49 protein-coding genes (1 of these 49 running past the window's edge) are annotated in these 57,671 nt (G+C 71.3%); 24 read left to right on the top strand and 25 right to left on the bottom strand.

From position 1 onward, the window contains the following. Both NQO67_RS39765 and NQO67_RS39760 read right to left on the bottom strand, forming a co-directional pair. Positions 1-336 carry the beginning of a Gfo/Idh/MocA family protein gene (locus tag NQO67_RS39765; protein WP_255955412.1) on the bottom strand. Its footprint begins 783 nt before the window's first position, so only the first 336 of its 1,119 coding nucleotides appear in the window; its start codon is at positions 334-336; its stop codon lies beyond the left edge, outside the window. 103 nt (positions 337-439) lie between these two features. Next, complete coding sequence (locus NQO67_RS39760; protein WP_255955411.1) at positions 440-2,974, bottom strand: beta-galactosidase; 2,535 nt, start codon at positions 2,972-2,974, stop codon at positions 440-442. Between the two features lie 153 nt (positions 2,975-3,127). Here NQO67_RS39760 and NQO67_RS39755 point away from each other — a divergent pair, with 153 nt between their 5' ends. The 5 genes from NQO67_RS39755 (at position 3,128) to NQO67_RS39735 (ending at position 9,865) form a co-directional block, all read left to right on the top strand. Then, the gene (locus NQO67_RS39755) at positions 3,128-4,210 is read left to right on the top strand and encodes a LacI family DNA-binding transcriptional regulator (protein WP_255955410.1); all 1,083 of its coding nucleotides are present in this window, start codon (positions 3,128-3,130) and stop codon (positions 4,208-4,210) included. Between the two features lie 130 nt (positions 4,211-4,340). Then, positions 4,341-6,014: an ABC transporter substrate-binding protein gene (locus NQO67_RS39750; RefSeq protein ID WP_255955409.1), complete on the top strand. Its 1,674-nt coding sequence runs from the start codon at positions 4,341-4,343 to the stop codon at positions 6,012-6,014. 5 nt (positions 6,015-6,019) lie between these two features. After that, a complete protein-coding gene (locus NQO67_RS39745; RefSeq protein WP_255955407.1) occupies positions 6,020-7,015 on the top strand; it encodes an ABC transporter permease in 996 nt (331 codons plus the stop codon). Beyond that, entirely contained in the window at positions 7,012-7,956 is a 945-nt protein-coding gene (locus NQO67_RS39740; RefSeq protein ID WP_255955406.1) for an ABC transporter permease, read from the top strand. Before NQO67_RS39745 ends, NQO67_RS39740 begins: the two co-directional genes overlap by 4 nt. A gap of 1 nt (position 7,957) precedes the next feature. Further along, a complete protein-coding gene (locus tag NQO67_RS39735) occupies positions 7,958-9,865 on the top strand; it encodes an ABC transporter ATP-binding protein (protein WP_255955405.1) in 1,908 nt (635 codons plus the stop codon). A gap of 51 nt (positions 9,866-9,916) precedes the next feature. Here NQO67_RS39735 and NQO67_RS39730 read toward each other — a convergent pair whose 3' ends face one another. The 3 genes from NQO67_RS39730 to NQO67_RS39720 all read right to left on the bottom strand — a co-directional run bounded on the left by NQO67_RS39730 (position 9,917) and on the right by NQO67_RS39720 (position 13,755). After that, positions 9,917-10,771, bottom strand: coding sequence for a calcium-binding protein (locus NQO67_RS39730; RefSeq protein ID WP_255955404.1), 855 nt, complete (start codon positions 10,769-10,771; stop codon positions 9,917-9,919). Between the two features lie 369 nt (positions 10,772-11,140). Next, complete coding sequence (locus tag NQO67_RS39725) at positions 11,141-12,559, bottom strand: choice-of-anchor P family protein (RefSeq protein WP_255955403.1); 1,419 nt, start codon at positions 12,557-12,559, stop codon at positions 11,141-11,143. A gap of 158 nt (positions 12,560-12,717) precedes the next feature. Then, a complete protein-coding gene (locus tag NQO67_RS39720) occupies positions 12,718-13,755 on the bottom strand; it encodes an ArsR/SmtB family transcription factor (RefSeq protein ID WP_255955402.1) in 1,038 nt (345 codons plus the stop codon). 213 nt (positions 13,756-13,968) lie between these two features. Here NQO67_RS39720 and NQO67_RS39715 point away from each other — a divergent pair, with 213 nt between their 5' ends. Continuing rightward, entirely contained in the window at positions 13,969-14,637 is a 669-nt protein-coding gene (locus NQO67_RS39715; protein WP_255955401.1) for a class I SAM-dependent methyltransferase, read from the top strand. A 13-nt stretch (positions 14,638-14,650) separates the two neighbouring features. Here NQO67_RS39715 and NQO67_RS39710 read toward each other — a convergent pair whose 3' ends face one another. The 4 genes from NQO67_RS39710 to NQO67_RS39695 form a co-directional block, all read right to left on the bottom strand. Continuing rightward, positions 14,651-16,204 (bottom strand): alpha-amylase family glycosyl hydrolase, encoded by a 1,554-nt coding sequence (locus tag NQO67_RS39710; RefSeq protein ID WP_255955400.1) that lies wholly within the window; start codon positions 16,202-16,204, stop codon positions 14,651-14,653. Then, complete coding sequence (locus NQO67_RS39705; protein ID WP_255955399.1) at positions 16,201-18,192, bottom strand: GH39 family glycosyl hydrolase; 1,992 nt, start codon at positions 18,190-18,192, stop codon at positions 16,201-16,203. Before NQO67_RS39705 ends, NQO67_RS39710 begins: the two co-directional genes overlap by 4 nt. Continuing rightward, entirely contained in the window at positions 18,192-20,063 is a 1,872-nt protein-coding gene (locus tag NQO67_RS39700; RefSeq protein ID WP_255955398.1) for a GH39 family glycosyl hydrolase, read from the bottom strand. The genes NQO67_RS39705 and NQO67_RS39700 overlap by 1 nt, the downstream gene beginning before the upstream one ends. A gap of 255 nt (positions 20,064-20,318) precedes the next feature. Then, entirely contained in the window at positions 20,319-21,191 is an 873-nt protein-coding gene (locus tag NQO67_RS39695; protein ID WP_255955397.1) for a helix-turn-helix transcriptional regulator, read from the bottom strand. A gap of 142 nt (positions 21,192-21,333) precedes the next feature. On the opposite strand from NQO67_RS39695, the gene NQO67_RS39690 reads away from it, so the two are divergent. From NQO67_RS39690 to NQO67_RS39680, 3 genes are read left to right on the top strand one after another with little or no spacing between them, the layout of a single operon-like run. After that, complete coding sequence (locus NQO67_RS39690) at positions 21,334-22,110, top strand: phytanoyl-CoA dioxygenase family protein (RefSeq protein ID WP_255955396.1); 777 nt, start codon at positions 21,334-21,336, stop codon at positions 22,108-22,110. A 56-nt stretch (positions 22,111-22,166) separates the two neighbouring features. Beyond that, positions 22,167-23,039, top strand: coding sequence for a hypothetical protein (locus NQO67_RS39685; protein ID WP_255955394.1), 873 nt, complete (start codon positions 22,167-22,169; stop codon positions 23,037-23,039). Further along, positions 23,027-23,974, top strand: a complete 948-nt coding sequence (locus tag NQO67_RS39680; protein WP_255955393.1) for an ROK family protein — start codon at positions 23,027-23,029, stop codon at positions 23,972-23,974. The genes NQO67_RS39685 and NQO67_RS39680 overlap by 13 nt, the downstream gene beginning before the upstream one ends. A gap of 68 nt (positions 23,975-24,042) precedes the next feature. Here NQO67_RS39680 and NQO67_RS39675 read toward each other — a convergent pair whose 3' ends face one another. The 14 genes from NQO67_RS39675 to NQO67_RS39610 form a co-directional block, all read right to left on the bottom strand. Further along, positions 24,043-24,789: a LuxR C-terminal-related transcriptional regulator gene (locus NQO67_RS39675; protein WP_255955392.1), complete on the bottom strand. Its 747-nt coding sequence runs from the start codon at positions 24,787-24,789 to the stop codon at positions 24,043-24,045. An 89-nt stretch (positions 24,790-24,878) separates the two neighbouring features. Beyond that, positions 24,879-25,505 carry a dihydroxyacetone kinase subunit DhaL gene (gene dhaL / locus NQO67_RS39670; RefSeq protein ID WP_308295741.1) on the bottom strand — a complete coding sequence of 209 codons (627 nt, stop codon included), beginning with the start codon at positions 25,503-25,505 and terminating at the stop codon, positions 24,879-24,881. A gap of 454 nt (positions 25,506-25,959) precedes the next feature. Then, positions 25,960-26,319 carry a hypothetical protein gene (locus tag NQO67_RS39665; protein WP_255955391.1) on the bottom strand — a complete coding sequence of 120 codons (360 nt, stop codon included), beginning with the start codon at positions 26,317-26,319 and terminating at the stop codon, positions 25,960-25,962. A gap of 355 nt (positions 26,320-26,674) precedes the next feature. Continuing rightward, positions 26,675-27,451, bottom strand: a complete 777-nt coding sequence (locus NQO67_RS39660) for an IclR family transcriptional regulator (protein WP_255955390.1) — start codon at positions 27,449-27,451, stop codon at positions 26,675-26,677. A gap of 307 nt (positions 27,452-27,758) precedes the next feature. After that, positions 27,759-29,060 (bottom strand): MFS transporter, encoded by a 1,302-nt coding sequence (locus NQO67_RS39655; protein WP_255955389.1) that lies wholly within the window; start codon positions 29,058-29,060, stop codon positions 27,759-27,761. Next, a complete protein-coding gene (locus tag NQO67_RS39650) occupies positions 29,057-30,301 on the bottom strand; it encodes an ATP-grasp domain-containing protein (RefSeq protein ID WP_255955388.1) in 1,245 nt (414 codons plus the stop codon). Before NQO67_RS39650 ends, NQO67_RS39655 begins: the two co-directional genes overlap by 4 nt. Positions 30,302-30,395: 94 nt before the next feature. Then, a complete protein-coding gene (locus tag NQO67_RS39645; protein WP_255955387.1) occupies positions 30,396-31,637 on the bottom strand; it encodes an ATP-grasp domain-containing protein in 1,242 nt (413 codons plus the stop codon). Between the two features lie 11 nt (positions 31,638-31,648). Beyond that, entirely contained in the window at positions 31,649-32,533 is an 885-nt protein-coding gene (locus NQO67_RS39640; protein ID WP_255955386.1) for an SAM-dependent methyltransferase, read from the bottom strand. A 44-nt stretch (positions 32,534-32,577) separates the two neighbouring features. Beyond that, positions 32,578-33,603: a guanitoxin biosynthesis L-enduracididine beta-hydroxylase GntD gene (gene gntD / locus NQO67_RS39635; protein ID WP_255955385.1), complete on the bottom strand. Its 1,026-nt coding sequence runs from the start codon at positions 33,601-33,603 to the stop codon at positions 32,578-32,580. A 93-nt stretch (positions 33,604-33,696) separates the two neighbouring features. After that, entirely contained in the window at positions 33,697-33,879 is a 183-nt protein-coding gene (gene dmpI / locus NQO67_RS39630; RefSeq protein ID WP_255955384.1) for a 4-oxalocrotonate tautomerase DmpI, read from the bottom strand. 131 nt (positions 33,880-34,010) lie between these two features. Further along, on the bottom strand, positions 34,011-34,943 hold the full coding sequence (locus NQO67_RS39625) for a LysR family transcriptional regulator (RefSeq protein ID WP_255955383.1): 933 nt from the start codon (positions 34,941-34,943) through the stop codon (positions 34,011-34,013). A 72-nt stretch (positions 34,944-35,015) separates the two neighbouring features. Continuing rightward, the gene (locus NQO67_RS39620; protein ID WP_255955381.1) at positions 35,016-35,654 is read right to left on the bottom strand and encodes a response regulator transcription factor; all 639 of its coding nucleotides are present in this window, start codon (positions 35,652-35,654) and stop codon (positions 35,016-35,018) included. 193 nt (positions 35,655-35,847) lie between these two features. Beyond that, positions 35,848-36,708 carry an alpha/beta fold hydrolase gene (locus NQO67_RS39615; protein WP_255955380.1) on the bottom strand — a complete coding sequence of 287 codons (861 nt, stop codon included), beginning with the start codon at positions 36,706-36,708 and terminating at the stop codon, positions 35,848-35,850. A 108-nt stretch (positions 36,709-36,816) separates the two neighbouring features. Next, positions 36,817-37,218 carry a nuclear transport factor 2 family protein gene (locus tag NQO67_RS39610; protein ID WP_255955378.1) on the bottom strand — a complete coding sequence of 134 codons (402 nt, stop codon included), beginning with the start codon at positions 37,216-37,218 and terminating at the stop codon, positions 36,817-36,819. Positions 37,219-37,492: 274 nt separating this feature from the next. Between NQO67_RS39610 and NQO67_RS39605 the strand changes: the two genes are divergently transcribed. From NQO67_RS39605 to NQO67_RS39560, 10 genes are all read left to right on the top strand, one after another. After that, the gene (locus NQO67_RS39605) at positions 37,493-38,194 is read left to right on the top strand and encodes an HAD family hydrolase (RefSeq protein WP_255955377.1); all 702 of its coding nucleotides are present in this window, start codon (positions 37,493-37,495) and stop codon (positions 38,192-38,194) included. Positions 38,195-38,225: 31 nt separating this feature from the next. Continuing rightward, positions 38,226-39,212, top strand: coding sequence for a DMT family transporter (locus NQO67_RS39600; protein WP_255955376.1), 987 nt, complete (start codon positions 38,226-38,228; stop codon positions 39,210-39,212). Positions 39,213-39,442: 230 nt separating this feature from the next. Then, positions 39,443-40,822: a class I adenylate-forming enzyme family protein gene (locus NQO67_RS39595; protein WP_255955375.1), complete on the top strand. Its 1,380-nt coding sequence runs from the start codon at positions 39,443-39,445 to the stop codon at positions 40,820-40,822. Continuing rightward, on the top strand, positions 40,819-41,604 hold the full coding sequence (locus NQO67_RS39590) for an SDR family NAD(P)-dependent oxidoreductase (protein ID WP_255955374.1): 786 nt from the start codon (positions 40,819-40,821) through the stop codon (positions 41,602-41,604). The genes NQO67_RS39595 and NQO67_RS39590 overlap by 4 nt, the downstream gene beginning before the upstream one ends. Continuing rightward, on the top strand, positions 41,598-41,870 hold the full coding sequence (locus NQO67_RS39585; RefSeq protein ID WP_255955372.1) for a phosphopantetheine-binding protein: 273 nt from the start codon (positions 41,598-41,600) through the stop codon (positions 41,868-41,870). Before NQO67_RS39590 ends, NQO67_RS39585 begins: the two co-directional genes overlap by 7 nt. Positions 41,871-41,914: 44 nt before the next feature. Further along, the gene (locus NQO67_RS39580; RefSeq protein WP_255955370.1) at positions 41,915-42,640 is read left to right on the top strand and encodes an AfsA-related hotdog domain-containing protein; all 726 of its coding nucleotides are present in this window, start codon (positions 41,915-41,917) and stop codon (positions 42,638-42,640) included. Beyond that, on the top strand, positions 42,637-42,951 hold the full coding sequence (locus NQO67_RS39575) for a YciI family protein (protein WP_255955369.1): 315 nt from the start codon (positions 42,637-42,639) through the stop codon (positions 42,949-42,951). The genes NQO67_RS39580 and NQO67_RS39575 overlap by 4 nt, the downstream gene beginning before the upstream one ends. Positions 42,952-43,007: 56 nt before the next feature. Next, positions 43,008-43,631: a hypothetical protein gene (locus NQO67_RS39570; protein ID WP_255955368.1), complete on the top strand. Its 624-nt coding sequence runs from the start codon at positions 43,008-43,010 to the stop codon at positions 43,629-43,631. 4 nt (positions 43,632-43,635) lie between these two features. Beyond that, positions 43,636-44,487 carry a hypothetical protein gene (locus tag NQO67_RS39565; RefSeq protein WP_255955367.1) on the top strand — a complete coding sequence of 284 codons (852 nt, stop codon included), beginning with the start codon at positions 43,636-43,638 and terminating at the stop codon, positions 44,485-44,487. A gap of 105 nt (positions 44,488-44,592) precedes the next feature. Then, positions 44,593-45,612: an aldo/keto reductase gene (locus NQO67_RS39560; protein WP_255955366.1), complete on the top strand. Its 1,020-nt coding sequence runs from the start codon at positions 44,593-44,595 to the stop codon at positions 45,610-45,612. A 150-nt stretch (positions 45,613-45,762) separates the two neighbouring features. Here NQO67_RS39560 and NQO67_RS39555 read toward each other — a convergent pair whose 3' ends face one another. Beyond that, entirely contained in the window at positions 45,763-46,479 is a 717-nt protein-coding gene (locus NQO67_RS39555) for a LuxR C-terminal-related transcriptional regulator (protein ID WP_255955365.1), read from the bottom strand. Positions 46,480-46,817: 338 nt separating this feature from the next. Between NQO67_RS39555 and NQO67_RS39550 the strand changes: the two genes are divergently transcribed. The 5 genes from NQO67_RS39550 (at position 46,818) to NQO67_RS39530 (ending at position 55,525) form a co-directional block, all read left to right on the top strand. Then, the gene (locus NQO67_RS39550) at positions 46,818-50,894 is read left to right on the top strand and encodes a type I polyketide synthase (RefSeq protein WP_255955364.1); all 4,077 of its coding nucleotides are present in this window, start codon (positions 46,818-46,820) and stop codon (positions 50,892-50,894) included. A 132-nt stretch (positions 50,895-51,026) separates the two neighbouring features. Next, positions 51,027-51,701, top strand: a complete 675-nt coding sequence (locus NQO67_RS39545; RefSeq protein WP_255955363.1) for a TetR/AcrR family transcriptional regulator — start codon at positions 51,027-51,029, stop codon at positions 51,699-51,701. Positions 51,702-52,017: 316 nt separating this feature from the next. Then, positions 52,018-53,067, top strand: coding sequence for a TerC family protein (locus tag NQO67_RS39540; protein ID WP_255955361.1), 1,050 nt, complete (start codon positions 52,018-52,020; stop codon positions 53,065-53,067). A 291-nt stretch (positions 53,068-53,358) separates the two neighbouring features. Next, entirely contained in the window at positions 53,359-54,336 is a 978-nt protein-coding gene (locus NQO67_RS39535) for an SRPBCC family protein (RefSeq protein ID WP_255955360.1), read from the top strand. A gap of 97 nt (positions 54,337-54,433) precedes the next feature. Further along, positions 54,434-55,525, top strand: a complete 1,092-nt coding sequence (locus NQO67_RS39530) for a TrbL/VirB6 family protein (protein ID WP_374119279.1) — start codon at positions 54,434-54,436, stop codon at positions 55,523-55,525. A 45-nt stretch (positions 55,526-55,570) separates the two neighbouring features. Here NQO67_RS39530 and NQO67_RS39525 read toward each other — a convergent pair. Continuing rightward, the coding region (locus NQO67_RS39525; protein WP_255955359.1) for an SDR family NAD(P)-dependent oxidoreductase at positions 55,571-57,671 on the bottom strand (2,101 nt) is incomplete at its 5' end.

The raw sequence follows: 57,671 nt of genomic DNA, 5'->3' as shown, positions 1-57,671 counted from the left end.
CACCAGGTCGGCCGCCTCCTCGAGCGAGGTGGCCATCGGCTTCTCGACGAGCACGTGGTGACCGGCGGCGAGCGCGGCACGGGCGAGCCTGCCGTGCTCGTTCATGCTGGTCAGCACCAGCACGACGGCCAGGTCCGCACGGGCCAGCAGCTCCTCGGCCCGCTCGTACGAGGTGTCGATGGAGAACCGGTCGGCGGCCGCCTTCCGCTTGGCGGGATCCGGGTCGTAGCCGGCGACCAGCCGGATGCGGCCCTCCTGGGTAAGCCGGGTGATCAGGGAGGCGTAGGGGCCCGAGAACACGCTCCCGAGTCCGAGTACTCCGACGTTCAAGGCCATCGTTGCGGAAGTCCTTCCGTGTGGTGCGGTACGGACACGGTGCAGCGCGCTGCACCGCGGTGAGATGCCGTGCTCGGGGCAGGGGTGGGGTGTCGGGCCGGCATCAGGTCAGCCGCACCCGCAGCTGCTCCCCATCGGCACCCTGGGGCCAGCTGACCCGCCAGTGGCCGGCGGCGGTCCGGGTCGCCGTGCTGCCGGCGCCGTCCACCGTGACGGGCCGATCGGTCTCCAGCAGCGCGCTCCCGGCCGCCGCACCGCGCCGCAGCAGCAGGGTCGAACCGTCCCCGGCGCCGTCCAGCTCGGCCGTGGCCCAGCGCAGCACGGCGCCGTCCAGCTGTACGTCCAGCGGCAGCATCCGCCCCTGGCGTGCGCCGAGCTCGATCTCGGCTCCGTCGGCCAGGGGCACCCCGGCCAGCTCCAGCGTGAACTTCTGCGGCACGGTGGAGACGTTCACCAGGTGCACCAGGCGCTGGCCGGCGGCGTCCACGCCGGTCGTGGTGACCAGACCGGCGGTGGCACCGTGCGCGACCAGGCGGCGGTGCACTCCGAGACGGCCGAGCAGCAGCCGCCAGAAGTCCAGGTGGCACGCGTAGTCGCAGGCCAGGACGGTGGCCCGGCCGCCGCCCGGTACCGTGACGTCGAAGGCGACCGGGGAGCCGTCCGCGACGTCGACGGCGAGCGGTTCGGCCTGGGTGGTGCCCGTCGCCGCCAGCCGTTGCAGGACGTTCACCCGCACCTCAGCCCGTGCGCCCGCCCAGTCGGTGGCGCGCACGGACGGGTAGTGGTGCGGGGTGCCGTCGATGGTCTCGCCGCCGACGAGCCCGAGGGTGTCGGCGAGCACCGTGCACGGCGTCCCGTCGTCGTCCAGGCTCGGCAGCACCCCGTGCAGCAGCAGGCGTCCGCCCGCCCGGATGAACTCCGCGAGCCGCTCCTGAACGGCGCGGCCCAGCACCGGAGGACTGGCGAGCGCGACCACCGGACCCGCCGGGTCGAGGTCGGCGCCGGCCGAGGTGGCGGCCCCGGACAGGTCGACGGCACCGAAGGAGTGGCCGCCGAGCAGCAGCGCGCGGGCCAGGATGTCCCGCGAGCCCATGCCGCGGTGCCGCTCCAGCTGCCAGACCAGGTGCTCGCGGCGGGCCGCGGCGGGGTGGGTGTACTCGGTCAGGTAGTGGTCGGGGACGTAGCCGAGGACGACGTCGTCGAACTCCTCGTCCATGTCGGCCAGCAGATGGCCGGACCCGAGGACCGCGCGCACCCCGCTGGCCAGGGCCGGGTAGGTCTCGCTCAGCCGGCCCTCCGGGTCCACCGGCGCCGCGAAGCCGTGCCGCTCGCCGGTGAAGGCGACGCGGTCGTTGCCGTCGCCGACGGGCTCGTCCAGGGGCGGGTTGTGGCCGCCGGAGAACAGGTAGTAGTTGATCAGCCGGTTGCCCTGGGCCGCGCAGAGCCGGGTCTTCAGCTCGGTGGCCTCCGGGCTGGCCTGCCGGCTGAGGTCCTCGCCGTAGTCGCCGGTGCCGGCCTCGAACTCCAGCGAGGTCAGCGGCTGGTCGGCGTCGTGCACGGCGGCCATGAAGGCGTTCATGACGTACAGGTCGGGGACGTTCTCCACGGTCAGTTCGAAGACGTAGTGGTCCGAGCCCGACGTCATCTGGGGGACGCCGGCGTAGGAGCGGGACAGCTGGCTGATGCCGATCGGGAAGGTCCGGCCGCGCCCCTCGGACGTGCCGTGCAGGTTGACCAGGAACGGCACCCCCTCGACGCCGTTCTCCTGGGCGACGTCCCGCAGCCGCAGCAGGTAGCGGGCGTAGCGGTCGCGGTGGTGGTCGCCGATCGCGTGGTGCAGCGCCAGTTGCTGCTGCTCGGTGCCGTGCGTGCCGCCGGCCCGCCACCAGGTCGCCCAGGCTGCCGCGTCGCGGGGGTCGGCACCGTAGCGGCGCAACGTTTCTTCACGCCCGAACCGCTCCTCGGCCCAGCCGGCCAGGTCCGCGAGGGTGCGGTCGGTCAGTTCGGGGGTGTTGGTGACCCAGGACAGCATGCCGACCTCGTTGTCGAGCTGCACCGCGGCCACCGGGCCGCCCCGGGTGACCAGGTGCTCGGCGAGCACCGGCATGATCGTCTCGTACCAGCGCTCGGCCTCGCGCAGGTAGCCGGGCTCGAGGTAGTCCAGCGTCCGGGTGGGCGCGGGCGTGCCGTTCCAGCCGAGCGGGACGGCGTCCGGGTGCTCGCGGTAGATGCGGAAGGGCACGCCCTCGTTCTTGAGTTCGGCCATGATGAAGGGACCGGGGCGGGCCAGCACCAGCAGGTCACGCTCGGCGGCCAGCTCCAGGAACCCCACGAGGTCGCGGTACTCGCTGGTGCTGCCGGTCAGGTCGACCTTGCCGGACGCCGTCTCGTGGACGAGCCACGGCATGTAACTGGCCACCGCGTTGCATCCGGCGGCCCTGAGCTTGTCGAGCCGGTCGGCCCAGTCACGCCGGTGCAGCCGGAAGTAGTGCACCTCGCCGGCCATGACGACCCTCGGGACCCCGTCGACCATGAGCCGTCGCCGCTCCAGCCGTACCGACCTCGGCTGCCGGACGGAGCGTCCGTCGGCTTCCCCAGGGGTCTGCGTGTGGAGATCTGCGGTGTCGGGTGTGTGCACGGATACGTCCTCACCAGGTGATCGTCAAAAGGGGCTTCAGGTCCGGCCCAGCGGGCCGCTGCCGCGGGTATTGCCACCGCGGAAAGGATCTGGTTAGGGTCATGAAACCGGTCTCTTGAAACCGGTTTCAGCAACATATCGGGAGCCGAGCAGATGGGCAACAGTCGTGTGACCCTCCGATGGGTGGCCGAAAAGGCGGGGGTTTCCCCTGCCACCGTGTCGCGTGTTTCACGCGGATCGACACAGGTCTCCCCGGAGTTGCGGGATCGGGTGCTGCGTGTCATCGAGGAACACGGCTACCGTCCCAGCCACTTCGGCCGTGCGCTGGCCGAGAAGCGGCACGGGGCGTTCGGCCTGGTGTTCCCGGGCCTTTCGGGTCCGTACTTCTCCGAACTCCTCCAGGGCTTCGAGTCCGAGGCGCTGGCCACCGGGGACCAGGTCCTGCTGCTGTCCTCGCACTACCGGGCGGACACCGACGCCAAGGTGATCGACCTGGCGTCCCGGGTCGACGGCATGGCGATCCACGCGGGCACGGTCTCCGACGCCGCCATCGCCACGGTGGCCGAGCAGATCCGGGTGGTGGTGATGGCCGGCGAGTCGGACGTCGCCCATGCCTGGGTCGGCACCGACAACGGCACGGTCGCCGCCCTGACCCGCCATCTGATCGTCGACCACGGTCACCGGCGGCTGGCCTTCGTCGGACACCCAGAGGGCTCGCCCGATGTGACGGCCCGGTGGGAGGCCTTCCGCGCCGCTCACCGGGAGACGGGCACGGCACCGCCGCCCGACCCGATACGGCTCGGGCTCGCGCAGTCCGACGGTGCGATCGCGGCGCGCATGATCCTCGACGAGGGCGCGGCGGGCGAGCGGCCCGACGCCGTGGTGTGCGCCAACGACGAGACCGCGCTCGGGCTGATGCTCGGCGCGCTCGGCCGGGGGCTGCGGGTGCCCGAGGACATCGCGGTCACCGGCTTCGACGACCTCCAGATGGCCGGTCTGGTCCGGCCCGGACTGACCACCGTGCGCCAGCCGGTACGCGAACTGGCCACCGTCACGGCCCGGTTGCTCGGCGCCCCGCTGGACGAGGTGGACGGCGACACCGTCCTTGCGACCGACCTGGTGCTGCGCGGATCGTGCGGCTGCCCGGACCCCGCGGATCCCGGCACGCTTCGCCGGCCGGACGGCATGGCCGCCGGCCTGTCGAGCCCGGACGCCCGTGACGGCGGTGACACCTGACCTGTTCTGCGCCGACCTCGGGGGTGTCCCGGGTTCTCACCAACTGACCTCTGGAGGTGAACCCGGCACGCATGTGACGACCACGAACAGCCGGCCTGCGCGCCGGGACGCAACCTTGGAGGTACCGCTGATGAAACGATCGCGCAGTTCGGCTGCCCTGCTGGCGACGGCGGCGAGCGTGAGCCTGATGCTCGCGGGATGCACGGGCACGGAGGACTCCGGTGACGCCGTCAGCAGCGACGGAATGATCAACTACCTGAATTTCGGCGACTTCGGAGGCGGTACCTCTCCGCAGGCCGACTACAACCCCTTCCTCGCCGCCTTCAAGCTGAGCGGTGCCGACTACGTCTACGAGCGCCTCATGATCGTCGAGGGCACCCGGTGCAAGCAGGTGCCCTGGCTGGCCTCGGGCTACTCCTGGCGGGACGCCAAGACGCTGGTCTTCAACGTCCGCTCCGGCGTGAAGTGGAACGACGGCACCGCCTTCAGCGCGCAGGACGTCGTCTTCACGTTCAACATGCTCAAGAAGTTCGACGCGCTCGACGCGGGCGGTGTCTGGGGGTCCGGCCTGAAGTCGGTGACGGCCACCGGCAAGAACCAGGTCACCTTCTCCTTCGACCAGCCCGGTGCCACGGCGTTCGTCCCGATCAACGCCGTCCCCATCGTCCCCGAGCACATCTGGTCGAAGGTGAAGGACCCGACCACCTTCAAGAACGCCAAGGACCCGGTGGGCACCGGACCGTTCACGATCAAGTCGCTCAATCCGCAGCGCCTGGTGGTCGAGCGCAACCCCGGCTACTGGCAGGCCGACAAGGTCAAGGTCAAGGAGATCCGGTTCAACAAGGCCGACGACGGCGGGCAGGTCGAGCAGCTCAAGCTCAGCCGGGGCGAGTACGACACGCAGGGACAGTTCATCCCCGACGTGAAGAAGTCCTACGTCGACCGTGACCCGAAGCACCACCACTACTGGTACGCGCCGGGCGGCGCGATCAGCGTCTACATGAACCTCACCGAGAAGCCGTTCAGCGACGTCGATTTCCGGCGCGCCCTGACGACCGCGTTCGACCACGGGAAGGTGGTCCGCAAGGCCCAGCTCGGCTATGTCAAGCCGGCCAGCCAGACCGGACTCGTGGTCCCCGGCCAGGACGCCTGGGTCCCCGACGACATCAAGAACAAGGGCCTCATCGGCTACGACCCGAAGGCCGCCGACCGGGCCCTGACCGCGGCCGGCTACAAGAAGGACTCCAAGGGCCGGCGCCTGGGCAAGGACGGCAAGCCGATCTCGTTCACCTTCAAGGTCCCGGGCACGTGGAGCGACTGGGTTGCGTCCGCCGACATCCTGATATCCAACCTGAAGTCGCTCGGCTTCGACGTGGCGAAGGAGACCCCGACGGAGGACGCGCACAACGAGGACCGCTCGACCGGCCGCTACGACATGATGTTCGGCGTCCACGGCGGCACCTGCGACATGTACACCAACTTCTCCGACCCCCTCAACAGCGCCCGCACCGCCCGCATCGGCAAGAAGGCGCCCAGCAACGAGGTGCGCTGGAAGGACCCGCAGACCGACCGGTTGCTCGCCCAGCTGCACGACGCGACCAGCGACAAGGCGCAGAAGCAGGCGGTCGCCGGGCTCGCCCACGTCATGATGGACAAGGTGCCGATGATCCCGATCTGGTACGGCGCCAAGTGGTTCCAGTACGACACCACCAAGGCCGTCGGCTGGCCGAACGCCAAGGACCCCTACGCGTCCGCCTCCGACCCGCTGCTGTGGATGGTCCACCTCAAGCCGGCCGAGGACTGACCACGATGGCGTACTTCGTCCGGCGCGCCGGATTCTTCCTGGCCACCCTGTGGGCGGCGGTGACGCTGAACTTCCTGATCCCCCGGCTGGAGCCGGGGGACCCGGCCGAGGCCCTGCTGAACCGGCTGACGGGCAAGTCCCAGGCGGTCAGCCCCACCCAGCTGGCGGCCGTCCGCAAGATGCTCGGCGCGCCGGACGGCAACCTGCTGAGCCAGTACGGGGACTACCTCCAGGCGCTCGCCCACGGGCAGTTCGGCATCTCCTACACGTACTACCCGTACACGGTGACCGACGTGATCGGGAAGGCGATCCCCTGGACGCTGGTCCTGGTGGGGGTCACCCAGATCCTGTCGTTCGTCATCGGCACGGTGCTCGGCGCCTGGGCCGCCTACCGGCGCAACACCAGGGCCGACTCCTGGATCACGCTGGGCTCGACGTTCATCGGCACCCTGCCGTTCTTCTGGATCGCGCTGCTGCTGATCTTCGTCTTCGCCATCACGCTGCGCTGGTTCCCCGACGGCGGCGGGTACGGCGGCGGCAGCCAACCGGGCTGGAGCTGGCTGTTCTTCTCGGACGCCTTCCAGCACAGCGTGCTGCCCGGTCTCTCGCTGCTGATCACGGGCCCCATCGGATGGATCCTCGGGATGCGCAACAACATGGTGCAGACCCTCGGTGAGGACTACGCCCGGCTGGCCCGCGCCAAGGGCCTGTCACGGCGCCGTATCGCGCTGACCTACGGGGCGCGCATCGCGATCCTGCCGAACGTCACCGGCTTCGCCATCGCGCTCGGCGGCATCCTCGGCGGCACGGTGCTCGTCGAGAGCATCTTCAACTACCCCGGCATGGGGCGGCTGCTGCTGGAGGCCGTGTCCAACAAGGACTATCCGCTGATGCAGACGCTGTTCCTGTTCACCACCATCGGCGTGCTGATCGCGAACTTCCTCGCCGACCTGGCGTACGGATTCCTCGACCCGCGGGTCCGGCGGACGGAGGCGGCATGACGACCCCGAGCAGCACCCCCGTGGCCGCGCCCGGCGGGGCCGGCGCCGGCGACACCGAGGGCGTGCAGATCGCCGCGATCGCCGCGGGCCACTCCCGCCGGATGCCCGGCTGGTTCATCATCCTGTGGCGCAACGGCAAGTGCCGGGTCGGGATCTGGATGCTGGCGGCTTTCGTGCTCGTCGCGGTGTGCGCGCCGCTCATCGCGCCGTACGGGCCGCACGTGGACAGCTTCGGGCTGTCCCAGACCCCGTCGGGCGCCCACTGGCTGGGCACCACGGCCCGCGGTGAGGACGTGTTCTCGCAGCTGGTCTACGGGGCGCGCACCTCGCTGCTGGTGGGTGTGGTGGCCGGGGTGCTCAGCACCCTGATCGCGATGGCCGTCGGCCTCACCGCCGGGTACCTCCAGGGTGCCGTGGACGAGGTCCTGTCGTTCTTCGTCAACCTCGGCCTCGTCGTACCGGTCCTGCCGCTGCTGATCACGCTGGCCGCGTACGCGCCGGTCAAGGGCCTCACGCTGATCATCACGGTGATCACGATCACCGGCTGGCCGTACGGCGCCCGGGTCAAGCGCGCCCAGATCATCACGCTGCGCACCCGCGACTACGTCACCGCGGCCAAGTTCGCCGGTGACAGCACGGCGCGGATCATCACCTACGAGATCGCGCCCAACATGATGTCGCTCATCGTGGTCAGCTTCATGGGCTCGGCGCTCGGCGCCATCGGCGCGGAGGCCGGCCTGGCCTTCCTCGGCCTGGGTGACCCGCAGACGACGAGCTGGGGCACGATGCTCAACCAGGCCAGCGTCGGGGGCGCCATGACGACCGGCCAGTGGGCGTGGCTGGTCGCCCCCGGTCTTGTCCTGGCCCTGCTGATCACGGCGTTCACGCTGGTCAACTTTGGCGTGGATGCGCTGAGCAACCCGCATCTGAGGGAGGACTGACATGGCCCTGCTCGAGGTAGCGAACCTGAGCGTCACCTACAGTCCACGCGACTCGGCCGCGGTGCGCGCGGTCGACCAGGTCAGCCTGCGGGTGGAGCATGGCGAGTTCGTCGGGCTGCTCGGCGAGTCGGGCTGCGGCAAGTCGACGCTCGGCCATGCGATCCTGCGGCTGCTGGAGAAGCCGGCAGCGATCACCGGTGGCAGCATCACCTTCGACGGCCGCGACGTGACCCACCTCGACGAGGACGAGCTGCGCCCGCTCAGGTGGGCCGACCTGTCGACCGTCTTCCAGTCCAGCATGAACTCGCTCAACCCCGTGATCACGGTGCGCGAGCAGTTCGCCGACACCTTCGCCGCCCATCCCGACGTCGCCGGGCCCCGCGTCGACGTCGCCGCACGCGCCGGTCGGTTGCTGGAAATGGTGTCCCTGGACCGCAGCGTGCTGCGCCGCTACCCGCACGAGCTGTCCGGCGGCATGAAGCAGCGGGTGGCCCTCGCCCTGGCGCTCGCCCTCGAACCGCGGTTCGTGCTGCTCGACGAGCCGACGACCGGGCTCGACGTGGTCGTCCAGCGCGACATCCTCGACCGCCTGCGTGACCTCCAGCGCGAGCTGGGCTTCGCGGTGCTGTTCATCAGCCACGACCTCGGCACGGTCATGGAGATGGCCGACCGGGTGATGGTGATGTACGCGGGCGAGATCGTGGAGGACCAGCCGGCCGCCGACATGGTCGGCACCCAACTGCACCCCTACACCGCAGGGTTGCTCGGCTCCTACGCCGACCCGCGCGACGAGGTCGTCCAGGTCGCCTTCATCCCCGGCCGCCCGCCGGACCTGTCCCGCACCCACCCGGGCTGCCTCTTCGAGCCGCGCTGCCCGGTCGCGGTCGACGCCTGCCGCACGGAGCACCCCGCGCTGCTGCCCGCGGCCGCCGGGCGGGCCCGCTGCCTGCTCGTCGAACGCGCCCAGCACGACGACGTCCCGTCGTCCCAGCGGACCGCACCGCTCGACCGGCTCGGCACCGTCTTCTCGTCCGGTGCCGAACCCCGGGCAGGGGGCGCCGCTGGCACCGAAGACACGGCACCGGTGCTGGTGATGGAGGGCGTCGGCAAGACGTACCGCACGAAACGCGGGCTGCGCACCACGGCCACCACCCGGGCCGTGCACGATGTGTCGTTCGCCCTGCGGCCGGGCCGGGTCAGCGCCCTGGTCGGGCAGAGCGGCTCGGGCAAGACCACCATCGCGCGGCTGGTCACCGGGGTCGAACGGCCCAGCGAAGGCACCGTGCGCTTCAAGGACATCCGGGTCGACCAGCTGCGGCGGCGCGCCCTGCGCCGGTACCGGCGCCACGTCCAACTGGTCTTCCAGGACCCGTTCTCGTCGCTCAACCCGGCCCGCACCGTCGGCTACGCACTCGCCCGGCCGCTCCACAACCACCTCGGCATGAACGCCGAGCAGGCCCGCACCCGGGCGGGCGAGCTGCTGGAATCTGTCGGTCTGAGCCCCGCCGAACAGTACCTGGACAAGCTTCCCGGCCAGCTCTCCGGCGGGCAGCGCCAGCGTGTGGTGATCGCCCGCGCGCTGGCCCCCGAACCGGAGGTCCTCATCGCCGACGAGCCGATCTCGATGCTCGACGTCTCCATCCGCGCCGAGATCGTCGAACTCCTCGACACGCTCGTCCGCACCCGCGGCATCGCGATGCTGTACATCACCCACGACCTGCTCAGCGCCCGGCTCCTCGCCGACGAGGTGATGGTGCTCAACCAGGGCGTGATGGTGGAACGCGGGCCGACCCGGACGGTGATCGGCGAGGCGAAGGACCCGTACACCCGTCGGCTCCTCGCGGCGATTCCGCGACCCGGGCGGGACCGGTCACGCGAGGCGAAGCCGGCGACCGGGCTCGTCTCCTAGACGCCCGGCGTGGGGGAGCCTGACCTCCCCCACGCCGGGTACGGCGCTCTTCTAGTCCTGGTGGACCTCGTTGGTGCCCGGACCGCCGGAGAGCGTGTCCGTGCCCGTGCCGCCGTGCAGCACGTCGTTGCCGCTGTTCCCGTAGATCGTGTCGTCGCCGGCGTCGCCGTACAACGTGTCGTCGCCCTTGCCGCCGTAGATCATGTCGGCACCTGCGCCGCCGTGGATGACGTCGTCGCCGTCGTCGCCGTACAGGCCGAATTCCTGGTCCGTGGCGGTGCCGGTGATGTCGTCGTCGCCGTCCCCGCCGTGGCATTCGGCGTCGCACCCGGTGAGCGTGTCGTCGCCCGTCCCGCCGTACGCGCCGACGGACCACACCCCACCGCCGCCGTCGATGCGGTCGTTGCCGTCGTCGCCGTAGAGCACGACGGCGTCGTTGCCGTTGAGGACGTCGTCGCCCGGGCCGCCGTGGATCGAGGCGTACGCGCTGCTGTCGGCCGGGATCGTCACGGTGTCGGCGCCGTCGCCGAGGTCGACGTCGTAGTCGTCCGAGTCGTCGGAGCCCAGGGGGATCGGCACCGTGCACCGGGCGAGGGTGTGGTCGGTCTGTGACGGGTAGGTGCACTCGTCCGTGGAGAGGGTGATGTCGACCGTGTCGCTGAAGGTGAGGAGGTAGTCCTCGCCGTACTGCGTGGGATCGGTGTCGACGACCTGTGCGGTGACCGTCAGGTCGTTCGCCTGGTCGGCGCCGGCCTTGTACCAGAGCTCCCCGTCCGCGTGGACGAGGGTGGCCGTGGTCGGGGTGTCCGCCCGGGCGACGGGTGCCGCGAGCACGGCCCCGCCCATGGCGAGGGCGAGGGAGGCGGTGGCGGTGGCGGTGGCGGCAAGGGTCCTTAACGTGCGCATGCAGAAATAACCTTTTCGGGTTCGGTGGAATACCCTTCCGGCGGGCCGATGCGTCGCCGGTGAAATCGTCATCGCTGATATCGCGCTCGACGACAGGGCTGGTCAGGGCTTGTTGAGGCCGCATCTGGCTGCGGGTGACGGTGTTGTCCGTGCTTTTCCGATCACACGTTGAGACGACACATCAGGCGTGGTGGTTGTGCCTGGAATCGAAATAGTTCGCGCGTCGAAATCCGATTCCTTTTCCTTAACCTTCAGGCCACCGGCCCGTGGTTTTCGACGGGCTGCGCACGGCTGCGCGGCCCGGTCGGGGGCAGTCTGCGTGAGACCGCCCCTGACCGGGCCGCAGCCGGTCACACTCCGGCTGGCGTTCTAGGCGCAGTCGTGGGCGCTGGAGGTGCTGGAGCCGATCACCAGGTCCACGCCGGTGGGCGTCGTCAGGTGGACCGCGTTGACCGTGAGGCCCTTGTCGGCGCCCTTGACGGGCGTCTGCTCGTTGACGACGAGCTTGCCCACGAGGCTGCCCAGGTCGACCTCGAAGCCCGGGGTGTCCGAGATCTCGACGGGCGTGCCGGCCACCGTCAGCTCAAGGTCGACGCTGCCCTTCGACGCGGTGCAGGAGCTCGTCGACCTCGCCGTGAGGCCGGAGATGCCGATCGCCGGAAGTCCGGGCAGACCGATGTCCGCCTCGGTCACCGTGGCGGTCGAGGTGACGCTGCTCGGGCCGGTCTGCGCCACGGTCCTGGCGCAGAGCGAGTGGACGCTCAGGACGAGGGCGTCGACGTCTCCCGCGCACTCCGGGCCCTTGGTCTGCGCCGTGGCGGTGCGCAGGGTGCCGGTGTCCGGGGTCGGGTCGATGCGCACCGGGACCAGCGGTAGCGGGACCTCGGCGGAGAGGCCGTAGGCGCGGCCCTCGACGTGCTGGAGCCTGAGTTCCGCCGTGTCCTTGGACTTCTTGTACAACGCGTCGCCCGCGAAGGTCGCGGTGAGCGGCACGGTGGCGTCGTCGGTCAGCTCCTGATCGGCCACCTCGACGGTGCAGGACGCCTTGCCGTCGGCGTTCGTCTCGTCCGTGCAGGTCTGGGCGGTGTCGCCGGAGCCGAGCGCGAAGGAGACCTTGCGGCCCTCGACGGGGTCGTCCGCCTTCTCCGTCTTCAGCTCGGCGGAGAGCTTGGCGTCCGCGCCGTTGGAGACGCTCTTGACGCCGGTGTATTCGAGGGTGGTCGCCTCCGGCTCGCTCGGGTCGTCGCCACCGCCGCCGTCGCCGCAGTTGGTGCTCATCAACGCCTTGCGATGGGCCTCGTCCGGATAGGGGTGGAGGTTCCTGCCCTCGAGGTGGACGTCCACGCCCTTCCCGTTGAGCCGCTGGTCGAAGTGGAGATGCGCCGTGTCGGCCTGGGTGTCGCCGAGGGTGCCGATCCGCTCGCCCTGCTTGACCTTCGCGCCGTCCTTGACGTCCTGGCTCTTCAGGTGCAGGTAGCGGGTCTGCCAGCCTCCGCCGTGGTCGATCTCCACGTAGTTGCCGGCGCCGCCGCCCTGGCCGAGGTTGACCGTGCCGGCGGCCGAGGCGAGGACCGGCTTGCCGAGGTCGTCGTCGCCCGAGCCCCAGTTGATGTCGATCGCTCCCGTGTAGTCGTGCTCGGAGAAGTAGGTCCAGCCCTTCTCCTTGCACTGGAAGGGGGCCTTGAAGTCCGGCCGGTCGTCGAGCGGGTCCTGCGCCGCGGCGGCGGGCGCGCTCAGCACGGCCGCCACCAGGGCCCCGCCCAGCAGCATGGCGATGCGTGTCTTCACTTGGTTCACTCTCCGTTGCGGTCGTTCGGTGTGCCGTCGACCATTGGAGAAGTGGGGTGGCGCGGTCGGCCAGGGGATTACGTCCTGATGCAAGCGGACCCTTCGCCTCCGGCGTCCGGCGGGCCGCGCGAGGCCGCTCCGGCGCGTTCCGTCCCGGGCTACGGGGCCCTGCCGGCCTTCCTTGTCAGCTCCTCCCCCAGCACGGTCGCCACGTGGAGTACCTCGCCGCCGTGCCGCCTGCTGGTGACGAGGCCCGCCCTCCGCAGCGCCGTCGCGTGCCTGCTGGCGCTCGCCGCTGACACGCCGATGCGCAGGGCGAGTTCGGTGGTCGAGCAGGGGCGGGACAGCGCGCGGATGGCCAGCGCCCTGGTCCGCCCGAGCACCGGGACCAGACGGTCCGCGGCCGTCCCGGCGCCCGGCACGCCCTCCGGTACCCGGCTCGCTGCGCCACCGGGGCCGCCGCCGAAGCCGCCTCCGGAGCCGTCCGCCGTGACCGGGTAGACGAGGACCGGCGGTAGGTCGGGGTCGATGAGCGTGACCGGCGCCGCGCAGAAGAAGGACGGGACGAGGGTGATGCCGCGCCCGTCCAGGTGCAGGTCCCTCGTGCTGGGGTAGGCGGTGCTGAGCACCGGCCACGCCCACCGGACCGTCGGCGACAACGTGCCCAGCAGCCGCCCCACCCCGCCGTTCAGGACCCGCCGCCCGCATGCCGCACGCTCGGCGAGCACCGCCTCGTCCAGTTCCGCGAGGCAGGGGCGGACCAGCTCACGGTGGTACACGGTCAGCGCCCACACCAGCTCGCGCCGGCTCTCCCGGTCGCCCTCGGCCAGCTGCCGCACCCACAGGGTGCGTTCCCGCCCCCGGAAGACGGCCGCGAGGTCGTCGGCGAGCTGCTGCCGCCGGGCGCCGGTGATCCGTTCCGCCGCCGCGTCGAACGACGGCTGGCCCGGCGGGGTGAGGGAGTCGGGGAAGGCGCCACGCGGCGGCACGAGCGTGGTGAGCCGGCGCAGCACGCTCCGCAGGTCGCACCGGCGCATCCGGTTGCGCACATGGCCGAGCCAGGGTCTGCAACGGGCGACGGGCCGCGGCGTCTGGAGCTGGTGGAGGCTGAGCGTCAGCTCCCACATGACGTCCGGGCGGGTCGCCACCGTGGTGTGGGCCAGATCCTCCGGTGTGAAGTGAATACGCAGTGTCATGCCGCCGTCCCCCGAGTGCACGCTAGCCGGCAGATCCAGCCATCGTAAGGAACGTGGATAAAGGTTCACTTGATGCGTGTGCGAACCCGAATCGGATACGGAGGGTGACGGTCTCGGATGAGCCGTCAGACGTCCGGGTACCGGGCCCACCACCGCCGTACCGGTCCCGGAGCCGACGTGAGGCCGGCCGGCGCACCGTCCTATCGTTGGCCGATGCGCGCACATCAGATCGACCGCCCAGCCGACCTCGACGTGGTTCGTGAGTCCTATGACCGGGTGGCCGACAACTACGCCCACATGGTGCTGACGACGGGCATCGGCGACATCCGTACCCATCCCTGGCTCAAGGCGTCGATCGACGCCTTCGCCGACACCGTGGGCGACCTCGGGCCGGTCCTCGACGTCGGCTGCGGGCCCGGAACGGTGACCGCCTACCTTGCCGAACGCGGACTCGACGTGTCCGGGGTGGACCTCTCTCCCCGCATGATCGAGAACGCGCGCCGGCTGTATCCCGAATGCCGCTTCAGCGTCTCCTCCGCCACCGACCTCGACCTTGCTGAAGCGTCCCTTGGCGGGGTGCTCGGGTGGTGGTCGCTGTTCAACCTCCCCCGTGACATCCTTCCTCAGGTGCTCGCCCTGTTCGCGCGCGCCCTGAAGCCGGGCGGGCACCTCATCGCCGCCACCCACGTCGGCGACGGGGACCTGGCGCGCACCGAGGCCTATGGGGGTGTGTCCGTACGTTGGACGACACACAGATGGCGGCCGGAACAACTCGTGGCCCTGATCGAGCAGGCGGGACTGCACCTGGTCGCGGAACTGCGGCTCCCTGCCGACGAGCACACCGGTCCGGGTGTGGTCGTCATGGCCGGGAAACCCGGCTGAGGATCGGGTAGCCCTACGGCACCGAGCCCGTCCCGTGCCGCACCCAGGCCGTCCCCGGAGCGGCCAGCCGTCCGCCGCCGTCCAGCGTGCGGCTGCTCGCGAGCACGTCGCTGCCCCACGTGTTCAGGGCCAACGGCCCGGCCCCGGTGTTCAGCACGCAGACGACGTCGCCGCGCCGGAAGGCCAGCACCCCCTCGGGCGCGGGCAGCCACACCGGGTTCGGGGCGTCGCGCAGTGCGGCGCGGGCCGCGAGGGCCGAGCGGACGGCGGACAGGGCCGACCGTGGGTCGGCGCGCTGTGCGGCGACGCTGTGCGCGCCCCAGCCGGGCGGCTGCGGCAGCCAGCTGGGGGCGCTCGTGCCGGCCGGCGAGAACCCGTGCTGGCCGGCCGCCGTGTGCGTCCACGGCAGGGGCACCCGTGCGCCGTCCCGGCCGCGTTCGGTGCCGCCCGAGCGGCGCCACGTGGGGTCGCGCAGGTCGGCGTCGGCGATCTCGACCTCCGGCAGCGCCAGTTCGTCGCCGGCGTAGAGATAGGTCGCGCCGGGCAGCGCGAGCAGGAGGAGGAGCACCGCGAGTGCGCCGTCGGGTCCCCACCGGGTGGCGGCTCGGGTGACGTCGTGGTTGCCGTGCGGCCAGGCGGGGCGCCGGCCGTGCCGGGCCGCCGCTGCCAGGTAGTCGCGCACCGCCTCGCCCAGCGCGGCCGCGTCGAGCGGGGTGAACACGAGGTCCATGGCGAAGGCCTGTTGGAGCTCGTCGGGGCGCAGGTAGGGCTCCCCCACCCAGGCCGGGCCCCAGGTCTCGGCCACCCCGAAGCGGCCCGGCCGTTCGGCGATCAGCGCGGCGAACCGGCGGTGGTGGCGGTGGACTTCGGGGCGGTCGCTGAAGGGGTGGTCGTCGCCGGGCTGCCGTTCGCCCGCCGGGATCGGCGGGTATCCCGGCGCCTTGGCCAGCGCCCCGGCGGCGTCGAACCGCAGCCCGTCGAAGCCGCGGTCCAGCCAGAAGCGCACGGTGCGTTCGACGTCGGCGACCACGTCGGGGTGCGACCAGTCGAGGTCCGGCTGTTCGACGTCGAAGAGGTGCAGGTACCAGTCGCCGTCGCCGAACGGCTCCCATGCGGGGCCGCCGAACAACGACTGCCAGTCGGACGGTGGTCCGCCGTCACGGCCCGGTGCCACGTGGTACCGGGCGCGCGCCGGGTGGCCCGGACCACCACGCCTGGCCGCCGCGAACCAGGGATGGTGCGCGGAGGTGTGGTTGGCGACGATGTCGCCGACGACCCGCAACCCGCGTGCGTGTGCCTGCCGGAGCAGTTCGTCGACGTCGTCGAGGGTGCCCAGGGCGGGGTCGACGGCGCGATGGTCGATCACGTCGTAGCCGGCGTCCGCTTCGCCGCTGACGTAGAACGGGTTGAGCCAGAGCGCGTCCACGCCGAGGTCGGTCAGATGGTCGAGGTGGTCGATGACACCGCGCAGGTCACCCGTGCCGTCGCCGTCGGAGTCGGCGAAGCTGCGCAGGTAGACCTGGTAGACGACGGCGTCACGCCACCAGGGGGTCGCGGTGTCGGTCACGAGGGTGTCCCGGTGGTGGGCAGGGGCTCCGGTCGGGCGGTCCCGGCGGTCCCGGCGGTCCCGTCCAGGGGCGTCAGCTCGATGAGGCTGAGGGCGCTGGTCGGCAGGTCGAGGTGGAGCGTCACGGCGCCGTCGGGTCCTGCGGCGACCGGGTCGTGCGGCAGTTCGGCCATGTCGTCGCGTTCGGTCAGCGCCTCCCATTGCGAGGCGTCGGGCCAGTCCTCGACGCCGAGGTCAGCGGCGTGCCGGGCCAGGTGGGAGTGGTCCGCGTCGACGCGCCGGTGCCGGACCGCGTACCGGCCGGCCGGCAGCGCCGTCGCCTCGATCCGCACCGTGCGGTGCAGGTCGGCGCGTTCCTCGGCCCAGTCGTGCTGCTGGAGGGTGCCGTTCCAGACGGCCACGGCGAGCCGGCCGGGCCGGCCGTCGGATGCGTCCGTGCCGGCCCAGGCCTGCACGAGCGAGTCGGCGCCGTCGCCGTCCAGGGCCACGCCGACCTCCTCGTCGCCGAGCTGCTCCAGCGCGTACAGCGCCCAGAACCGGGGCTTGGCGAGGCCGCCGACGCTGAGCAGTCCGAAGCCGCCGTGCACCAGCCGGGGCGGCCGGCCCAGTTCCTCGAAGTGGTCGCTCGCGACCCAGCAGGCCAGCGCCGCACCGGTGCCGGCCGCGGCCAGCATGCCGCGTGCCGTGAAGGGCACCGTCCAGGGGTGGTCGTTGACCGGCGCGAAGTGCGTCGGGGTCGGCCCCCACTCGGTCCACCACACCGGGGTGCCGGCGCGGCCGTGCCGCTCGAGTACCGGCCGTACGTCCAGCGGCGGGATGCCGTAGGCGTGCGGGGTGAGCAGGTCCAGCGGGGTGCCGGTGGCGGCCGCGTGGGCCACGAAGGCGTCCAGCCAGCCGACGGCCGCGGTGGCGGGCCCCGCGACGGGCAGGGTCGGGTGCGCCTGGCGGACGGCGGCGACCGTCGCGTCGTACAGCCGCAGGTAGTCGTCCTGGTCACCGGTCCAGAAGCAGCCGAGGTTGGGCTCGTTCCAGACCTCCAGGACCCAGCCGTCGGCCAGCTCGGCGTCCCCGTGGCGCCGGCGCAGATGGGCGACGAGCGCCGTCACCAGGTCGGCCCAGCGGGTCAGGTCACGTGGCGGGTTCGCCAGGCCGGCCGGAGTGATCTCGTGGTGCGGCGGGTCGGCCAGCGCCCGCGGTGTGAAGCCGAGTTCGAGCACCGGCCGCAGCCCGGTGGAGAGCACCGTGTCCAGCACCTCGTCCAGCCGGGAGAAGTCGTGCCGCGGGGCGCCTGCGGTCCCTTCGCCGGGTCCGCCGTCCTCGCTGTACACGCCCATGTCGTCGCCGAGCGTGCCGTGCGCACGGACCCGGCGCACGCCCAACTGGTCGTGCACGCGGGCCAGCGCGGCGACCGACTCGGCGCCGATCGGACGGCCGCCGGTGTGGTCCTCGCACCGCAGATGGCTGAGGTGCTCGCTGCCGATGCAGGCCCGCCAGGGCCGGGGCAGCGTGCCCCGGCGGTCGGCGGTGTCGACGTGCACGACGACCTCGGGCGGCGGCGCCGACCGGTCGTGCGGCAACGGCTGCGCGTGCACCGGCGCACCGGGCCGGCCGGGGCCGTCGTCGATGCTCCGCACGGTGGCCACGGCGTACCAGCCGCCCGCGCAGGAGCGGGTGTCCGCGTACGGCAGGCACGGCACGACGAGCAGGTCACCGCCCCCGTGGTCCAGCGGTGCGAGATCGCCGGGGCGCGCCCCGTGGTACACCACGTACCCCACCGCACCGTCGACGGGCGGCCACGCCAGCGTGATCTGGCCGGCCCCGGCGACCGTGTGCAGGGCGCCGGGGGGAGGCAGCGTCGGGGCGGCCGTGTCCGGCGCGCCGGACGGTGGGACCGGGGTGTCCGCGTGCCGTGCGTCGGACGGCTCCACGCGGGCCTCCCCGTCTTCCGCCCCGGACCGCGTCCACGGTGCCTGCGGTGCCTGTGCCATCAGGTGGTCACCCTGACCAGCGCGGCGGACGGCTGCGGCAGGTCGAGTTCGAGCACGGCCGTGCCCTCGGCGTGGCGCAGCTTCGCGGGCTGCGGGACGAGGGTGTCCGCCGCGCGCAGCTGCTCCCACTGCTCGTCGGTGGGCCAGTCGGCCACGCCGAGGCGGGCGGCCAGCGTCGCGACGTCGCCGTGGTCCGCGTCCAGGCGCGTCACCTCGGCCGTCGCCCCCGGCGCGACACCGGGCAGGGCCAGCCGGACGGTGCGGGCCAGGGCGGGGTCGCCGGCGGCCTTGTGCTGGTCCAGGGTGTGGTTCCAGACCAGGATGCTCAGCGAGCCGTCGTCGTGCCGGGACGCCCAGCTCTGCACGAGAGAGTCGGCGCCGTCCCCGGAAGCGGCCACCGGCAGCTGGGTGGGCCCGAGCCGGGAGAGCAGGTGCAGGGCGTGGTAGCGGGCCTTGGCGATGCCGCCGACGGTGATCAGCCCGAACCCGCCGTGCAGCATCCGGGGCGGCCGGCCGAGCTCCTCGAAGTGGTCGCTGGCCACCCAGTACGACAGCGCGTCCAGGCGCCCCGCGGAGGACCGCATCCCGTGCAGCAGGAAGGTCGCCGAGGAGACGCCGTCGTTCACCGGGTTGAAGTGGGTGGGCGTCACGCCCCACTCGGTCCACACGATCCGTGCGGTGGACCGGTAGCGCTTCAGCGTGGGGCGCACGTCCAGGGGGGCGTTGCCGTAGGTGTGCGTGGTGACGAAGTCGACGGGTGCGCCGGAGTGGTGGGCGTGCTCCAGCAGTTCGTCGACCCAGCCGGCGGCGGCCGAGGAGGGACCGCCGACCGCGAGCCGCGGGTCGACCGCCTTCACGGCGGCGGCGGTGACGTCGTACAGGCGCATCCACTCGTCGCGGGTGCTGGACCAGAAGACCGACAGGTTCGCCTCGTTCCAGACCTCGAAGTCCCAGCCGAGCACCTCGTCCCTGCCGTAACGTTCCATCAGGTGCCGGACCAGGGCGCTGATCAGATCCGCCCAGCGGTCGTAGTCCTTGGGGGGCGAGATGATGCCGCCGTACTCGAAGACGGTGCGCTCCGGCTCGCCGGCCAGGTCGCGCGGCATGAAGCCCAGTTCGACGCAGGGCCGCAGGCCGATCGCCATGATGCGGTCGTAGACCCGGTCGATGCCGGTGAAGTCGTGCACCGGCTCGCCGTCGACCTCGCGGTAGACCCCGAGGTCGTCGTGGAGGATCGCGTGCGCGCGTACCGTGGCGACGCCGATCTCGTCGTGCACCCGGCGCAGCGCGTCCGTCAGCTCCGTGCCGATCTCGCGGCCTCCGGAGAGGTCCTCGCAGAGCAGTTGGCTGAGCCGTTCGCTGCCGATCATGGGCTGCCAGGGCCTGGGGAGCGGTGCGCCGTCGGCTGCGGTGTCCACCACCAGCGCGACCTCTGGGGCGACCGTGCCCCCGGGCAGCGCCGCCGCGGTGACCGGCTCTCCCACGGCGCAGCACTCGGTCACGGTCGGGACGGAGGCGACGGCGTAGTCGTAGGCGGTGCCGGGCTCGCCGGTGGTGTCGACGTACCAGGTGTCCGGGATGGCCAGGACATCGCCGCCGTGGTGGTCGACCGGTGCGAGCGCCGCACGCGGCGAGCCGGCCGGGGCGCGGTGCACCAGGTAGCCGACGGCGCCGTCGACGGGTTGCCAGCGCAGCGTCACATGGCCGGCGCCGGCTCGGGCCGTGAGGCCGGCCGGGGGCGGCAGATCGGGAACGGCCGTGGTGTCGCGCTGGTCGGAGCGCAGGGAGATGCGCTGCTCCCAGTCCTCGCGGGCGGTGCGATCGCCGGCGGAGCCCTCGTCCTCCACAGTGCGCTCGATACCGGTGCTCATCCGTCCTCCAGGTCGTCGTTCAGGTCGTCGTTCGGGTCGTCGTTCGAAAGAGTCGTCGTGAAAAGAGGGGGTTCGCGCGGCCGCCCTCGCCGGCACCGGGGGGGGAAGTGCCGCTTGCGGATCCGGCCTGAAACCGGTTTCGCTGAAACCGGTTTCCGAGTACCCCACAGCACGGCGGGCAAGGTGTCAAGACGCTGTCCGCTCGCCGGGTGCGGCCGGGACCGCGGTCAGGTCCGCACGGAACTGCGGGAGTTGTCAGGGGCTGCGGTAGTCGCGCGGCGCGACGCCGAAGTGCGCCCGAAACCGCCGCGAGAAGTGGAACTCATCGGCGAAACCCAAGGTCCGGGCGATCTCCCGATGGGTCATCCCGGTCAGCCGCAACAGCGTGGCGGCGGTCTGCAACCGGCGGGCCGTGCGGAACGCGGACGGCGACCGGCCGACCTCGGCGGTGAACCTGCGGCGGAACGTGTCGTAGGTGAGGCCGGTCTCGGCGGCGACGGCCCGCAGGTCCAGCGCGGCCGTGAGGTCGTCGCCCAGCCGGTCGACGCCGTGCGCGACTTCGGCGCTCAGCTCACGCCCGGGCGGCCCGGCGGCGCCGTCCGCCGGTCCGCCGTCGCCACCGGCGCCGGCCGCGCCCGGGTCCCACCGCCGGTCGCCGTCCTGGGCGTCGAGCAGCCAGTCGGCGAGGGCGAACAACTGGTGTTCGGCGGCCCGGCGCGAGGGCGGGGGCGTGCGCAGCACGCTGCGCAGCGCCTCGATCGAGGGGACCGGGCGCGGATGGCGGGGACCCGCGACGTCAAGCCCCGCCAGGGGGGCCACGGAGTCGAACAGCGGCCCGGTGAAGACGACGAACAGCTCCGTCCAGCGCTCCCCCGGAGCGGTGCCGTACCAGTGCGGGACACCGGGCGGGACGATCGTGTGCGCGCCGGGGCCGAGCTGCTCCTCGCGGCCCTCGGCGTCCCGGTAACCGCCCGCTCCGTCCAAGACGATGGACAGCACGTAGTCGTCCATCACGCGCAGCGTGGACGGCATGATCGGCTCGGCGTCGACCACTTCACCTGCGAGGACGAGCCGGCCGAGGCGGGTCTGCGGCCCTCCGGAGACGGCGACGACGGTGCGGAAGCTCACCCGGCCGACTCTAGCCGGCGCCAAAACGTTCATGCCCGTGCCGCATCCGTGCATTCCGCGGCCTGCGAGCCGCGGCCTAGCGTTGTTCGCGTCGGCACGACGACCGCGGGGACCATGCGCCCCGGCGATCCCAGGAGGACCCATGCCATCGACCGACGTCGTACACGGCGGCCTTGTGACGCCCGAACTCCGCGCCCAGTACGAGAACGAGGGCTACTTCGTGCTCGAACGCGTCCTCACCGACGAGCAGCTCGAACTGCTCCGCGGGGGCGCCCGGTACTCCGTCGACAAGCTCGACGCCGCCATGGACGAGGCCGGCGTCGACAGCATCGGCATCAACCACCGCGGCAAGCGCTACTTCAGCAACATGATCTACCGGGACCGGCCCGAGCTACGGACGTTCCTGTTCAGCGACACGGTCGCGGAGATCTGCCGGGCGACGCTCGGCGACGACGCCTACCTGTTCTGGGAGCAGTACGTCATCAAGGCCGGCGACCCGGACACGGAGTTCTCCTGGCACCAGGACTCGGGCTACGTGCACGAGGACCACGAGCCGTACCTCACCCTGTGGATCGCGCTGGACGACGTCACCCTGGACAACGGCCCGGTCTACCTGCTGCCCTACTCGCGCTCCGGCATCCGGTCGTACGTAAAGCACATCACCGACCCGGTGAGCAACGACCGGGTGTGCTACTTCGGGTCGGACCCCGGCGTTCCGATGACCGCCCCGGCCGGTTCGATCGTGGTGTTCTCCAGCGTCGTGATGCACCGCAGCGGCCCCAACCTCACCGACCGGCACCGCCGGGTCTACCTCGCGCAGTACTCCAAGGAGATCATCACCGCCAAGGACGACGCGGCCACCCCGCAGGGCTCGTTCGAACCCTTCCTGGCGGGCGGGCAGCTGGTCGCCGACGTCTGAGCCCGCCGCGCACCCGCGCACGCCGCCCCTGCGCACCCGCCCCACGAGGAGCACCCATGACCCAGGCCGCCCGCCGCCCCACGCCACGCCCGACCTACGACCATCCGACCGTCATCCGGCACCAGGACGCGGTGCGCCATCTGTGGGGCGACCCGGGCGGCTCCGGCCACGTCAGCGACCAGGTGTACGTCTCCTCGTCGGACCTGCACGTGTTGCAGTACACGCTCACCCCGCGCGGACGCTACGTGCACTCCGCGGCGAACCCCACGGTGTTCGCGGCCGACGTGGCCTACGTCGTGCTCTCCGGAGAGCTGATCCTGATCGACCCGGAGCACGGCGAGGTCCGCCCGCTCGGCGCCGGCGAGGTCGGCTTCTTCCGCCGGGACACCTGGAACCACGCCGTGAACCCGCGCCACCAGCCGGTGCGCGTCCTGGAGTTCTTCGCACCGCCGCCGTCCCGCGGCACCGCGTCGCCGTACGCCCGCAGCCGGCCGCTGCTGCAACGGACCCGGTACCGCGACGACCGGTGGGACGGCCGCTGGCCGCAGGCGCGTGCCGAACGGGACGCCACCGAGCGGATCCACGTCGTCCGCGAGGACGACCTGTTGTACTGGCTGCCCGAGGAGGACGGCGGGCACCTCGCGGGCACCGCAGTGGACACCGCGTACCTGACGGTCACCCGCGGCCGGCTGTCCCCGGGCCACTCGGGTGCCGTGCACACCGCGCGCGACGAGACCGTCCTCTACGTGACGGAGGGCTCGCTGTACCTGCACCTGCCGTCGTACGAGGGCCCGGCGTGGCACCGCGTCGACCCCGATGACGCGGCCTACCTGCCGAAAGGCACGGAGTACCGGCTGGTGGACGTCGAGGGTGCGGGGGCGCGCTACTGGGCGGGGGCCGGCCGGGTGCCCGAGGGATGGCGGCCCTGAGCACGGCGGTGGTCGCCCTCGATGTCGGGGGCACGTCGATCCGGGCCGCCCTGGTGACCGCCGAGGGGCGCGTGCTGCACACGGTCACCCGGCCGACCGTCCGGGCCGGCCGGCGGGACCCGGGGCTCGCCGGGACCGTGGCAGCGGCCCGGGAGACGGTCGCGGCCGCCGCCGAACGCGGCGTCGAGGTGGCCGGGATCGGCGCCGGCTTCCCCGAGTACGTGACCGCCGACGGCCGGTTGACCAGCAGCGAGGTGCTGGACTGGAACAGCCAGCCGGCCGACCTGCTGGCGCCTTTGGTGCCGGGTCGCCCGGTGGTCGTGGACTCCGACGTGCGCTGCGCCGCGCTCGCCGAGGCCCGCTCGGGCCGTGGCCGCGGGCACGGTTCGTTCCTGTACGTCTCCGTGGGCACCGGGCTCTCCGCCGCGTTCGTCCAGGACGGCCGGCCCTGGCGCGGGCACCGCGGTGAGGCGCTCGCCCTCGGCACGTTCGAGGTGCCGGCCTCCGTCGACGCGGGGTTCTCGGCGGGTGGGGGCGGCGCAGCTGCCCCGGGGGACGGCAGAGCGCCGGCGAGCCTGGAGGCGTACGCGTCCGGTGCGGGTCTCGCCGCCCGGTACACGCACGCCACGGGCGAGGCGGTCACCGGGGCGCGGGACGTCGTGCGCCGTGCCGCGGCCGGTGACGGTACGGCGGCTGCGCTGCTGCGCACCGCGGGCCTGGCCCTGGGCACGGCGCTGGCCTGGGTGGTGGCGCTGCTCGATCCGGAGGCCGTCGTCATCGGCGGGGGTCTCGGCACGGCGGACGGTGTGCTCCATGACGCGCTGCGCGAGGCCTGCACCGCCGGGTGCCGGCGCCGTTGCCCACCCCCGCTGCACCGTGCCGGCCTCGGGGCCGCGTCGGGGTTGCTGGGCGCCGCGTCGATGGCCTGGCGGTAGCCGTCACCGGGGCACCTGCGGGCATCCCGATGTCCCCGTCCCTTCCAGCGGAGGACTCGGACGCGGGCTCAGAGGGAGACCGGGTCGGCACCGAGGTCGGAAAGCTCGGTCGGCGGGACCTGGAGCATCCGGTGCAGGCCGCCGGACGTACCCCCGAAGAGAAGGTTCACGGCCTCCACGCGCGAGCCCACGTTGAGTTTCTTGAAGACGTTACGGAGGTGCCGTTTGACGGTGTCCTCCGCGATGGAGAGCAGCCGGCCGATCTGGCGGTTGCTGAGCGCCTGTGCGACGTACACCATGATCTCGGCTTCCCTGGGGGTGAGCACGGTGGCCAGGTCCCCGAGCGGCGAGCGCGGCAGGGACGTACGGTTCAGGGTGTCGGCGGGACGGCTTCGGCCCCCGCGTATGGCACACACCAGCGCGTCGTAGGAGGACTCCTTCGACAGGTACTGCTCGGCTCCCGCCTCGATCACCCATCGCCGTAGTGTCTGGTCCTCGTGCGAAGCCAGCGCGATGACACGCACGTTCGGGTGCGCCGCTTTGATCTCCACCACGGTCGCGACCGGACCGGGGCCCGGTGTCTTCAGGTCGAGCAGCACCACGTCCGGACGGCAGGTGCGGGTGAGTGCTATCGCCGTGTCCCCGTCGGGCGCCTGCTCGACCGTCACCAGGTCCTTCTCCCGGGCCAGCAGCACGCACAGGGCGTCGCGTAACAGATGGTGCCCGTCGGCGACGAGGACGCGCATCGCGGGACCGACGGCGGGGCGGGTCGCGTTCGGTTCGTCGGGCCTGCTGGTGGACTGCCGGTGGTTCATCGGGCTCCCCTCGTCGTCCAGGACCGCGTGACGAACGGGCCGCTGGAATGAGCGTACGGCGGTGGGCCCAGGGCCCAGGCTGCGATCGGTCACCGGGCCACCGCCGTATCGGCCAGCGCACGGAAGACCAGCGCGGTGGACGTGGCACCGGGATCCTGGTGGCCGACGCTGCGGGCACCGAGGTAGGAGGCGCGGCCCTTGCGGGCCCGCATCAGGACGGTGGCGCGCATGCCTTCCTCCGCGGCGTCCGCGGCGGCGAGCGCCGCGGTGGCGAAGTCGCCTCCCCCGTCGGCCTGCTGTCCGAAGGCGGTCACCGCGGGCGCGAAGGCGTCGATCATGGTCTTGTCGCCGGGCGTCGCGGCACCGAGTTTCCGGATGCTGGCCAGGCCGGCGGCGAGTGCGACGGCGAACCGTCCCGGATCGGCGAGGGCGGTGTCCAGGACCGCGCCCATGGCACGGAAGGCGCCTCCGTACAACGGGCCGGAGGCGCCGCCGACGCTGGAGACGAAGGTCAGGCCGGTGGTGTCCAGCACGTCCCCGACGGTGTCCGGCCGTAAGCCGGCCAGGGCGGACAAGACGGCGGAGAACCCGCGGTGCATGTTGACGCCGTGGTCGGCGTCGCCGATCGCCGAGTCCAGCTGGGTGAGGTGGTCCTTGTGCACCTCCACGGCGGCGGCCATGGCCTGTGCCCACGCTCGGGCGAGGTCGATGTCCACGAGGTCTCCGTTCAACGTTGGTGTGGATGGCGGGGTGCACGGTCGGGTCGACCGGGAGCGGATCCGGGGCGCGGTACGCCGCGGCGCCGGCACGGGTGTTGACCGGACGGAGCGTCGTAAGTCATCGCGGCGGCGCGCCCCCGTCGAAAGCGGGGGCCACCCCGGGACGCATCCCGTAGCGATGGCGCACCGGCCTGCGCCGGGCCTCCGGAGGAGCGACTCCGGCCCTCTCCCGACTGGTCACGACCTCCTCGGCCGAGCCGTCCGGCACCGAGCCGCGCCCTGGTTCGCCGGCGCCGCCGAGGCCCACCGCGATCCCGCCGTCCGGCGGTGCACGGCCGGACGTGCCGCGGGTGTGGGCGAGTCGGACCGTGGGCGCGGCCGTGGTGCGGAGCCGGGCACAGGGCGGGCCCGGTGGCCCCGCACGACACGGGCGGCACGCTCGGCGCCCTGCTCAACGAGGACATCGGCGATCTTCTCGACGGACCCGGCGACCGCGGCACCGGGCTGTCCCGTGTGCCCTGCGCACCTCGACCACGGAGACGTTCCCCCAGGGCAGCCGCGGCATCCTCGACACCGCCGACGCCACGGGCGCGGTCGGCTCGGCCCGGCGGTCGCGGACCCGGCCGGGCGCCCGGCCCACCTCCATGACCACGGCGACGGGGGCCAGGGCGAACGGCCTTGGCCGTGCCGTGCGGAACGAGTTGTCGGCGACGCCGAGCGCCGCGGGTAACGTGCCGACGCCGACGGGCGTCAGCAGCGCGGCGCACGCCGGACCGGCGAGCGGCCTCTGGGGGTCGATGCTGTCTTCCATGATCGCCCGATGCCGAGCGGTGGCTGGGCGCCTCACCTCCTCCGCGGGGAGCGGAATATGAAGGGAGACGACCGCCAGATGGTCAGGCACGGGCAGGTCGGCGGCCGACTCGGGAAACCGGATAACGTGCCCCATCCGGAAGTCATTCACCATGGATGAACACAGTTCGGAAAACTATGGCCAGCAATTCATGCCTGTCAAGCGTTAGGTGGGCCAACCACGACCGGACAGAGCGCTCGCGCCGGCGCTCCGCACGCCGTTGGTCGCGAAGCCCGGCCGCCGGGTCGCGGCGGCGGTCCCCTTCCCCGTCTCGCGCCGCATCGAGCCCCTTGGCACGCGAGGTCCAGGAGGCCGGTCAGATGACGGCGATACGGGCGCCGTTCCGAGAAGCGCCCAGGTCACGGGAGAGGTTGCGGGCGATCTCCCGGACGGCGACGGCCAGCTCCTCACGCGCCCGGTCGGTCCGCAGGCGCTCGACAGGGCACACCACGCCCAGGGCGCCCACCACTTGGCCGGAGCGGTCGAAGACGGGGGACGCGATGCCCGCGTCCCCGATGGCGGACTCCTGGTCCTCGACCGCGTATCCCGTCCTGAGCACCTCTTCCAGCTGCTCGCCCAGCTCCTTGGGGTCGGTGATGCTGGCACCGGTGAGCACCGCGGGCTCGGCGGCGAGCAGCCGCTCGCGCGCGGCGGCCGGCGCGAAGGCCACGATCGCCTTGCCCAACGCGCAGGTGCTCCAGGGGATCCTCGCGCCCACTTCGAGGATCTGCACGGCGCCCTCGGGCCGGAACGCGTGGTGCACCACCAGGATGTGGTCGCCGGTGAGCACCGCCACCCAGACCGCCTCACCGACCCGGGTGGCGAGCTGGTCCGCCCAGGTCAGCGAGCGGGTCCGCAGCTCCTGGGTGTCCAGGTAGGCATTGCCCAGCTGCACCAGGTCGGGGCCGAGCTGGTACTTCGAGCTGTCCTGGTCCTGCACCACAAGACGCTCGTCCGCCAGCGTGCGCAGCAGTGCGTGAACGGTGGGCTTGGCCACACCCAGGCGGTCCGCCAGTTCGGTCACACCCAGTCGGGGCCCGGTGGACGCGAGCTCCCGCAAGATCCGCACGGCGCGATGCACCGCCTGCACCATCGTGTGTTTCCCTCTGATTCAGTAATGCTGAACGGAATTCCGTCATCCGATGTGATTCAGATTACCCGCTCAGGCCACGCCTGTCGGCCCCGCACACGCCCTTGGGTACGTCCACGGCGCAATGTCGTCACGCGCCTTCACCGGCCGCACACGAGAACAGGCCATGCCTCCCCGCCACCGCAGGGCCCGGCGGGCGGGCCGGCGTCCTCGGACGGACGCGCGTCCTCAGGCGAGTGGCTCCGTCGTGGCGCGAACCGTCGCATCAGGGAGCGGCGCGCCTTTGACGCGATCCGCTCCCTCCCGTGCGTCAGCCGTGCTCCGTGCCGCCCGCCGGCGACGGGTCCTTCTCCCGGTGCTCGTCGGACGGCACGTCCGGGTGCTCGGGCCGGTGGGAGGGTCCGGGCATGTGCCTCACCGCCGGCACGAGCAGCACCGCAGCCGTCAGCAGCACGATGACCACTCCCCCGGCCACCAGGGCGAACGCCCGCATGTCACTGCCCGCGAGCGGCGCGGCCACGGCCGAGCCGAGCGGCATCAGACCGAGCGAGCCGAGCGCGTCGTAGGAGCTGATGCGGGACAGCTGGGCCGGCGGGATCTCGGTCTGGAGGGCCGTCTCCCAGAACACCGTGAACAGGTCGCTGCACGTCCCGGTGAGGAACAGGGCGATGGCCACGGCCCACAAGGGGGCGCCCGCGCCGAGCAGCAACAGGGGTGGCGCGAAGCCCACCACGCAGGTGGCGGCGACCCGCAACGGGCGGTGCGGTGCCCAACGCAGCGCGATCACGCTGCCGGCCAGCAGGCCCACGGTCAGGCCCGTCTGCGCCAGCGCCCACAGCGCCGGCCCTGAGGGCGTGTCCGCCGCCATCACCGGCGCCAGCACCCGGACCGCGCCGGTGAACACCGCGTTGACCACGGCGAACTGGGCGACGAAGGCCCATACCCAGGTCCTGCTGCGGAACGCGTGCCAGCCCTCGACGAGGTCCCGCAGCATGCCCGTCGCATGCGCGCCGCCCTGCGGACGCGGCCGGCGCGGGACGCTCAGCAGCGCGCACACCGATACGCCGTAGGCAAGGGCGTTGGCAGCCACCGCGCCGGCGCCGCCCACCCAGGCGATCAGCCCGCCGGCCAGCACACCGCCCGTGATGGCGGCCGCGTTCTGCGCGGTGCGCAGGACCGCGTTGGCGGGCTGGACGCCGTCCCTGGGGACGAGTTCGGGCAGCACCGCCGTGGACGCCGGCATGAAGGCGCCGGTGGCCGCTCCGGACAGCGCGGACAGGGCCACCAGGAGGGTCTGCGGATTGCGGTCCAGCAGCACGATCACCGCCGTGGCGCCCTGGGCCAGCGCGTTCACCGCATCGGCGACCGTCATGACGGCGGTCTTCGAGAACCGGTCGGCCAGCACCCCGCCGACCAGCAGCAGGGCGATCTGGGCCGCGGTCCGGGCGACCAGGACGAGCCCCAGCTCGCCGCCCGTGCCGTGCGGCAGGGCAAGGACGGCGAAGGCCAGGCCCACCGGTCCCATCGCGGTGCCGAAGAGCACCGCGGTACGGGCCACGAGCAGACCGCGGAAGCCGCGGTCCTTCAGGATGAGGCGTTCGGCGGGCTTCATCGGCGCGCTGCCACCAGCTTGGTGCCGCTCACCGAATAGCTCCGGGTCACCGTGTCGATGTCACGCTCCACGGACGCGGTGTCGGTGCCACGGAACCGGAACCGGCCCCCCACGTGCTCGTAGAACGACGACGCCTCGGGCACGATGTCGCCGACCCGCGGCCCGGCCTCCGCGTACAGCGTCGGCACGCTGCCCAGCAGCGAGTTGACCCGGCTGATGCGGCAGGGGCGCGGCACCGGCGTGGGGATGATCAGCCAGCCGCCGACCGGCTCCCCCGGTGTGTTGCCGCGCGGCGTGCGGACCCGGCGGCCCAGCTGGAGATCGGCGCCGAGGGCCATCAGGTCGGCGCCGTGCACCTCGCGCACCACCAGCGAGATCTCGGCGCCGCCGGCGCGCGCGCCGACTTCGAGGAAGGAGAACGTCGGGTGCTGCGCGTCCCCGTGCCCGAACAGCTCCAGGTGGAAGACGGTCGGCGCGTCGGTGAGGGCGCCGAGCACCGCGTCCGCGGTCTCGTGCGCCGCACGCTGCGCGGCGGGCGAGTCCACGTCCACCGAGCCGAGGGTGGTGCCGCCGCGGAAGTCGAAGCACGAGTTGATGTAGCGGGACAGGTGCCCGTACGCCCGCCTGCCGTCGTAGAAGCCGTCGAAGTGGTGCGTGGTCCCGCTGTCGAACGTCTGGATCACCAGGTCCGACAGCGGCAGGGGGTAGGTGGGCAGGTCCTCCGGGCCGTGCAGCACCGCGACGCCCGCGCTGGTGCAGCCGTCCCGCGGTTTGATGACCACCGGCCAGCCGTGCTCGGCGGCGAACGCCACCACGTCCGCCGCGTCGTGCACGACCGCGTGCACGGGCTGCGGCACCCCGGCACGCCCCGTCAGGTCGTACATCAACGCCTTGTCACGGAAGGGCAGCGTCTGCTCGACCGTCGGTCCCGGCAGGCCGGCAGCCTCGCGCAGCCGCGCCGCTCCCAGGAGGTCGTTCTCCTGGAGCGCGATGACCCCGGTCAGCGGGCCGTGCCGGGCGGCCAGCTCGGCGGCGGCCCGGTCGACCTGCCGGGCGTCGTCCGTCGCGGAGACGATGACGTGGCCGGCCGCGGTCTGAGGCACCCGTTCGGCGGCGACGGCCGTGGTCACGTAGGTGACGGCGTGCTTGCGGTGATCGATGTAGCGCTCGTACTCGGCATAGCGTTCACGCCACCGATTGATGATCAGCACATGACGGTGCCCCGTGGCTTCGGCAGTCATCCCTGGTCTCCGCAGGTCGGATGGGGGGGTGGGCTCGGGCGAATGGCGCATGACGGATGGCAGACGGCGGATGGCAGACGGCGGGTGACACGGCTCAGGGCTGGTACAGGCCCGTGGCCTCGATCTCGCGGATCGTGTCGCCGGCCTGCCGTAGCTCGTCGGCGCTGTCGGCCAGCAGGTAGACCAGGCCCGGGGACGAGGGCAGGTCCCGGGTGCGGCTGACCGTGCGGCCGGGTTCCAGGGTGCCGCCCATGATGCCCGCGAACGTCGGCAGCGACAGCAGCCGTTGCAGCGCGGGAGAGTCCGGGATCTGCCCGTCCACGGGCGACCGCAGGGCCACGATGCCCAGCGACTTGCGCGGGGTGTACCGGGGCGGGCGCTCGAGGATCCGGTGCGGTGCGACGTAGGCGTCGACGGTGAGCGAGATGTGGTGGTGCCCGACGGCGGCGTTCAGGGCGTCCTGCTGGATGAATCCGGTGGTCCGGGCCGCCGTCTCGATGAGCCGGGGGCCGCGCTCGGTCAGCATCACCTCGGTGTGCGCGGCCCCGTACCTGATCTGGAGCGCGCTCAGCACCTGCCGGACGTACTGGACGATCTGGTCCTGGACGGTGCCGTGCGGCGCAAGGAGCCACTGGCGGTCGTAGATCTGGTGCGGGCCGTCGTAGACCGAGTCGAACTGCCAGATCTCCCCGATGTAGTGGTGGCCGTGCACGCTGACGCTGTTCACCAGGTACTGCTGACCGCTCAGGAACTCCTGGGCGAGCACGCTGTCGTTGGTGGCGCCCAGCCAGCTTCGCCGGCCGACGATCCGGTGGAACGCGGCGCGCACGTCGTCGGAGTCCTGGCAGCGGGACACCCCGTCCGACGCGGCACTGCGCCGCGGCTTGACGATCACCGGCCAGCGGTCGTGCTTCTCCGTCCAGCGCAGCAGTTCGTCGAGGTCGGCGGTGGCGAACTGCTCGGCGGCCGGCACGCCGACCTCGTGCAGGCGCTCGCCCATGGCCGCCTTGTCGCGCCGGCAGGCACGCAGTTCGGCGGGGTTGCCGGCGGTACCGAAGGCCGCGCCGAGCTCGTCGGCGAACTCGACGCCGGTCTCGGTGCCGGGCAGCACCGCGGCCACCGGCAGATCGGACAGCTCGGCGTACACCTCGGGTGCCGTGACGCCCGGTCCGATCACCTTGAGGTACTTGTCGGGGTCGAGGCTCGCCATCATCGACGGTGACAGGTCGGTCGACGTCAGCACCGCCACCGTCTGCCAGCCGTCCCGGTGGAAGCGCGGGGCCAGGTGGGACCCGCTGCCGAACGGGTCGACCACCACCGCCACGGGTCGCGTCATGTCGGGCCCCCTCATATCCGCGCCTGGGGCATCAGGCCCATGTCGTTGTCCTCGGTGAGGTGCTTGTTCAGCTCTTCCTTGAGGTAGTCGTCGTGACTGCGCGCGGTGCCGCCGCGTGACTCGATCTGCTCGACCAGGTACCGGGTCCAGGTGAAGGCGTCCAGCGTGAGCCGGGCGGGCAGCCGGCGGTCGCTGGTCGCGCGGGTCGCGACGAACCAGCGGTGGTCCAGGGTGTGCGGTGCGTCGATCAGGCTCAGCCGCAGCCCCGCCTCCCCTGCCCACTCGGCCAGCCGCTCGGGGGTGTACCGCTGGATCTCGGGGTACGTCCACGTCTTGGCCGTGCTGTCCTCGGCGCCGGGCAGGAAGGCCCCGACGAACAGGCCGTCGTCGGCCAGCACATGGGCCACCTGCTCCATGCACTGGCGCACCTGGTGCGGCGCTGCGTGCATGAAGATGCCGCTGGCCATCACGTAGTCGAAGGCACGGCCGAAGGGGCGGGCGTCGAAGTCGTCGTTGTGCCGGAAGGCGGGGCGCTTGAGCCGGAGGATGTCGTCACCGAGTTCGGCGGCGACGCCCTGCTCCACGCACCACTGTGCGGGGTCGATTCCGTGGTAGTTGCCGGGGCGGAGGTACACCAGCGAGAAGCGGCCGCCGCGGAGGGAACCGCAGCCCAGGTCCAGCAGCCTGTCTGTCTCCCGCATGCCCAGTAAGAGCAGCACGACGAACTGCATCGCGCCCAGCCGGTCGTAGTACTCGGGCGGCCCCACCCACGCACGGTGGTGGTGGTCGCCCATGACGGCCGGCTCGGCGGCGTCCGGGTCGGCGTTCTGCTCGGGGGATGCGGCGAGTGTGGACTGCGCTGCGGTGCTCAGCAGTTCCTGTCGCGGTGTGGCCATCGGAAGACGTTCCTCCTCGGGTGGGTTGTCTCGCCTCGGAACCGTCAGTAGACGACGCGGTCTGCGGAAGCGGTCCGCAGCGCACGGGTCTTGCGCAGGTCCCGGACGATGAACGCCCGCTTCAGCCAGCGGTCGGTGCCGTCGAAACGGCCGGGGATCTCGCGGCGACCGTGTACGGCCTTGAAGTTGTCGATCAGGAAGAGGTCGCCCTGCTGGAGGACCACGTCGCGCAGTCCGTTGTTGACGGCGTCCTTGAGCCGGTCGAACGCCTTGGCGGCGGCCGTGTCCTCGCCGAAGTCGCCGATGTAGTGCGGGTGCACCCGCAGGTAGGGGCTCTCCTTGGCACCGAACAGGGCCGGCACCGGCTCGGGGTCGGTGAACATCCGCTTCACCCGGGCGTGGCTGCGGGTGATGATCTCGGCGGCCAGGCCCGTCTCCTCGGGCGAGAGGTCGACGTCGGCGCGGTTGCCCTCGTCCGGCAGGAAGGGGTAGGCGGGGCGGCGGAGCTCGTCGAGGGTCGCCTCGTCGAGGTCGAGATCGTCCACACCCGCGTACGTGGTGGCGACCCCGTCGTGGTTGCGCACGCACAGCAGGGCCACGTAGTCCATGCGCTCCGGGTGGAACGCGTCCTCGGTGTGCCAGTAGAGCTGGTCGGTGCTGGTGCCGAGCTGGCCGCCCTCGTTGCCGGCGATGGGCAGCACCTGGTGGACCATGCGGCCGGCCTGTTCGGTCGCCCAGGCGACCGTCTCGCCGAGCAGGTGGGAGCAGAGCAGCAGGTAGATGTCCTGCCGCTTGGTGCGGGCCAGCGCGGCCCTGTCCTGCCAGTGCGCGGGTGTCGCGCCGATGGCCTCGTCGTCGGTCTGCCAGCCGTGCACCAGGCACACCGGGTGCTCCTCGCGCAGCTTGAAGCGGACCAGGCCGCTGCGCAGCGCGTCCGGTAGACGATGGGAGTGGACGGCGACGTCCTCCAGGAACTCGGGCGATTCCAGGTCGTCGTACCGCTTGTCGAGCTCGTCGAGCAGGGCGTCGACGGCGGCGGCGTCTTCCCTGGTCAGATCGATACGGAACATGCGGGCGCGTTCCCTTCCATACGGTGGCGGCCAGTTGGCCGCCGGCTCGTCACAACGGGTGAGACACGGGTGGGTGAGAGCGGATGCCCCGGGTCACTTGTCGGCCGTCAGCCGCCCGGCCTTGCCCCAGCTCTCCGCGGGCACCTCGTGGATCCAGACCTGGACGGACTCGGGCGGCACCCCGTAGGCGTCGACCATGGCCTCGGTGATGCGCTGGACCAGGACGCGCTTGCGCTCGACGGGCTGCGGGCCCTGCTGGACGGTCACGATGGGCATGCGTCAACCTCGCTGATGGTGGTGAGGAGGGGGAGGGCAGGATGGTGGGGCCTGGGGAGCGGCTGGAGAAGCCACGTCATTCCAGCGCGGCGGGGATCGTCGCTCCAACCAGCAAGTCGAGATGGCAGGAATCAGCGATCGTGATGGATACCGGCCGCCGACACCTGCAAGGCGTCGCCGCCCGCGGCCTCGGCACACGCCTCCATCAGCGAGTCCACGGCGGCCGTGATGCCGCCCCGGCGCACCGCGAGGAACGTGGGGATCTCCAGCGCGGCGTCGGCGACCGGTCGGAACACCACGCGGTCGCTGCGCAACTGGCGGGCCTGGGCGGCGTACGCGACGGTCCACATGGGGGTTCCGGCACCGATGGCGGCCAGGGTCTCCGTGAACGGTCCTGACGGCGGCCCGAGGACCGGTTGGAAACCGGCGGCGTGGCAGGCGGAGATGACGAGGTCGACCAGGGCCGGGTGGTTGCGCCGTGGCGTCAGGCGCAGCGGCAGCGTCGCGAGGTCGGCCAGGTGGATCTCGGAGGCGGTGGACAGCTCGTGGTGCGCGGGCAGCGCCACCAGCAGCCTGTCCCGCCACACCGGTATCGAGCGCAGTTGGGGGATGCCGGCTTCCGCACAGCGCACGAACGCCGCGTCGAGCCGGCCGGAGGCCACGTCGCCGAGCCGCTCGCGCATGGGTGCCGAGACCAGTTCGACCAGCAGCCGGGGATCGCTGCGGGACAGCGCCTCCAGCAGGATCTCCAGGCGTTCGCCCAGCCCGACGCTGGTACCCAGGCGGAGTCGGGCGGGCGGTGGCCCGGTGACGTCCTCCACGGCGGCGCGCACCATGATCTCCGCGGCCAGCATGTCGCGGGCGCGGGGCAGCAGGCGCGTACCGGCGGCCGTCAGCCGTACCTGCCGGGCGGAACGGTCGAAGAGTTCGACCCCGAATTCACGTTCCAGCCGGCGGATCTGCTGGCTCACCGCCGACTGCACGATATGGAAGCGTTCAGCGGCGCGGCCGAAGTGCAGCTCCTCTGCCACTGCCACGAAGTAGCGCAGCTGGCGCAGTTCCACGGTGTGCGGCCCTCCTCGTCTCGGCGTGCTTGCTCGACTTGCCCGACTTCCTCACCGGTGCGACGCCGAGCGTCACGACTGGTGGAGGCACTGCTCGTACAGCCCGTCCCTGATCGCCAGCGTGGCGACCGATGTGCGGTTCGGGCAGTCGAGCTTGGCCAGGATGTTCCCCACCAGGCGCTTCGCGCCGTGGTCGGAGATGCCGAGCCGTCGTCCGATCTGCTTGTTGCTGAGCCCGTCGACCAGCAGGACGAGGGCCTGCTGCTCCCGTCGGGTGAGCCGCGGCGCGGGCCGTGCCGGCTCCCCGGTGGCCCGCCAGGCGGCGAGGAGGTCCTGCACCAGCCAGGACGGGACGGGAGGTTCGCCTGCTGCCATCCGGGAGAGCGCGTGGGCAAGGCCGTCGGGGTCCAGCTCGTCCTGGCCCACGTATCCGATGCCCGGCAGATCCGGGAGGCTGCGCAAGGAGGCGACATCGGCCTTCCGCACGAGCACCAGGACGTTGACGTCGTCCCGGTTGGCCGGCTCGGGCAGGGAGGGGAGCGATCCCACGAGATCGGCGAGGGCGACGAGGGCGATACGGCGCGGCTCCGAGGCCGCGGCCTTGAACGCCATCGCCGGGTCATCGGAAATCCTGACCTGGCCGACGACCCCGTGCTCTTCGAGTTCCTCGAGGATCCGGCAGATTTCCAATCGCCCGTGATCACTCCTCATCGCCAGCGCTATATCAATCGAATGCTGAGCAGAAAGCGTATCCACACGGCTGGGCAAGGTAATCCCCCTCGGCTGGTTCAGCTAGGGCCAAACTAGCCGCGCGGGCCGGCCGGAGTAAGGCCTCTGCCACTGAAGTGGTATCGCAGTGCCCCTTTACATCCCGCCGTGGCACACCCAACTGGAATCCACTCTCTCAGAATTCCGCACACAGCAGCGATGCAAGGCGTTCCGGTACTTCCATGCTGATCAGATGCCGCGCCCCGGGAATCACCGTGAAGTCGGCGCCGGGGATGTCACGGGCGAGGTCGCGCATCATGGCGGGCGGCGTCGACGGGTCGTCACCGCCGGCGATCACCCGGGTGCGGACCCGGATGCCGGACAGCAGGTCACGGGTGTCGAGCGTGGCGAGCGCACGCCAGCTGGCGCTCCAGTCGGCCACCAGCGCCCGGTTGACGGTCTGCCGCGCGTAGCGCACGGCCGCCGGCTCGGCGGCCAGGAAGGCCGGGGTGAACCAGCGGTCCAGCGCCGCGGGCAGCTGGGCCGCGACGCCGTGCGACTCGGCTTCCGCGGCCCGTTGCAGATAGGCGGCCTGCGGATCGCCGGCGGTGGCCACCAGGTAGAGGGCGGCCAGGCGATCGGGGTGGTCCACCGCGAAGGTCTGGGCGATGGCGCCACCCATGGACAGGCCGGCCAGTTCGATGCGTGCGATGCCGAGGGCGTCGAGCAGTCGCAGCAGGTCGTGGGCGAGCGCGTGCAGGTCGCGGGCGGGCGGTGCGCCCGCGGCACGGCCGTGGCCGCGCAGGTCGTAGGCGATCACACGCCGGTCGGTGGGGAGGTGTTCGATCAGCCCGGCCCACATCAGGCGGTCCAGGCCCAGCGCGTGCACCAGTACCAGCGGTGCCGCACGGGACGGGGCGCGGGCTGGTCGGTCGAGGAGCCGGGTGGTGTGGTCCCCGAGCCGTACGTCGTGCTCGGGGACGGGGTGGGCGAGGGGTTCGCGGTCGGGGTCGTCGACGGTGACGGGACCGTCGGCGGGCATCGCAGCGGAGCTCAACTGGCCACCTGTCAGGGAAGGGGTGACCCGCCGCGGGGCGCTGTGCGGCGAGCGCACGGCCGCGCCCGCCCCGCGGCGGAAGGAAGGGTGCCGGCGCGTGCCGGCGGATCAGCGCAGGGCGTCGACGAGCGCCTGGGTGTCCTCGTAGATGTCGTAGTTGGAGATCAGGCCGTCCGTCACCGTCAGGTGCAGGGCGTAGGGCGAGGCGAACAGCTTCCCGGTGGCCCGGCAGCGGTGCTCGAAGTAGCCGAGCACGACCACGTGCGGCCCCTCGGAGATCACCTGCTCGACCTTGTTGACCTCGGGTTTCATCGCACCGCCCAGCATCCCGAGGAACTCCCTGATCTCCTCCTTGCTGGTGCGCCGGCCGGCCCACGGCACCAGCTCGGGCTTGCCCGGGACGAACCAGTCCAGCGTGTCAGGCAACAGGGCCAGAACGCCCTCTCGGTCGCCGCTCTGCAACTTGGCCCAGAACTCCTCGGCGATGGCACCGGCATTCTGCTGGAGCATCTATCCAGCCCTCGCTTTCCTTGGGAAAGGTTTTCGGGAGAGGTACGCGAGGACGTTAGATTCGGCGTGAAGCGCGGGTCAACGCACCCTTCAGTGTGGCCGAATTGGCATACCCTGGCCGAAATACCGGGCCTGGTCAGCGCAGTCGTCCCCGGCACCGCGAAAAAAGGGCCGCCGGCTCTACCACCTTGGTTGCACACCCCGCGCCGGGCGACCGGTTCTTCCCTTAGCTTCAAGGGACCCCGGCCATTTCCCGAAGGGACCACATCGCGTCATGGGTACCATCCCGCGAGCCGCGTTCTTCGACGTCGACGAGACACTCCTAGGCGTCAAGAGCATGTTCGACTTCCTGCGGTTCTGGACCATCCGCAACGGCGGCGACGAGGACGACTACGAGAGCGCGATGGCCGAGACCCGGGCCATGTGGGCCGCCGGCACCCCGCGCCCGGAGGTGAACCGGGCCTACTACCGCCGGTTCACCGGAATCCGCTGGACGGAGCTGCTGGCCGCCGGCGAGGAGTGGTACGCCGCGTACCGGGACCGCCCGGACGCGTTCGTGCTGGCCACGGTGGAGGCGCTGGGCAAGCATGTCGCCGCCGGTGACACCGTGGTGCTGGTCTCCGGATCGTTCACCGGCTGCCTGGGCCCGGTGGCCCGGGAGCTGGGCGCCGACATCGTGCTCTCCTCCGAGCCGCTGGTGGACGGCGACGGCGTGCTCACCGGCGAGTTGAACCGCTGCATGATCGGCGACGGCAAGACGGACGGGGTGGTCGAGACCCTGGCACGGCTCGGTGTCGACGGCGCCGACTGCTTCGGATACGGCGACCACTCCAGCGATCTCGGGCTGCTTTCCCTGGTCGGTCACCCGCATGTGATCGGCGAGCACGATCCGGTGCTGGCCGAGCACGCGGCACGACACGGCTGGCCGGTGCTCCCCGCGGACACCGGTTCCTTCGCGCAGAGCGCACTGGGCTGACGGCACGCCTTCGGGATCTGGAGAACGTCAAATGAGCAAGAAGATCATCTACCTCATGCTGACCATGTCGGTGCTGTTCTGGGGTGCCACCTTCAGCCTGGTGAGCTACACGGTCCGCTATCTGTCGCCGCCGGCCGGCGGCGCGCTGCGCTACTCGATCGCGAGTCTGCTGGTCATCGTCGTGCTGGCGTTCCGGCGGCGCACCGCGCTACGGGCCCTGAAGCGCAGCTGGCGCCCCCTGCTCGCCATGGCGCTGATCGGCGTCGTGGTCTTCAACGTGCTGTTCTTCTTCGGCCTGCGGTACACCTCACCCACCAACGGCGCGCTGATCCAGGCGACCAATCCGCTGCTGACCGCACTGATCGCGGGGGTGTGCTACGGCGAGAGGATCAGCCGGGGCCACAAGATCGGCACCGTGATCAGCTTCGCCGGTGTCGCGGTGCTGATCCTGAGCGGCTCGGTGCAGCGCCTGGAGCCGCCGAACATCGGTGACCTGCTGTGCGTGGGCGCCACCACCTGTCTCGCGCTGTACTCGATCTTCAGCGGCCGGTACGTCAAGGAGAGCACCCCCGTCGTCACCACGGGCCTGACCACCCTCATGGGCTGCGCCGGCCTCTGGGTCGTCGCCTCCGTGGTCACGCCGAGACCGACCCCGCACGTGCTGGAGAACCTCCCGATCGGGGTGTACGGGGCGCTGGCCTTCGTCGGCATGCTGGCCACGGTGCTCGCGTACGTCTTCTGGAACTACGGGGTGAGCCATATCGGGGTCGCCGACACCGCGGTCTTCTTCCACCTGGTGCCGGTCTTCACCGTGCTCACCTCCCTCGCCCTGGGCCAGCCGGTGACGCTGCTCCAGATCGGTGCCGGCGTCGTGGTCACCCTGGGCGTGTTCATCTCCTCCCGGATCGCCCACGACCCGCCGCCGGCGCCGGTGGCGGCCTCCTCCGAATTCACCGGGTCCGCACGGCCGGCAGAATCCGCGCCGCCCCAGAGCAGGGACGAGCAGCCCGCACCCTGATTCTCCCGCACCATCGTTCGTTCACCATTGTCCGAGGCTACCCCTCCGCACCCGGAGGGGTAGCCTCGTTTCCTTTTCCCGACCGGCCGGTGGGGTACCCAGGAGCGCATGGAAAACACGGCGCTCGAAATGCTCGTTGTTCCCCGGAAAAGGTCCTCCTAGAGTCTTGTCGCAGACGGCTTTCCTGACCCATCGGGGCGCCTGCGAAAACGAACCGTCGGAGGATATCCGTGGAAATCTCCCTCACCACCGAACTGGAGAAATTCGGCACCGCCGATGCCATTGTGTGCAACGGCAGCACCATCAGTTACGAGCAGCTTCTGGAACTCGTGGCCCACTGGCGTGACTTCCTCGACGGGAACGCCGTACGGGCCGGCGACGTGGTGACGCTGGAGGGTCCGTACTCGCCGGAGTGCTGCGCCGGGCTGCTCGCGCTGATCGAGCGCGGCGCGATCATCGTGCCGCTCACCGCCCTGCCGGCGGCGAAGCGCGACGAGTTCCTCGACGTCGCGGAAGTCGAGACCACCATCACGCTGGGCCCGGCCGGCGAGCGCACCCTGCACCGCACCGGCCGCCGGGCCGACCACGCGCTCTACGCGCGGTTGCGGACGGCCGGCCGCCCCGGCCTCGTGCTGTTCAGCTCCGGCACGACGGGCCGCAGCAAGGCCTCGGTGCTGGACTTCGTGAAGGTGCTCGGCCGGTACCGCACGGGCGGCAGGCAGCAGCGCATCCTGTCCTTCCTGAGCCTGGACCACATCGGGGGCATCAACACCCTGCTGCACACCCTGTGCCAGGGCGGAACCGTGATCACCGCCGCGGAGCGCACCCCCGACACGGTCTTCGCGACCATCGAGCGGCACGGCGTCGACGTCCTGCCGACCACGCCCACCTTCCTCAACATGGTGCTGATCGCGGGCGTCGTCGGGCGGTACGCCACCACATCCCTGCGACTGATCACGTACGGCACGGAGCCGATGCCGCTGCGCACCCTGCAACGGCTGAAGGAACTGCTGCCGCACGTGCGCTTCAAGCAGACGTACGGCCTCTCCGAGCTCGGCATCCTGCCGACCAAGTCCCGCAGCGACGACACCCTCTGGGTCAAGCTCGGAGACTCCGGCTTCGATCACAGGATCGTCGACGACGTGCTGTGGATCCGCTCCGAGATGGCGATGCTCGGGTACCTCAACGCCCCCGCCCCGTTCGACGCCGACGGCTACTTCAACACGCAGGACGTGGTGGAGACGGACGGCGACTGGATCCGCATCCTCGGCCGCCGCTCGGAGATCATCAACGTCGGCGGCGAGAAGGTGTATCCCAGCGAGGTCGAGAGCGTCATCCTCGAGGTGCCCGACGTCGCCGAGGTCACCGTGAGCGGTCGGCCGAGCCATGTCACCGGGATGGTGGTCAAGGCGACCGTACTGCTGTCCGAGAACGCCGACGACGCCACCGGCAGCGAGAACGTCGAGCGCGGCGACGAGCGGGCCGTGGCCCGCCGGATCCGCGCGCACTGCGCCGCCCGTCTCGAGGCGTTCAAGGTGCCGGCCGTGGTGGAGGTGTCGTCGGCCGCCCAGCACTCGGACCGCTTCAAGAAGATCAGGAGCCTGGCGTGACCGGCTCCGCCGACGCCGCCGCGCACGGCACGGCGGACGCGGGCAGCGCGCCGGGCCGCCGGGTGGCCGTGGTCAGCGGGGGGAGCCGCGGGCTCGGGGCCCTCCTGGTGGAGCGGCTGCTGGCCGACGGATGGGCGGTCGCGACCTTCAGCCGCTCGGCGAACGCGTTCGTGGAGAAGACGCGTGAGGCGGCGCCGGACAGCTTCCTCTGGGAGCCGGTGGACCTCGCCGACCTCGACGCGCTGCGCCGCTTCGTCGGCACCTGCACCCAACGCTTCGGCGGGATCGACCTGCTGGTCAACAATGCGGCGACGCTGGACGGCCTGGGCCTCTTCCTCACCGCACGCGCGGACCGCATCGCCGCCGGGATCACCGCCAACCTCACCGGGCCCATCGTCCTGACCCAGGCGTGCGCCCGGGTGATGAGCCGGGGCAGCCGGGGCCAGATCGTCACCATCTCCTCGATCAACGCCATCCGCGGCTACCGCGGAGTCGCCGTCTACGCGGCGGCGAAGGCCGGCCTGGACGGCATCACCCGCAGCCTGGCCCGCGAGTTGGGGCCGCTGAACATCCGGGTGAACTCCGTCGTCCCGGGCTTCTTCGACAGCGAGCTGACCACCGACGTCACGGACACCAACCGGGTCCGTATCAGGGGGCGCACCCCGCTCGGCCGGGTCGCGTCAGCCGACGAGATCGCCGACGCCGTCTCGTTCCTCGTCTCGCCGCACGCCTCTTTCATCACCGGACAGTCCATCGTCGTCGACGGAGGAATCACATGCTGAGCCGTGACACCACCAGATCCATTGTCGTCGAGGCCATTGCGGCCTTACTCGAGGAGAGCGGTGCAGAGCGCTCCGAGATTTCCGGCAGCCAGTCCCTGATCGATGTCGGTCTCGGTTCCCTGCTGATCGCCAGGCTGATTATCCAGCTGGAGACGGAGATCGGTGTCGACCCGTTCGCCGAGGACATTCTGATATCCGACATCCGCTCCATCGACGAACTCGTCGACGCCTATCACTCCGCCCTGTCCCGATCCATCGCCGTGTGAGCCGTCCGGCCAGCTCCAGGGATATCCAGAAAGGACATCCTGAAATGCCGCAGGAATACCATGCACGGGTCGTGGTGGGTGATCGTTTCAAGGAGTTCATCGGCAACGCCGGAACGGTACCGGTGTCCGAACTGCTCGGTGCGCTGCGCTCGGGAGACGCTCCGCCCGCCCAGCCGCTCGTGCTCGGCCAGGGTCTCACCGCGGACCAACTGCGCGAACTGCGCGACCGCACCGGCGCCGCGGTGCCGCTGCCGGTGGAGCGCACCCTCACCCACAAACTCGAGGACAAGAATGTCCTCATCGGAATGGTGCACGAGTCCGGCCCCGACGCCTACGCCGCCCCGCTGCTGCTCGACGAGCGCGTCGAAGTGCTGGAGGACCATCTGACGGGCCAGCACATTCCGGCCATCACGCTGCTGGAGGCGGCACGCCAGACCTGGACGGTCGTCATCGAGCAGTTCCTGGCCCACGGCACGGAACCGACCCGTTTCGTGATCGGCTCGGTGCGCTCGACGTTCCACAGCTTCGTCTTCCCGCTGCCGGCCACGATCGAGTTCCGCCTGCTGGGGCAGGAGGTGTCCCCGATCGGCTCGAGCATCGACTGCGCGCTGCGGGTGCGGCAGGACGACCGTGTCGCCGCCGAGTTCGAGGCCGACGTACGCGTCATCCCGGCGGCCGTGGCGGCGAAGCAGGAGGCCATGGCGGCCCGGCGGGCCATTCGCAGCGCCCTCACGGACGCCACGGCACCCGTCGCCGGGGTCGCGTCATGAGCCTGCCGGTGTGGGCCGTCCACTGCCTGGACGCACCGGGCTCAGCAGCGCTCCGCAAGAAGCTCAGGCCGCACCACTCACGGTGGCTTCGGGACGGCCGGCCGCGGCCGCTGCTGTACGGCCCGCTGACCGCGGACGCCACCGGTGAGGTGGTCGGCAGCCTCATCGTCGTCGCGGCACCGGACCGGGAGACCGTCGAGCGGCACTTCGCCGAGGACCCGTTCCGCACCGGCGGGGTGTGGCAGCAGATCCGCGTCGACCGCTTCGACGTGTCACCGCGCTCGCCCGTGCGCCTCCCCGAGCCCGCCTGACCGGCCGGGCACACCCACCGTCCCATCCCCCTCCACCACTCGGGAGTGATATCGCCATGTCCGCAACCCTCCTCCTCGTCACCGAAGTCCCGGTTCGGGAATCCGAGGCCGACAGCGCCGTCAAGAACTGGCAGGAGGTGCACGCCAGGCACCAGGACGGCCGGGCGCTGTACCGCTCGATCGATGACCGCACGCTGCTCGAGCTCCGGCCGCTGACCGGCGACGACGACATCGCCGGACTCCAGGACGACGCACGGGAGCTGTGGGACGCCCTGTCGCCCCTCCTGGCGGGTGACTTCCGCCGGCACCTGTACTCGTTCGTGGAGGCTCCCAAGGGGTGCGCGAGCGCGCTGCCGGACACCCCCTACGTCCAGCTCCGGCGGGTGGAGGTCAAGCCGCCGGTGATCAGCGAGTACCGGGCCTGGCGGGACCGCACGATCTTCGAGGTGGTACGCGAGGCCGACGAGTCCGAGGTGTTCCTCGCCTACCACTCGCTGCTCAGCTCGGAGCCCGGTGTGCTGTTCGTGGCCGGCTTCTCGGTGGACCCGGCCCGGCACAACGGCGTCTACGAGACGCCGGCCTACGACGCGATCCTCGCGGAGGTGCGCCAGAAGTACATCATCCCGCAGGGCGGTGACGCCGGCCTGTACCTGAAGACCTACGCCAGGATCGAGGCCTGAGCCGATGCCGACCAGGACCTACGAACTCAGCCTGACCACGCAGGGGCCGACCTATCCGCCCAGCGAGGTCATGAACGAGGACGGCGACTTCGTCGTCATCGGCCGGGTCAACCGGCCGGGCCCGGACGGTTCGGTGCGCTCCGAGTGGGGTTCGGCGATCGTCGCACCCGACAGCGAGTTGCCCCCGCACGGTCAGAACGCGCCGTTCCGGATCGTCCGCGACCTGCCGGACGTGCTCTCCCCTGCGGACCAGGACATGGTCCTGTACACGTTGCCCCTGCCGCTGCCCTGCAACAACTACCCGATGTTGTTCGCGCCCGAGCAGTGCCCGCAGGCGCACTCGACGCAGCGTCCCAGCTACCCCTTCCACGAGGTGCCGATCCCCGATCTGCGCGAGGAGGACGGCAGACGGGTCACCGAGCCCGTCACGCTCGGGCAGTGGGTGCAGGCGCAGGGCTGGATGGAGGTGGCGACGGTGCACGGGGGGCACGACGCGGAGTTCCGCTTCGAGTTCTCCGGTCTCATCCCCGACAGCATGTACACGGTGATGTCGCTGCGCGAGAACGACCTGGCGCCCGCACCGGCGGGACCGTTCCGGCCCGGACCGCTCGGCATCCCCAACGTCTTCTTCGCCGACGCCGCCGGCAAGGGCCACTACCGGGCGACCCTGCCCAACCCCTTCCCGGCGCCCGGGGCGCCCGGCCCCCGGCGCATCGTGAGCGTGGTCCTGCTCTGGATGAGCTACCAGCAGAACTACGGCGGCGCCATCGGCTTCCACGGCCTGGGGGGCGACATCCACGCCCAGCTCAAGCTGCGGGAGCCGAGCTTCCAGGAGTTCACCACCACCGCACGCTAGACGAGTGAGTCCGAAGGCAACCGGGGGCGGCGCCCCTCCTGGCCGCCCCCGGTTCCCACCGCGCCCGACCCTCACCGGCGAACCACGACGAAGGACAGTTCATCCATGACATCCCACACCCCCTCCCGTGTCCGGCTCACCGGTCCCGAGCGCCGGCTCGGGTCCGGCGGTCCGCTGGTCGGCCCGATCGGTCTCGGCTGTATGGGAATGAGCGGTGAGTTCTACGGAGCGGCCGACGACGCCCGGTCGATCGAGGTGATCCACGCGGCGCTCGACGCCGGGGTCACGCATCTCGACACCGCGGACATGTACGGCAGCGGCAGCAACGAGGAACTGGTCGGCCGGGCGCTGCGCGGCCGCAGGGACGCGGCCGTGCTCGCCACCAAGTTCGGCATCCGGCGGGCCGAAGGGCGCCGGTGGAACGACAGCAGCCCGGCCTACGCGCGCAGGGCCTGCGAGGCGTCGCTGCGCCGCCTCGGGGTGGAGACGATCGACCTCTACTACGTGCACCGGCTCGACGCGGCGACTCCCGTCGAGGACACCGTCGGCGCGCTGGCCGGACTGGTGCAGGAGGGGAAGGTACGCCACATCGGGCTGAGCGAGACGAGCGCGGAGAACGTGCGGCGCGCCCACGCGGTCCATCCGATCGCCGCGGTCCAGAGCGAGTTCTCCCTGTGGACCCGGAACGTGATCGACGACGGCGTGCTGGCCGCCTGCCGTGACCTGGGCATCTCGCTGGTCGCTTACTCGCCGCTGGGCCGCGGCTTCCTGACCGGCACGGTGCGCAGCGTCAGCGCGCTGGACAGCACCGACTTCCGCCGGCGCAATCCGCGGTTCGCGGACGGCGGTCTGGAGGCCAACCTGCCGCTGTTGGCCACGTTGGAGAAGATCGCCGCCGACCACGGCGTGCCGGCCGGGCAGGTGGCGCTGGCGTGGGTCCTCGCGCAGGGCGAGGACATCGTGCCCGTTCCCGGCACCCGCCGGCTGTCCTACCTGCACCAGAACGTGGCGGCCGCAGGGCTGGAACTGGCCGGGGACGAGCTGTCCCTGCTGGAGCACGCCTTCCGCGCGGAGGCGGTGACCGGCGAACGCTACCCCGCGGCGATCATGCCGGTCACGCGATAGGCCTTCCGCCTGCCCCAGCCGCCGTCCCAAGCATGCATCCCGCGCATTCATCCCGAAGGCCCTCACTCCACCCCGTGGGCCTCCGTTCATCGACGACGAAGCTCGCCCGGCTCTGCGTGCCGGGCGAGCTTCGCCGTGTCGCGGCCGTGGTCAGCGGCCGGCCGACGAGTGCCCGGTGCCGGCCGGGGCGTTGAGCGGGTGGCGGGCCCGCGGCACGTAGCCCGGCGTGTACACATGCTGCCCGCGGCCGCCACGGCCGGGGGCCTCTCCTGTGACCGCTCGTGTCATCCCGCCGTAGAGTCGGTTCACCGCCTGGAGACGCGATCCGACGTCGAGCTTCTTGAAGGCGTTGTGGAGGTGGCGCTTGACGGTGTCCTCGGTGATGGCGAGCCTGCGGCTGATCTGCCGGTTGCTCAGCGCCTGCGCGACGAAGCCCATGATCTCGGCCTCGCGGGGGGTCAGGACGTCGAGCAACCCGGGGGCGGGCGTGCCGTCGTGCACGTCGCCCCGCACCGCGCCGATCAGCGCACCGTAGGTGGTCGCCCGCAGGACGTACTGGTGGGCCCCGGCTCTCGCCAGCGCCGTGAGGAAGGCGGTGTCGGTGCGCCGGGTCATCACGATGACCCGGGTGCGCGGCCCTGCTGCGCGTAATCGCGCCACGGTCCGCACCGCCTCGGGGTCCGCCTTCTCCAGGTCGAGCAGGACGACGTCGGGACGGGAGCGGCGGACGAGTTCCACCGCGGTGTCGCTGTCGGAGGGTTGGCCGACAACGGTCAGGTCGTCCTCATGGGCGAGAAGTGTGCACAAGGTGCTGCGGAGCAGGGTATGCCCGCCTGCGATGACGACACGGACAACCTTGGCACCCATACGGTCACATCCCCCATGGCCGAGCGCTCCAGCTCGTATCGATGAACTTCCGTTTATTCATGAATCGTGATTCAAGATTAGTCAGAAGTGCCAGGAGTACTCAAGATGCAAATCAGACACTGACCGGGACACACTCCGCAGAACGGATCACCGCATTCCGCTCCCTTTCGCCTCCCACGGGCGATCAACCGCTAGGCTCATTTGCCAGAATTTGACTTGCCGGTGATAAATATTTAGAAATGCGGAACTAAGAGGGAGCCTTTCTTGAGGAGCCGAATGTGACCCCGGATTTAATTTTGAGCGGCACACGACAGGGGGCGAACGAGAGGTGCAGAGCTGTGGACACGGATGACGCGATCGCCGTGGTGGGGATGGGGTGCCGGTTTCCGGGTGCCGCGGGTGTGGCGGAGTTCTGGGAGGCGCTGCTGGCCGGCACGGACGCGATCACCGACGTCCCCATGGACCGGTTCGACATCGCACCGCACTACGCGCCGACGCCCGGCACCCCCGGCCGGACGGCGTCGCGGCACGGCGGCTTCCTCGATGACGTGTTCCGGTTCGACGCCGCGTTCTTCGGCATCTCCCCCGTCGAGGCCCGCGGCATGGACCCCCAACAACGGCTCCTCCTGCACGTCGTATGGGAGGCGTTCGAGGCGGCCCACATCGTGCCGTCCCGGCTCGCCGGCAGCCGGACAGGGGTCTTCATCGGCCAGGCCACCGCCGAGTACGGGGAGACCGGACCGCCGTTCGAGGAGCGCGACGTGCGTTCCGTCGCCGGCAGCCGGCTGCGCGCGGTGACCGCGGGACGCGTGTCGTACGCGTTCGACCTGCGCGGCCCGAGCCTGGTCATCGACACCGCCTGCTCGTCGTCGCTGGTCGCGGTGCACACCGCGCGACAGAGCCTGTTGTGCGGGGAGACCGACCTCGCCGTCGCCGGCGGCGTGAACGTCATCCTCTCCCCCGACGACGCCATCGCCTACTCGCAGGGCGCCATGCTCTCCCCGCGTGGCCGATGCCGTTTCGGCGCCGCCGACGGCGACGGTTTCGTCCGCAGCGAAGGCGTCGGCGTCGTCGTCCTGCAACGTCTTTCGGACGCCCTGAGCGCGGGCAACGACGTGCTCGCGCTGCTGCTGGGCAGTACGGTCGGCAACGACGGGCGGGCCAGCGGCCTGCTCCTGAAACCCTCGGTCGACGGCCAGGTCCGGATGCTCGAGGACGCCTGCGCGAGCGCCGGCATCACCCCGGGGCAACTCGACTACGTGGAGGCGCACGGGACGGGCACGCCCGTCGGCGACCACGTGGAGCTGCGCGCCCTGGCCGACGCCGTCGGCGCCGAGCGCGGTCCCGACCGGCCGCTGCCGACCGGGTCGGTGAAGACCAACATCGGTCACGCCGAGGCCGCCGCCGGAGTCGCCGGCCTGATCAAGTCGATCCTCATCGCCCGGCACGGGGTCATCCCCGCCTCGCTGCACCAGGTGGAGCCCCATGCGCTGCTGGCCGACGGGACGTTGCCCGTCGAGGTCGTGCGCGACAACCGGCCTCTGGCGCCCGGCGGAGCGCGTGCCCTCATCGGCGTCAGCTCCTTCGGCCTGTCCGGAACGAACGCGCACGTGGTGGTGGGTGCCTACGCCCCGGAGGTTTCACCGGTCGGCGCGCACGCCGCCGCAGCGCCGGGCTCCGACGAGACCACCCAGGCGCACGGGACGCAGGGAACCCTGACCGCCGACGAAGCCTCCGTCGCCGCCGGGGCCACCAGGGGCGGGCCCCATCTGCTGGTGCTCAGCGCCCGGTCACGCCCGGCGCTGCTGCGGCTGGCCGCCGCCTGCGCCGCGCACCTCTCGCCCGGTGGCGCGGGCCGCTCGGCCGACCTGCGGGATGTCTGTGCCACCGCCGCGCTGCGCCGGGAGGCGCATCCCTACCGGCTGTGGGCCGTCGGTACGGACCACGATGACCTGGCGGCGACGTTGCGCGCACTGGCCGCCGACCGGCCCGTCACCGCGGGCGGCATCGGCCACGCCGGATTCGACGGTCCACGGCGTACCGTCTTCGTCTTCCCCGGACAGGGCTCGCAGTGGGTCGGCATGGGGCGCGGGCTGTACGCCGCCTCACCCGCCTTCCGCGCCGCGCTGGACGACTGCGACGCGGTGCTGGCCGCCGAACTCGGCTGGTCGGTCGTGACGTTCCTGCACACGGCGGAAGGGGAGTTCCCCACCGATGTGGCACGGGTGCAGCCGGCCCTGTGGGCCATGGAGGTCGCCCTGGTCGCCGCCTGGCGCGAGCGCGGGGTGGATCCTGCGCTCTGTGTCGGGCACAGCATGGGAGAGGTGGCGGCCGCTCACGCGGCGGGCGGGCTCTCCCTTGCCGACGCGGCGGCGGTCATCTGCCGCCGCACCCGGCTGATGCAGCGCACCGCCGGCCGCGGCGCCATGCTGTCCACGGAGCTCTCCGGTGCCGAGGCGCGGCGCATCGTCGCCGCTCATGACGGTGCCGTCTGCGTCGCGGCGGAGAACGCGCCGACGGCCACGGTGCTCGCGGGTGACCGGGAGGTCCTGGCCGGGATCGCGGACGAGCTGCACCGGCGTGGCGTGCTGTGCCGCCCGGTGAAGGTGAACGTCGCCTCGCACTCGCCGTTCATGGACGAACTCCGCGACGACCTGCTCGCCGAGCTGGCCCACGTGCGTCCCGGGGACACCTCGACCCCGATGGTCTCCACCGTGCTCGGTGCGACGGTGACCGGCCGGGAACTCACCGCGTCGTACTGGGCCGAGAACCTCCGCCGGCCGGTGCTGTTCGCCGGTACCGTGGACGCCCTGGCCCGGGCGGAAGGCAGCGTGTTCGTCGAGATCAGCCCCCATCCGGTGCTCCTGGCGGCGATCGAGGAGATCCTGGGTGCCAGGGCGGACGGCGACGCACCGGCAAGCAGTACGGCCGTGCCCTCGCTCCGCCGGCACTGCAACGAGGCACACGAACTGGTGTACATGACCGGACGGTTGTTCGCCGCCGGCGGGTCCGTGGACTGGGATCGCTGGTACCGGGGCGGGCACCGGCCCGTACCGCTGCCCGCCTATCCGTGGGACACCGGCGTCTTCCGGCACCGCCGCACCGTACCGGCCGGCTCCGGTGCCCTGCCGGCCCAGGTCAGCGAGGTGCCGCTGGCCCGCCTTGGCTGGCCCGAATGGGGCGAGGGGGTCCGCCTTCGGGGCGTCGCACCGATCCCGCCGGCCGTGTACGCGGCCGCGCTGCTCCAGGCTGCCGGCGCCCTCGAACCGGGCGGCACGTTCGTCGTGCGTGACGCCGTGCTCGGCGACCACGTCATGGACATCGGCGACGGAGAGGACCTGACGCTGCACATCGCGGTGTACGACGCCGACGCCCAGGGCAGCCGCGCGGCCACCGTGACCGCACGCAAGGAACCCACCGGTGAACGGATGACGTGCATGACCGCACGGTTGGAGCAGATCGACGTCGCAGCCGCCCTGGAAACCGCCGTATCGCCGGACGATGCGCTCGAACGCTGCCACGAGTACCTCTCGGCGTCGGCGTTCCGGGCGCTGGCCGGGCAGCAGGGCATCGAGATCGGTGCGGAGTTCGACGCGCTGGAGCAGCTCTGGCGGCGCGACGGCGAGGCGGTGGCCAGGCTGCGCGCACCGAAGGTGCCGCTCCCTGCGGCCTGGGAGACCGCGTTGCAGCCGCTGCTGGCGGCGCGCCCCATCGGCAGGGGCACGTTCGACCACGTCTATGTGCCCGTCGGCTTCTCCGGCATGGAACTCCACGCCGAACTGACCGACGAGTTCTGGAGCATCTGTACCTTCACCGAGACTTCGGGGCTGGACGCCGCCCGTGCCGATGTCACGGTGGTCAGCCGGGCCGGCCGGGTGCTCGCCAGGTTCTCCGGTATCCGTCTGATCCGTCTGCCGCTCACCCCCGGCCAGGCCCGTCGCACCACCGCACTGTCCGGTACCCGCTGGCTGGCGCAGGCGTCCCGGGGTGTCGAACAGGTCGCCCAGTGGGCGCGATCGGCCGCCCGGTACGCGGTGCCGTCCGCCCTCGGACCGGCACGTGGCACCGGAGCCGAGGCGCCCTCTGCGGCGCCCGCCCCCCGCATCCCCCAGCAGCGCACTGCGGATGACCATCCGGACGAGCGGGTGGGGCAGGCGGCCCGGCAGCCCGGCCAGGGCGACCTGCGCGACCGGGCGGCGGCACTCTTCGGCATGGACGCCGCGCACCTGGACGGCCAACGGCGCCTGCGGGAACTCGGGATGGACTCCCTGATGGCCGTCCAGCTGGCGCAACAGCTGCGCCGTGACTGCGGAATCGAGATCACCGCCGGGCGGCTGCTGGGCGACGAGAGCCTGGCGGCCATCGAACGGAGCCTGGGTGCGGACAGCACCGGTCCGGGGCCCCGGGCGTCCTGAACGTGGCTCCCCGGGTGGCGCCTTGGCGCGGGGTGCCGCCCTGTCCGGAAGCTGCAACTTCCACCACAGGTCATACATGTACGCTGGCGCAGATGTTCCATGTCCGCTGAGAAATGCATACCAGGAGACTTCGTGCAACCACTCCTGCCGGAGACGGCGAAGCCGCCGAGCCGTCGCGAGCGTAACAAGCAGCGGACACGGGAGCGCCTGTACAGCAGCGCTCTCACGCTGTTCGCCTTACAGGGCTATGACAGCACGTCGATCGACGAGATCGCCGAGCACGCGGACGTCGCGCGCGGCACTTTCTTCAACTACTTCCAGCACAAGGAAGACCTGATCAGCGCCTGGGGTGAGGAACGACGCCACACCCTCGAAACGGCGTTGGCCCAGCCCGACCCCTCGTGGGGCGACGATGCGGTGTGCCAGCTGCGACGGTGTCTGGCCATCCTCACCCAGATCAACGAGAACGAGCGCGACGTTGCCCTGCCCCTGCTCAGTGCGTGGGTCAAGACCGGGCGCCCGCTGACGGAAACCCCCTACGTCGCGGAGATCTTCACCGGCATCATCAAGGCCGGCCAGGAAGAGGGAAGCATCGCCGACGGGGTGAGCGCCCGCCAGCTGGGGCACATCCTGCGTGACATCTACTTCGGTGCGCTCTACCGCTGGACGCAGCGCAGCGACGACAGCGCGTCCCCCGCGCTCGGCGACGAGTTGCAGACCGCACTCACGATGCTCATCAACGGTCTGTCCGTCATGCCGGAGTCCCAGCACCTCGACGAGGAGTTGCCGGAGAACGAGCCGGCGTGACGCACGGCGCCCCGGTCGGTGCTCTGTCCTGACCGGATACTCCGCCCCGAAGCACCCGAAGCCACCGCAGCCACCGCCGTCGCCACCCTGAGACCGGTACGACGGCGGGGTGCCCGGGGCCGTGCACTCCTCCCGATATCCGCATTCCGCCCTCCGGGTGAGTCCAGTGGGGTGACACGTGGACCACGCGGCCGGCCACCCGGGCGATTGATGCCGTCGAAGCGGGCCGGATGGGCGGGCCGGGGGCGGCAGGGTGCCACAGTCTGCTCGGTAGCGACATGCTCCTCACCCTGCCCGTCCCGCGGGAGGTCTCCGCGTGCTCGACGTCCCCCTCTGGCTGTGGGCGGCATTCGCCGTGGCCGTCGTCGGGTCGCTGGCCGTGGACCTGGTGGTGCACCGCCACGCCCATGTCATCGGCTTCCGGGAAGCCGCGGTGTGGAGCGGCGTGTGGGTCGGTCTGGCCCTGGTCTTCGCCGTGCTGGTCTTCGTCACCCTCGGCACCACGGCCGGCAGCGAGTACACCACCGCGTGGCTGCTGGAGAAGAGCCTGTCCGTCGACAACCTGTTCGTCTTCGCCCTGATCTTCAGGTACTTCGCCGTGCCCCGCGCCCATCAGCATCGTGTGCTGTTTCTCGGGGTCATCGGCGCGCTGGTCTTCCGCGGTGTGTTCCTGGCGCTCGGCGTGGCCGTGGTCAGCCGGTTCTCCGCCGTGCTGTTCCTGTTCGCCGCCGTCCTGCTCTACAGCACGTACAAGATCCTTCGGGGCGAGCAGGACACCTTCGACCCCGGGCGCAGCCTCACCGTCCGTGCCCTGCGCAAGGTCGTCCCGGTCCGGGACGACTACGCCGGAGGGAAGCTCCTGATCAGGGAGGACGGCAGATGGGTGGCCACCCCCCTGTGCGCGGTGGTCGCGGCGATCGAGGCGGCCGATCTGGTCTTCGCCGTGGACAGCGTGCCCGCGGTGCTGGCGGTCAGCAGCGATGCGTTCATCGTCTACAGCAGCAACGCCTTCGCCATCCTCGGCCTGCGCGCGCTGTACTTCATGCTGGCCGGCCTGCTGGACCGCTTCCACTACCTGAGCAAGGGCCTGGCCGCCGTCCTCGCCTTCATCGCCGTGAAACTGATCCTGCAAGCCGCGCACAAGACGATCGACAGCGACATTCCCGAAGTCCCGTCGCTGCTCAGCCTGACCATCATCGTCGTGGTCCTGGCCGGCTCCGTGCTCCTGAGCCTGCTCCGGCCGCCGCCCGGCGGTTCCGGACCCGGGCCCGGAACCGGCCGGGACGGCAACGGCAACGGCAACGGCAACGGCAACGGCAACGGCAACGGCAACGGCGAGACGTCAGCATCCCGTGACTCTTCGTAGCCCGCTCGCGGGTACACGCGCACGGTGAGCGCCAGGTGAGGGCGGGTGACGCCGGCGCTGGGACGCAGGTGCCGGGCTGGTCGTCGGGCTCCGGATGCGCTCCGCCTCGAAGGCGGCGAAGCTTGGGTGGGGGGCGAGGCAGCGTCCGCAGTGGCGCGTGCCGGCGTCGCCCTCGCCGTTTGCGTCACTCAAGGCAGCAAACCGTTTCCTACGAATCCCCTGGTCGGAGCGACGTTCACACAGCCCACCGAGAATTCCGCCCTGCGGCCCGTGACGGAGAGGTGACCCGTGATGGTGACTGGTCGAAACAACGCAGGGGGCGAACCGACTCCGGTGAAGATCCTGAGAAAGGAGATCGGCCGGTATCTCGGTGCCCAGATGCAACGCGCGGCCCGCAAAGCCGGAACCAGGCTGAGCGACGCGACCGCACGGCTCGCCGAGGAAGACGGGGGCGGGGACGGAGGCGGCGGGGCCATACCGAAAATCGGCTCTCGCATTCTGCACGGGGAGAACCCGCTGAAGGCCGTCGCCGCCGAAAAGGTCTCCGAGAAGGCCGAGGCCGCCAAGAGCGCGATCACGGACAAGGCGAAAGAAGTACTTCCCGGTGGTGACGGATCGGCTACGGGCGACCAATCGGGTGACACCAAGGCCACGAATATCATCGAGATGATCGACGTCGGGGTGCCGTTGCGTACCGCCTACGATCACTGGACGGAATTCGAGACGTTCAGCGGATTCACCAAGGGCGTGCAGGAGGCCGAGCGCGGAGACGACGCGACCAGCGAGTGGACCGTCAAGGTCGGCCCGTCCACCCGGCAGTGGAAAGCCACGGTCCAGGAACAATTGCCGGACGACCGGATCGTGTGGACCTCGGAAGGTGCAATGGGCACCACACAGGGCGCGGTCAGCTTCCACGAGATCACTCCCACGCTCACCCGGATCGTGCTCGTGATGGTGTACTACCCGTCCGGAGTGATGGAGAAGACCGGAAATGTGTGGCGAGCCCAGGGCAGGCGGGTTCGACTGGACCTCAAGCATTTCCAGCGGTTTGTCACCTTCGCCGACGAAGAAGCCGAGGGATGGCGCGGGGAGATCCGCGGGGGCGAGGTCGTGCGGACCCACGAGGACGCCATGGCCGACGAAGAGGGCGAGGCGAAGGAAGGCGGGGAGGAAGAAGGCAGGGAGGAAGAAGGCGGCGAGAAGGAAGGCGGCGGCGGTAAGCGGAAGGGCGGGAAAGGCAAGGGTAAGGGCGAGAAAGAGAAGGAATGACGGCGCCGGCATACGCCACGCGTTCCTCCCATGCGGAACGACGGGGGCTCGATGTCGCGTTCAGGGGGTCCAGCAGTCGATGTTCAAGGGGTCCGACATGAGCGACGACGCGGAGACCAGCGGTGAGCCGATGGAGCGTACGACACCCTCACAGGCCGACGAGCCGGGAAGGGCCGTGCAGCAAGGGACAGTCGCATCGCGTGACGACCCGGATGTGTACCTGAACGTTCCGGTCCTCAAGGTCGATGAGATCGATCTCGAAATCGACGACCTGCGGGCCCGTGTATCACTCCAGGCCGAAGTGCTGGACCTGCTCAAACTCAGTGTCGGCGTGGATGCGGTGCTGGGCCGCACCAAGCTCGACATCAAGGGCGTCGAGGCGGAAGCACTCCTCCGGGTCCGCCTCGACAACGTGGCCGAGATCCTCCGCGGTGTACTGGACACGATCAACCGCAATCCGCAGATCCTGGAGCAGATCACCCGGCCCGTCGGCTCGGCCGTGGAGGCCGCCGGAGCCGGCGCCGGCGAGGCCGTGAGCGAACTCGGCCGCGGGACGAGCAGCGCGGTGGACAAGGTCGGGGGCGGGGCCGGCGAGGCCGTGGAGAAGGTCGGGGGCGGGGCGGGCGACGCCGTCGAGAAGGTCGGGGGCGGGGCCGGCAACGCCGTCGAGAAAGTCGGGGGCGGAGCAGGCGACGCCGTGGAAAACGTCGGCGGCGGGGCAGGCGAGGCCGCCGAGAAAGTCGGAGGCGCAGCAGGCGACGCCGTGGAAAACGTCGGCGGCGGGGCAGGCGAGGCCGCCGAGAAAGTCGGAGGCGCAGCAGGCGACGCCGTGGAAAACGCCGGCGGCGGGGCAGGCGAGGCCGCCGAGAAAGTCGGAGGCGCAGCAGGCGACGGCGTCGAGAAAGTCGGTTCGGGAGCCGGAGAAACCGTTGAAGGGGTAGGGGAGGCCGGCCGTGACAGCGTGGCAGACGTGGCCGGAAAGGCAACCGACCGTGTTCGCGAGACGACCGACGCGGCGGCAGAATCTGCCGAATCTACTGAATCCGCCGAATCCGCCGATATCGAGGCTGACGCCAAAGCGGCCTACACCGAACGACAGCCTCGCACGGGACGACGTAAGGAAGTCTCCGCCCGCCGCACGGCCGCGGCCCGCCGCCACGCACCGAGGTCAAGTGGGACAGAGAAATGAAGCGGACAGGGAAGTGATGGTGCGTGGGCTGCCGTCAGCTCTCGGTCACTCTCTGGCCGTCTTGGCAGAGAGTGCATCACACACAAACCGCGCCAGCGCTTCAGAATTCGGATGGTCGAACACCACCGTCACCGAAAGTCGCAGCCCTGTCACCGTGTTCAGCCGGTTCCGTAGCTGCACCGCCGTCAAAGAGTCGAAGCCCAACTCCCGAAAGTCCCGCTTGGCCTCCGCCGCATCGGCCGATTCAAACCCCAGCACCGCGGCCACGCCCTCGCGCACCAGCCCCAGCACCACGTCGAAGAGCTCATTCACATCCGATGACAGCAAGCGCTGGTCGAGCTCGGTCACGCTCTTTCCAGGTGCCTCGGCCACCACGGGCACGTCCAGTGCTTCGCGTACTTCTTCGATCTCGCTGATGAGAGGGCTCCGCCGATGGGCGGTGAACGTCGGGGCGAAAGCGTCCCAGTCGATGTCGGCCACGGCAAGGAACCGCTCGTCGTCCTCCAGCGCACGAACCAGAGCGGCAACGGCGAGGGCGGGATCCATCGCGAGCACACCCTGTCGCTGGAGTAGTTCACCGGAACCCGTCTCTATGACCATTCCGGCTCCCGCCCAAGCTCCCCACGCAAGGGATGTGCCGGGCTTTCCACGGGCTCGACGCCACTCCGCGAAGCCGTCGAGGAACGCATTCGCTGCTGCATAATGTGCCTGGCTACCGCTCCCCCACACGCCGGCGTTGGAGGAGAAGAGCACAAAGGCGTCGAGAGACGTGTCGCCCAGCAGTTCGTCGAGCAGGACCGCCCCCATGACCTTCGCGGTGATCACCCGCGACACCTCGGCCGCGTCCAGGTCTTTGACCTGGTGGTAGGAGACCACTCCGGCGGTGTGGACGACGGTGCGGATGGCGTCGCCGTCCGTGCGGAGTTTGTTCAGGAGCGTGGCCAGCGCCGTGCGGTCGGCGATGTCGCAGGCAGCGATGGTCACCCGGGCGCCCAGTCGCTCGAGCTCGGCGTGCAGGTGCGCGGCGCCGGGGGCGTCCTGCCCGCGGCGGCTTACCAGCACCAGGTGCTCGGCGCCATGGGTCGCCATCCAGCGTGCGACATGCGCGCCCAGTCCACCGGTGCCGCCGGTGATCAGGACCGGCCCCGAGGGGCGCCAGGCGTCGGGCTTCCCGCTCGAGGGGGCCCGCACCAGGCGACGCCCGTACGTTCCCTCGTGCCGCAGCGCGATCTGGTCCTCGCGTTCCGCACGTCCGCCCGCCGCACCTCCGCCGCGGTCCTCACCGTCTCCGTCCTCGTCGCTCCTGCCGACGATCAGGGCTGCCAGGTCGCGCCGTATGACCTCGCCCGTCGCCGTGCTGGGCAGGTCGATCAGTCCGCCCCACAGGCCGGGGTGCTCCAGCGCGATCACCCGGCCGGCGCCCCAGGTCTGCGCCTGCACCGGGTTCTGCACCGGGTCACCGGCGCCGGTGCCGACCGCACCCTGAGTCAGCGCCCACAGCCGCCATGCCCGGCCGGAGTCCAGCACGGCCTGTGCCAGCACCATCGTGGCCCACACGCCTACGCCGCTGCCGTCGTCGTGGGCCATGGCGAGCAGGGAGACGATGCCGGTGGTGTCGTTGTCGGTGTGCGTCGCCAGCAGTGCCGTCCAGGCTGTTCGGTCCGGGGCCGCGGCGTCCAGGTCCAGGATTCGGGCAGGGCCCTCGACGGTGGCCAGCACGTCGGCGACCTGGCCTGCGATCTCCTGGGCCGCTGCCACACCGCTGGGGACGACCACCAACCACCGTCCCTGCGTCGCCGCGGCCCGAGTGGGACGCAGAGCACGCCAAACGACCCGGTAACGCCACTGATCCGTCATCGCGTCCTGGTCACGACGCCGCCGCCATTCCGACAATGCCGGCACCAACTCCCGCAACGGAGTCTCCGCGTCCACCCCCAGATCGGCGACCAGGGCCTGCACATCGCCCCGATCCACCACGTCCCAGAATTCCGCACCGGCCCGGCCCTGGTCGGGTACGGCAGCCGCGGCGTCGGTCCGGATGGGAGGCGGTGACACCCAGAAGCGTTGGTGTTGGAAGGCGTAGGTCGGCAGGGGGATGGTCCGGCCGGGAGGCAGGATCTTGGTCCACTCCACTTCGACACCCTGT

The sequence above is a fragment of the Streptomyces odontomachi genome, assembly GCF_024435355.1.
Classification (GTDB): domain Bacteria; phylum Actinomycetota; class Actinomycetes; order Streptomycetales; family Streptomycetaceae; genus Streptomyces; species Streptomyces odontomachi.
The sequence above is the reverse complement of the archived record's forward strand: the minus strand, read 5'-3'. Positions and strand labels throughout refer to the sequence as shown.

What these genes read in the sequence shown, in the direction of transcription:
- NQO67_RS39755 (WP_255955410.1), top strand. Translation starts at nt 3,128, where the DNA reads ATGGGCAACAGTCGTGTGACCCTCCGATGGGTGGCCGAAAAGGCGGGG.
- NQO67_RS39750 (WP_255955409.1), top strand. Translation starts at nt 4,341, where the DNA reads ATGAAACGATCGCGCAGTTCGGCTGCCCTGCTGGCGACGGCGGCGAGC.
- NQO67_RS39745 (WP_255955407.1), top strand. Translation starts at nt 6,020, where the DNA reads ATGGCGTACTTCGTCCGGCGCGCCGGATTCTTCCTGGCCACCCTGTGG.
- NQO67_RS39740 (WP_255955406.1), top strand. Translation starts at nt 7,012, where the DNA reads ATGACGACCCCGAGCAGCACCCCCGTGGCCGCGCCCGGCGGGGCCGGC.
- NQO67_RS39735 (WP_255955405.1), top strand. Translation starts at nt 7,958, where the DNA reads ATGGCCCTGCTCGAGGTAGCGAACCTGAGCGTCACCTACAGTCCACGC.
- NQO67_RS39730 (WP_255955404.1), bottom strand. Translation starts at nt 10,771, where the DNA reads ATGCGCACGTTAAGGACCCTTGCCGCCACCGCCACCGCCACCGCCTCC.
- NQO67_RS39720 (WP_255955402.1), bottom strand. Translation starts at nt 13,755, where the DNA reads ATGACACTGCGTATTCACTTCACACCGGAGGATCTGGCCCACACCACG.
- NQO67_RS39715 (WP_255955401.1), top strand. Translation starts at nt 13,969, where the DNA reads ATGCGCGCACATCAGATCGACCGCCCAGCCGACCTCGACGTGGTTCGT.
- NQO67_RS39705 (WP_255955399.1), bottom strand. Translation starts at nt 18,192, where the DNA reads ATGGCACAGGCACCGCAGGCACCGTGGACGCGGTCCGGGGCGGAAGAC.
- NQO67_RS39700 (WP_255955398.1), bottom strand. Translation starts at nt 20,063, where the DNA reads ATGAGCACCGGTATCGAGCGCACTGTGGAGGACGAGGGCTCCGCCGGC.
- NQO67_RS39690 (WP_255955396.1), top strand. Translation starts at nt 21,334, where the DNA reads ATGCCATCGACCGACGTCGTACACGGCGGCCTTGTGACGCCCGAACTC.
- NQO67_RS39685 (WP_255955394.1), top strand. Translation starts at nt 22,167, where the DNA reads ATGACCCAGGCCGCCCGCCGCCCCACGCCACGCCCGACCTACGACCAT.
- NQO67_RS39680 (WP_255955393.1), top strand. Translation starts at nt 23,027, where the DNA reads ATGGCGGCCCTGAGCACGGCGGTGGTCGCCCTCGATGTCGGGGGCACG.
- NQO67_RS39675 (WP_255955392.1), bottom strand. Translation starts at nt 24,789, where the DNA reads ATGAACCACCGGCAGTCCACCAGCAGGCCCGACGAACCGAACGCGACC.
- NQO67_RS39665 (WP_255955391.1), bottom strand. Translation starts at nt 26,319, where the DNA reads ATGGAAGACAGCATCGACCCCCAGAGGCCGCTCGCCGGTCCGGCGTGC.
- NQO67_RS39660 (WP_255955390.1), bottom strand. Translation starts at nt 27,451, where the DNA reads ATGGTGCAGGCGGTGCATCGCGCCGTGCGGATCTTGCGGGAGCTCGCG.
- NQO67_RS39655 (WP_255955389.1), bottom strand. Translation starts at nt 29,060, where the DNA reads ATGAAGCCCGCCGAACGCCTCATCCTGAAGGACCGCGGCTTCCGCGGT.
- NQO67_RS39650 (WP_255955388.1), bottom strand. Translation starts at nt 30,301, where the DNA reads ATGACTGCCGAAGCCACGGGGCACCGTCATGTGCTGATCATCAATCGG.
- NQO67_RS39645 (WP_255955387.1), bottom strand. Translation starts at nt 31,637, where the DNA reads ATGACGCGACCCGTGGCGGTGGTGGTCGACCCGTTCGGCAGCGGGTCC.
- NQO67_RS39640 (WP_255955386.1), bottom strand. Translation starts at nt 32,533, where the DNA reads ATGGCCACACCGCGACAGGAACTGCTGAGCACCGCAGCGCAGTCCACA.
- gntD (WP_255955385.1), bottom strand. Translation starts at nt 33,603, where the DNA reads ATGTTCCGTATCGATCTGACCAGGGAAGACGCCGCCGCCGTCGACGCC.
- dmpI (WP_255955384.1), bottom strand. Translation starts at nt 33,879, where the DNA reads ATGCCCATCGTGACCGTCCAGCAGGGCCCGCAGCCCGTCGAGCGCAAG.
- NQO67_RS39620 (WP_255955381.1), bottom strand. Translation starts at nt 35,654, where the DNA reads ATGAGGAGTGATCACGGGCGATTGGAAATCTGCCGGATCCTCGAGGAA.
- NQO67_RS39610 (WP_255955378.1), bottom strand. Translation starts at nt 37,218, where the DNA reads ATGCTCCAGCAGAATGCCGGTGCCATCGCCGAGGAGTTCTGGGCCAAG.
- NQO67_RS39605 (WP_255955377.1), top strand. Translation starts at nt 37,493, where the DNA reads ATGGGTACCATCCCGCGAGCCGCGTTCTTCGACGTCGACGAGACACTC.
- NQO67_RS39600 (WP_255955376.1), top strand. Translation starts at nt 38,226, where the DNA reads ATGAGCAAGAAGATCATCTACCTCATGCTGACCATGTCGGTGCTGTTC.
- NQO67_RS39585 (WP_255955372.1), top strand. Translation starts at nt 41,598, where the DNA reads ATGCTGAGCCGTGACACCACCAGATCCATTGTCGTCGAGGCCATTGCG.
- NQO67_RS39580 (WP_255955370.1), top strand. Translation starts at nt 41,915, where the DNA reads ATGCCGCAGGAATACCATGCACGGGTCGTGGTGGGTGATCGTTTCAAG.
- NQO67_RS39575 (WP_255955369.1), top strand. Translation starts at nt 42,637, where the DNA reads ATGAGCCTGCCGGTGTGGGCCGTCCACTGCCTGGACGCACCGGGCTCA.
- NQO67_RS39570 (WP_255955368.1), top strand. Translation starts at nt 43,008, where the DNA reads ATGTCCGCAACCCTCCTCCTCGTCACCGAAGTCCCGGTTCGGGAATCC.
- NQO67_RS39565 (WP_255955367.1), top strand. Translation starts at nt 43,636, where the DNA reads ATGCCGACCAGGACCTACGAACTCAGCCTGACCACGCAGGGGCCGACC.
- NQO67_RS39560 (WP_255955366.1), top strand. Translation starts at nt 44,593, where the DNA reads ATGACATCCCACACCCCCTCCCGTGTCCGGCTCACCGGTCCCGAGCGC.
- NQO67_RS39555 (WP_255955365.1), bottom strand. Translation starts at nt 46,479, where the DNA reads ATGGGTGCCAAGGTTGTCCGTGTCGTCATCGCAGGCGGGCATACCCTG.
- NQO67_RS39535 (WP_255955360.1), top strand. Translation starts at nt 53,359, where the DNA reads ATGGTGACTGGTCGAAACAACGCAGGGGGCGAACCGACTCCGGTGAAG.
- NQO67_RS39530 (WP_374119279.1), top strand. Translation starts at nt 54,434, where the DNA reads ATGAGCGACGACGCGGAGACCAGCGGTGAGCCGATGGAGCGTACGACA.